Origin of the sequence: Caulobacter sp. SLTY, from assembly GCF_009905535.1 — a bacterium.
Classification (GTDB): Bacteria; Pseudomonadota; Alphaproteobacteria; order Caulobacterales; family Caulobacteraceae; genus Caulobacter.
In genome coordinates this window covers 1-47,972 of record NZ_JAAALA010000034.1, presented here as the reverse complement: position 1 = coordinate 47,972, position 47,972 = coordinate 1, and the positions used below count along the sequence as shown (strand labels likewise).

The 47,972-nt window shown below is 68.3% G+C and carries 47 protein-coding genes and 1 tRNA gene; 22 read left to right on the top strand and 26 right to left on the bottom strand.

Annotated elements, in window-relative coordinates; translation table 11 throughout:
* Positions 1 to 15: 15 nt before the first annotated feature.
* A tRNA-Gly gene (locus GVN21_RS17145) sits at positions 16 to 90 on the bottom strand.
* Positions 91 to 266: 176 nt separating this feature from the next.
* Here GVN21_RS17145 and GVN21_RS17140 point away from each other — a divergent pair.
* Positions 267 to 1,289, top strand: a complete 1,023-nt coding sequence (locus tag GVN21_RS17140; RefSeq protein ID WP_166575958.1) for a serine hydrolase — start codon at positions 267 to 269, stop codon at positions 1,287 to 1,289.
* On the opposite strand, the gene GVN21_RS17135 is transcribed toward GVN21_RS17140, so the two are convergent.
* The 5 genes from GVN21_RS17135 to rpsF form a co-directional block, all read right to left on the bottom strand.
* Complete coding sequence (locus GVN21_RS17135) at positions 1,247 to 2,947, bottom strand: HWE histidine kinase domain-containing protein (protein ID WP_346764284.1); 1,701 nt, start codon at positions 2,945 to 2,947, stop codon at positions 1,247 to 1,249. The two genes, GVN21_RS17140 and GVN21_RS17135, sit on opposite strands and share 43 nt — an antisense overlap.
* 86 nt (positions 2,948 to 3,033) lie before the next feature.
* Positions 3,034 to 4,524: a replicative DNA helicase gene (locus GVN21_RS17130; protein WP_166575957.1), complete on the bottom strand. Its 1,491-nt coding sequence runs from the start codon at positions 4,522 to 4,524 to the stop codon at positions 3,034 to 3,036.
* Positions 4,525 to 4,702: 178 nt separating this feature from the next.
* Positions 4,703 to 5,287 carry a 50S ribosomal protein L9 gene (gene rplI / locus GVN21_RS17125; RefSeq protein ID WP_166575956.1) on the bottom strand — a complete coding sequence of 195 codons (585 nt, stop codon included), beginning with the start codon at positions 5,285 to 5,287 and terminating at the stop codon, positions 4,703 to 4,705.
* Between the two features lie 13 nt (positions 5,288 to 5,300).
* Positions 5,301 to 5,576 (bottom strand): 30S ribosomal protein S18, encoded by a 276-nt coding sequence (rpsR, locus tag GVN21_RS17120; RefSeq protein WP_166575955.1) that lies wholly within the window; start codon positions 5,574 to 5,576, stop codon positions 5,301 to 5,303.
* Entirely contained in the window at positions 5,576 to 6,013 is a 438-nt protein-coding gene (gene rpsF / locus GVN21_RS17115; RefSeq protein ID WP_166575954.1) for a 30S ribosomal protein S6, read from the bottom strand. The genes rpsR and rpsF overlap by 1 nt, the downstream gene beginning before the upstream one ends.
* 250 nt (positions 6,014 to 6,263) lie before the next feature.
* On the opposite strand from rpsF, the gene GVN21_RS21415 reads away from it, so the two are divergent.
* Together GVN21_RS21415 and GVN21_RS17105 are read left to right on the top strand one after the other, a co-directional pair.
* A complete protein-coding gene (locus tag GVN21_RS21415; protein WP_166575953.1) occupies positions 6,264 to 6,836 on the top strand; it encodes a DUF2059 domain-containing protein in 573 nt (190 codons plus the stop codon).
* An 83-nt stretch (positions 6,837 to 6,919) separates the two neighbouring features.
* Positions 6,920 to 7,450 carry a DUF2059 domain-containing protein gene (locus GVN21_RS17105; RefSeq protein ID WP_166575952.1) on the top strand — a complete coding sequence of 177 codons (531 nt, stop codon included), beginning with the start codon at positions 6,920 to 6,922 and terminating at the stop codon, positions 7,448 to 7,450.
* A 163-nt stretch (positions 7,451 to 7,613) separates the two neighbouring features.
* On the opposite strand, the gene GVN21_RS17100 is transcribed toward GVN21_RS17105, so the two are convergent.
* A complete protein-coding gene (locus GVN21_RS17100; RefSeq protein ID WP_166575951.1) occupies positions 7,614 to 8,162 on the bottom strand; it encodes a peroxiredoxin in 549 nt (182 codons plus the stop codon).
* Between the two features lie 159 nt (positions 8,163 to 8,321).
* Positions 8,322 to 9,296, bottom strand: a complete 975-nt coding sequence (locus GVN21_RS17095) for a hypothetical protein (RefSeq protein WP_166575950.1) — start codon at positions 9,294 to 9,296, stop codon at positions 8,322 to 8,324.
* Positions 9,297 to 9,426: 130 nt separating this feature from the next.
* Here GVN21_RS17095 and fabD point away from each other — a divergent pair, with 130 nt between their 5' ends.
* The 8 genes from fabD (at position 9,427) to gmk (ending at position 15,831) form a co-directional block, all read left to right on the top strand.
* The gene (gene fabD / locus GVN21_RS17090) at positions 9,427 to 10,371 is read left to right on the top strand and encodes an ACP S-malonyltransferase (RefSeq protein ID WP_166575949.1); all 945 of its coding nucleotides are present in this window, start codon (positions 9,427 to 9,429) and stop codon (positions 10,369 to 10,371) included.
* The gene (locus GVN21_RS17085; RefSeq protein ID WP_166575948.1) at positions 10,371 to 10,709 is read left to right on the top strand and encodes a hypothetical protein; all 339 of its coding nucleotides are present in this window, start codon (positions 10,371 to 10,373) and stop codon (positions 10,707 to 10,709) included. The genes fabD and GVN21_RS17085 overlap by 1 nt, the downstream gene beginning before the upstream one ends.
* A 12-nt stretch (positions 10,710 to 10,721) precedes the next feature.
* Positions 10,722 to 11,462, top strand: a complete 741-nt coding sequence (gene fabG, locus GVN21_RS17080; RefSeq protein ID WP_166575947.1) for a 3-oxoacyl-[acyl-carrier-protein] reductase — start codon at positions 10,722 to 10,724, stop codon at positions 11,460 to 11,462.
* Between the two features lie 132 nt (positions 11,463 to 11,594).
* Complete coding sequence (locus GVN21_RS17075) at positions 11,595 to 11,834, top strand: acyl carrier protein (protein ID WP_166575946.1); 240 nt, start codon at positions 11,595 to 11,597, stop codon at positions 11,832 to 11,834.
* Between the two features lie 168 nt (positions 11,835 to 12,002).
* Complete coding sequence (gene fabF, locus GVN21_RS17070; RefSeq protein ID WP_166575945.1) at positions 12,003 to 13,283, top strand: beta-ketoacyl-ACP synthase II; 1,281 nt, start codon at positions 12,003 to 12,005, stop codon at positions 13,281 to 13,283.
* Between the two features lie 34 nt (positions 13,284 to 13,317).
* Positions 13,318 to 14,316 carry an endolytic transglycosylase MltG gene (gene mltG, locus GVN21_RS17065; RefSeq protein ID WP_166575944.1) on the top strand — a complete coding sequence of 333 codons (999 nt, stop codon included), beginning with the start codon at positions 13,318 to 13,320 and terminating at the stop codon, positions 14,314 to 14,316.
* Positions 14,316 to 15,200: a YicC/YloC family endoribonuclease gene (locus GVN21_RS17060; protein WP_166575943.1), complete on the top strand. Its 885-nt coding sequence runs from the start codon at positions 14,316 to 14,318 to the stop codon at positions 15,198 to 15,200. The genes mltG and GVN21_RS17060 overlap by 1 nt, the downstream gene beginning before the upstream one ends.
* A complete protein-coding gene (gmk, locus tag GVN21_RS17055) occupies positions 15,190 to 15,831 on the top strand; it encodes a guanylate kinase (protein ID WP_166575942.1) in 642 nt (213 codons plus the stop codon). The genes GVN21_RS17060 and gmk overlap by 11 nt, the downstream gene beginning before the upstream one ends.
* On the opposite strand, the gene rsmA is transcribed toward gmk, so the two are convergent.
* The 6 genes from rsmA to lptF are packed head-to-tail and all read right to left on the bottom strand — an operon-like array spanning position 15,828 to position 23,635.
* Positions 15,828 to 16,640 (bottom strand): 16S rRNA (adenine(1518)-N(6)/adenine(1519)-N(6))-dimethyltransferase RsmA, encoded by an 813-nt coding sequence (gene rsmA, locus GVN21_RS17050; RefSeq protein ID WP_166575941.1) that lies wholly within the window; start codon positions 16,638 to 16,640, stop codon positions 15,828 to 15,830. The genes gmk and rsmA overlap by 4 nt on opposite strands.
* Positions 16,637 to 17,662, bottom strand: a complete 1,026-nt coding sequence (gene pdxA, locus GVN21_RS17045) for a 4-hydroxythreonine-4-phosphate dehydrogenase PdxA (RefSeq protein WP_166575940.1) — start codon at positions 17,660 to 17,662, stop codon at positions 16,637 to 16,639. The genes rsmA and pdxA overlap by 4 nt, the downstream gene beginning before the upstream one ends.
* Entirely contained in the window at positions 17,659 to 18,981 is a 1,323-nt protein-coding gene (locus GVN21_RS21025; protein WP_240902993.1) for a peptidylprolyl isomerase, read from the bottom strand. The genes pdxA and GVN21_RS21025 overlap by 4 nt, the downstream gene beginning before the upstream one ends.
* A 57-nt stretch (positions 18,982 to 19,038) precedes the next feature.
* On the bottom strand, positions 19,039 to 21,321 hold the full coding sequence (locus tag GVN21_RS17035; protein ID WP_166575938.1) for an LPS-assembly protein LptD: 2,283 nt from the start codon (positions 21,319 to 21,321) through the stop codon (positions 19,039 to 19,041).
* Positions 21,322 to 21,365: 44 nt separating this feature from the next.
* Positions 21,366 to 22,472, bottom strand: coding sequence for an LPS export ABC transporter permease LptG (gene lptG, locus GVN21_RS17030; protein WP_166575937.1), 1,107 nt, complete (start codon positions 22,470 to 22,472; stop codon positions 21,366 to 21,368).
* A complete protein-coding gene (lptF, locus tag GVN21_RS17025; RefSeq protein WP_166575936.1) occupies positions 22,469 to 23,635 on the bottom strand; it encodes an LPS export ABC transporter permease LptF in 1,167 nt (388 codons plus the stop codon). The genes lptG and lptF overlap by 4 nt, the downstream gene beginning before the upstream one ends.
* A 176-nt stretch (positions 23,636 to 23,811) precedes the next feature.
* Here lptF and GVN21_RS17020 point away from each other — a divergent pair, with 176 nt between their 5' ends.
* Genes GVN21_RS17020 through GVN21_RS17010 form a run of 3 tightly spaced genes read left to right on the top strand, consistent with a single transcriptional unit; the run spans position 23,812 to position 26,093 of the window.
* Positions 23,812 to 25,290 (top strand): leucyl aminopeptidase, encoded by a 1,479-nt coding sequence (locus tag GVN21_RS17020; RefSeq protein ID WP_166575935.1) that lies wholly within the window; start codon positions 23,812 to 23,814, stop codon positions 25,288 to 25,290.
* 12 nt (positions 25,291 to 25,302) lie between these two features.
* Positions 25,303 to 25,764 carry a DNA polymerase III subunit chi gene (locus GVN21_RS17015; RefSeq protein WP_166575934.1) on the top strand — a complete coding sequence of 154 codons (462 nt, stop codon included), beginning with the start codon at positions 25,303 to 25,305 and terminating at the stop codon, positions 25,762 to 25,764.
* A complete protein-coding gene (locus tag GVN21_RS17010; RefSeq protein WP_240902992.1) occupies positions 25,761 to 26,093 on the top strand; it encodes a peptidase inhibitor I78 in 333 nt (110 codons plus the stop codon). The genes GVN21_RS17015 and GVN21_RS17010 overlap by 4 nt, the downstream gene beginning before the upstream one ends.
* 3 nt (positions 26,094 to 26,096) lie before the next feature.
* Here GVN21_RS17010 and GVN21_RS17005 read toward each other — a convergent pair whose 3' ends face one another.
* Entirely contained in the window at positions 26,097 to 27,983 is a 1,887-nt protein-coding gene (locus GVN21_RS17005) for an ABC-F family ATP-binding cassette domain-containing protein (RefSeq protein ID WP_166575933.1), read from the bottom strand.
* A gap of 96 nt (positions 27,984 to 28,079) precedes the next feature.
* Here GVN21_RS17005 and ndk point away from each other — a divergent pair, with 96 nt between their 5' ends.
* Entirely contained in the window at positions 28,080 to 28,499 is a 420-nt protein-coding gene (gene ndk / locus GVN21_RS17000) for a nucleoside-diphosphate kinase (protein ID WP_166575932.1), read from the top strand.
* A 171-nt stretch (positions 28,500 to 28,670) separates the two neighbouring features.
* Positions 28,671 to 29,213, top strand: a complete 543-nt coding sequence (locus GVN21_RS16995) for a hypothetical protein (protein WP_166575931.1) — start codon at positions 28,671 to 28,673, stop codon at positions 29,211 to 29,213.
* Here GVN21_RS16995 and purN read toward each other — a convergent pair.
* Together purN and purM are read right to left on the bottom strand one after the other, a co-directional pair.
* Positions 29,185 to 29,766 (bottom strand): phosphoribosylglycinamide formyltransferase, encoded by a 582-nt coding sequence (purN, locus tag GVN21_RS16990; RefSeq protein WP_166575930.1) that lies wholly within the window; start codon positions 29,764 to 29,766, stop codon positions 29,185 to 29,187. The two genes, GVN21_RS16995 and purN, sit on opposite strands and share 29 nt — an antisense overlap.
* Positions 29,763 to 30,785: a phosphoribosylformylglycinamidine cyclo-ligase gene (gene purM, locus GVN21_RS16985; RefSeq protein ID WP_166575929.1), complete on the bottom strand. Its 1,023-nt coding sequence runs from the start codon at positions 30,783 to 30,785 to the stop codon at positions 29,763 to 29,765. The genes purN and purM overlap by 4 nt, the downstream gene beginning before the upstream one ends.
* Positions 30,786 to 30,877: 92 nt before the next feature.
* Here purM and rnd point away from each other — a divergent pair, with 92 nt between their 5' ends.
* From rnd to GVN21_RS16970, 3 genes are all read left to right on the top strand, one after another.
* Positions 30,878 to 32,059, top strand: coding sequence for a ribonuclease D (gene rnd, locus GVN21_RS16980; protein WP_166575928.1), 1,182 nt, complete (start codon positions 30,878 to 30,880; stop codon positions 32,057 to 32,059).
* A gap of 112 nt (positions 32,060 to 32,171) precedes the next feature.
* A complete protein-coding gene (locus tag GVN21_RS16975; RefSeq protein ID WP_166575927.1) occupies positions 32,172 to 32,690 on the top strand; it encodes a GNAT family N-acetyltransferase in 519 nt (172 codons plus the stop codon).
* A 103-nt stretch (positions 32,691 to 32,793) separates the two neighbouring features.
* Complete coding sequence (locus GVN21_RS16970) at positions 32,794 to 33,636, top strand: HAD family hydrolase (protein ID WP_166575926.1); 843 nt, start codon at positions 32,794 to 32,796, stop codon at positions 33,634 to 33,636.
* Between the two features lie 6 nt (positions 33,637 to 33,642).
* On the opposite strand, the gene GVN21_RS16965 is transcribed toward GVN21_RS16970, so the two are convergent.
* The 3 genes from GVN21_RS16965 to GVN21_RS16955 all read right to left on the bottom strand — a co-directional run bounded on the left by GVN21_RS16965 (position 33,643) and on the right by GVN21_RS16955 (position 38,030).
* Positions 33,643 to 35,127, bottom strand: coding sequence for a Ppx/GppA phosphatase family protein (locus GVN21_RS16965; protein ID WP_166575925.1), 1,485 nt, complete (start codon positions 35,125 to 35,127; stop codon positions 33,643 to 33,645).
* Entirely contained in the window at positions 35,117 to 37,237 is a 2,121-nt protein-coding gene (locus tag GVN21_RS16960) for an RNA degradosome polyphosphate kinase (protein WP_205690141.1), read from the bottom strand. The genes GVN21_RS16965 and GVN21_RS16960 overlap by 11 nt, the downstream gene beginning before the upstream one ends.
* Before the next feature lie 127 nt (positions 37,238 to 37,364).
* Positions 37,365 to 38,030 carry a chromosomal replication initiator DnaA gene (locus GVN21_RS16955; RefSeq protein WP_166575923.1) on the bottom strand — a complete coding sequence of 222 codons (666 nt, stop codon included), beginning with the start codon at positions 38,028 to 38,030 and terminating at the stop codon, positions 37,365 to 37,367.
* Between the two features lie 174 nt (positions 38,031 to 38,204).
* On the opposite strand from GVN21_RS16955, the gene aspS reads away from it, so the two are divergent.
* Positions 38,205 to 39,983, top strand: a complete 1,779-nt coding sequence (gene aspS, locus GVN21_RS16950; protein WP_166575922.1) for an aspartate--tRNA ligase — start codon at positions 38,205 to 38,207, stop codon at positions 39,981 to 39,983.
* On the opposite strand, the gene GVN21_RS16945 is transcribed toward aspS, so the two are convergent.
* The 3 genes from GVN21_RS16945 to GVN21_RS21260 form a co-directional block, all read right to left on the bottom strand.
* On the bottom strand, positions 39,980 to 40,837 hold the full coding sequence (locus GVN21_RS16945) for a pentapeptide repeat-containing protein (RefSeq protein WP_166575921.1): 858 nt from the start codon (positions 40,835 to 40,837) through the stop codon (positions 39,980 to 39,982). The two genes, aspS and GVN21_RS16945, sit on opposite strands and share 4 nt — an antisense overlap.
* An 83-nt stretch (positions 40,838 to 40,920) precedes the next feature.
* Positions 40,921 to 41,403 (bottom strand): pentapeptide repeat-containing protein, encoded by a 483-nt coding sequence (locus tag GVN21_RS16940; RefSeq protein ID WP_166575920.1) that lies wholly within the window; start codon positions 41,401 to 41,403, stop codon positions 40,921 to 40,923.
* A 218-nt stretch (positions 41,404 to 41,621) separates the two neighbouring features.
* Positions 41,622 to 44,153, bottom strand: coding sequence for a ribonucleotide reductase (locus GVN21_RS21260; protein WP_166575919.1), 2,532 nt, complete (start codon positions 44,151 to 44,153; stop codon positions 41,622 to 41,624).
* 374 nt (positions 44,154 to 44,527) lie between these two features.
* Between GVN21_RS21260 and GVN21_RS16930 the strand changes: the two genes are divergently transcribed.
* Positions 44,528 to 44,926 (top strand): NADH:ubiquinone oxidoreductase subunit NDUFA12, encoded by a 399-nt coding sequence (locus GVN21_RS16930; protein WP_166575918.1) that lies wholly within the window; start codon positions 44,528 to 44,530, stop codon positions 44,924 to 44,926.
* The gene (locus GVN21_RS16925) at positions 44,923 to 45,519 is read left to right on the top strand and encodes a DUF2155 domain-containing protein (protein ID WP_166575917.1); all 597 of its coding nucleotides are present in this window, start codon (positions 44,923 to 44,925) and stop codon (positions 45,517 to 45,519) included. Before GVN21_RS16930 ends, GVN21_RS16925 begins: the two co-directional genes overlap by 4 nt.
* Here the strand turns inward: GVN21_RS16925 and aat are convergent.
* The 3 genes from aat to accB form a co-directional block, all read right to left on the bottom strand.
* On the bottom strand, positions 45,483 to 46,130 hold the full coding sequence (aat, locus tag GVN21_RS16920; protein ID WP_166575916.1) for a leucyl/phenylalanyl-tRNA--protein transferase: 648 nt from the start codon (positions 46,128 to 46,130) through the stop codon (positions 45,483 to 45,485). The two genes, GVN21_RS16925 and aat, sit on opposite strands and share 37 nt — an antisense overlap.
* A gap of 192 nt (positions 46,131 to 46,322) precedes the next feature.
* Positions 46,323 to 47,666, bottom strand: a complete 1,344-nt coding sequence (gene accC / locus GVN21_RS16915; protein ID WP_166575915.1) for an acetyl-CoA carboxylase biotin carboxylase subunit — start codon at positions 47,664 to 47,666, stop codon at positions 46,323 to 46,325.
* A gap of 5 nt (positions 47,667 to 47,671) precedes the next feature.
* A partial coding sequence (gene accB / locus GVN21_RS16910) for an acetyl-CoA carboxylase biotin carboxyl carrier protein (protein ID WP_166575914.1) occupies positions 47,672 to 47,972 on the bottom strand: 301 nt, incomplete at its 5' end.

The window sequence follows — 47,972 nt, the reverse complement described above, 5'->3', positions numbered from 1 at the left end:
ACCATCGAGGAAGACTGGAGCGGCCGGGGGGAATCGAACCCCCGACATTCAGCTTGGGAAGCTGACGTTCTACCTCTGAACTACGGCCGCATCGCCCGGCTGGGCCGGGGCCGCGCAACATAGCCAATCCGCCTTGCGCCGCAAGCGGTTCCGACGCGGCTTTTTCGCAACGCTGGTTCGCCGGCGGCGGCCGGGGAGTGGTCCCTGCGCGGCTCTCGTGGTCTCATAGGGCGATGGGCAAGCGTCTGGCGACATGGACGAGGCGGATGGCGGTCGGAGCGGCGGTGCTCTGCGGCGCCTCGGCCCTGCCGATCGCCGAGGGGCAGGTGGTGCTGACCGCCTTGCCGCTAAAGAAGCCGCCGGTCCTGCCGCTCAGCGAGCGGGAGCAACTGCAGGGGCGGCTGGACGCCTTGGCCAGGAGCTTCCCTGGCGATGTCGGCGTGGCGGTGACCCGGGTCGACGAGGGCTGGACCGTCTCGGTCAACGGCGACCGGCCCCTGCCACAGCAGAGCGTCAGCAAGCTGTGGGTGTCGATGGCCATCCTGGCGGCGGCGGATCGGGGCGAGCTGTCCCTCGACGAGCGGGTGACCATCCGCAAGGAAGACCTCAGCCTGTTCCACCAGCCGATCCGCAAGTTCGTCGGCGAGGCCGGCTACAGCGCCTCCCTGCGCAGCCTGATGGACGGCGCCCTGCAGTCCAGCGACAACGCCGCCAACGACGCTCTGGTGCGGCGGCTCGGCGGGCCGTTCGCGGTGCAGGTGGCCATTGTGGGCAAGAACCTCGACGGCATCCAGTTCGGCCCCGGAGAGCGGGCCATGCAGACGGCGGCCGCCGGCCTCACCTGGCGGCCGGAGTACAGTTTCGAGCGGACCTTCTGGGAGGACCGCGAGGCCCTGCCGCGTGAGACGCGCAAGGCGGCGCTGGACGCCTATCTGGCCGATCCGCCGGATGGGGCCACGGCGCTGGGCGTGGTGGAGGCCCTGTCGAGGCTCTATCGCGGCGACCTGCTGTCGCCGGACTCGACGGCGCTGTTGCTGGAGCGGATGGGGGGCAGCCATACCGGGGCGAGCCGCCTGCGGGCCGGCCTGCCGCCGGGCTGGAAGCTGGCGCACAAGACCGGCACGGGCCAGGTGATGGGCTCGCTGGCCACCGGGTTCAACGATGTGGGGCTGCTCATCGCCCCGGACGGGCGGGTCTATGCGGTGGCGGTGCTGATCGGCGCGACCCGCCAACCCATTGAGGCGCGTCAGGCTTTTATCGCGTCCGTGGCGTCGGCCGTCGCGGGCTGACCGGTCAGCCGCTCGCTGAGCGGGATGATCAGGGTGCAGACCAGGCCCTGGGGCCGGTGGTCGAACTGAACCGTGCCGCCGAACTCGTGCTGAACGCTGGCGGTGATCAGGCGGGAGCCGAAGCCGTCGCCGTCGGGCGGGGCGATGGTCGGCCCGCCGCGCTCGCGCCAGACCAGGGTCAGCTCCTTGCCGCTGTCGAAGTTCCACAGCAGCTCGACCTGGCCGGTGTCGTTCGACAGGGCGCCGTACTTCACCGCGTTGGTGGCCAGCTCGTGCAGGATCATGCTGAGGGTAACCGCCGCGTTGGGCGCGATGCTGAGCGATGGACCATGGCCGGTGGCGCGGGCGCCGAAGGCGTTGAGGCCGCGATCCACCACATCGGCCAGGTCGGCATTCTGCCATATCCGCTCGCTGAGCAGGTCGTGGGCGCGTGACAGGGCGACCAGCCGCTCGGTGAAGGCGGTGAGGCCGCCGGCGTCGGCGCCCTTGAGGCTCTGGCGGGCCAACGACTGGATCATCGCCAGGGTGTTCTTTACCCGGTGGTTCAGCTCGTTGATCATCACCTCCTGCCGCGCGCCGGCGGCAGCCTGTTCCTCCTCGCGGACGCGGAGGATCAGGGAGGCGCGGTGAAGGGCTTCGCGCACCTGGGCGGTTTCGACCAGGTCGTCCGACCGGGTCTCGACGATGCGGTCTTCGGCGAGGAGCTGGGCGTCGGCGGCTAAGCTGCGGACCTGGCGGGAAATCTGGATCGAGAACACCACCGCCAGGCCTACGCCCAACGCCAGCAGCAGGCCCGTGGCTACCGACAGCCCGATCATAGAGCGGGTCACCGAGGCGTAGACCTCGGTTCGCGGCACGCCGACCACAAAGGTCCAGCCGTAGGCCGGCGAGCGGCTGAAGGCCGACAGGGTGGGGGTGCCGTCCAGGGTGTGGGTCAGCACCACCCCCTCGCCGCGTTCGGTAATGGCCTGGCGCATCTGCGGGCTGGCCAGCCGGCCGCGCAGGCGGGCGCTGCCCTTGGAGCGGGCGACCAAGGCGAACTTGCGGTCGACGATCGAGCCCGTCCAGCTATCCGGCAGGTTCTGCGCCCGGAACAGGCTCTCGTAGGCGGCCGGGTCGTGGACAAAACCCAGGCCATGCAGCCGGCCGTCCACCAGGGTCGGTGTGACCACCCCGACAACCGGCCGCCGCGCCACCGGTCCGGTGGTCAGGTTGGAAACCACGGTGCGGCCGGCGCGCAGACCGTCCCAGATATCTTCAGGATAGTTGCCCGGCGGCAGAACGGCGCCGCGCGGCGCCAGGGTGTTGACCCGCTGTCCGGTCTCATCGGCCAATAAGATCCAGTTCAACGGCCCGGGCACCGCCTGACGCGCCTGCTGGTCAAAGGCGGCCAGATCGCCGTTGCGCAGGGCGGGCGAGACGGCCAGGGCCTGCAGGGTGGCCTGGCCCTGGGCGATCTGGCGGTCGGCGGCGACGCCGAGGGCGCGAGTGGTGGCGATCAGCTGCTGCTCATAGCGCTGCTGGCTCTCGCGAAAGGCAGCAAGTGTCAGCAGGATCATCAGTACTGCGGCGGGCGTGACCAGGCTTAGCGCCATCAGCACCAGGCGGCTGCGGACGCTGGCTCCGAGGACCCGGCGAGCGGGCGACGCGATCGACACACTGGCTGGCAAGGGGACGCCCGGCGACTGGATGGTGCGGCAGGATGTCGCTGTTCGCTACCCGACGGTCAAGCGGGAAAGCGTGTCTAGCGAACCTCGAACCGGCCCTCACGGGCCAGGTTGCCGAACTTGGTCAGGTCCTCGTTGAAGTGCAGCTTCACCGTGCCGATCGGGCCGTGACGCTGCTTGCCGATGATAACCTCGGCCATGCCGGCGACGCGGTCCATTTTTTCCTGCCATTCCATATGCTTGGCCTGGTCGGCGGTGTCGGGCTCGGCGCGGCCCAGGTAATAGCTTTCGCGGTAGACGAACATGACCATGTCGGCGTCCTGCTCGATCGAACCGGATTCCCGCAGGTCGGAGAGCTGGGGCCGCTTGTCCTCGCGGTTCTCGACCTGGCGGCTGAGCTGCGACAGGGCCAGGACGGGAACAGACAGTTCCTTGGCCAGGGCCTTGAGGCCCTGGGTGATCATGCTGACTTCCTGCACCCGGTTGTCGCTCTTGCCCTCGCCGCCGGTGACCAGCTGCAGGTAGTCCACCACGATCAGGTCGAGGCCTACCGACCGTTTCAGCCGCCGGGAACGGGCCACCAGCTTGGCGATGGAGAGACCGCCGGTGGCGTCGATGTAGAGCGGGGCTTCCTGAATCTCCATGGCCGCGTCGCGGACCCGCCCGAACTCGGAGGCGTCGATCTCGCCCTTGCGGAGCCGGTCGCCCGACACGCCCGAAGCGTCGGCGAGAAGGCGGAGGGCCAGCTGCTCGGCGCTCATTTCGAGGGAGAAGAAGGCGACGACACCGCCGCTGACCGTCTTCTTGCTGCCGTCCGGCTGGGGTTCCCAGGCGTAGGACTTGGCGACGTTGAAGGCGATGTTGGTGGCCAGGGCGGTCTTCCCCATCGAGGGGCGGCCGGCGAGGATCAGAAGGTCGGAGGGGTGCAGGCCACCCATCTTCTGGTCGAGGTCCATCAGGCCGGTGGAGGTGCCGGCCAGGCCGCCGTCTCGGCTGTAGGCCTCGGCGGCCATCTCCACCGCGCCGCGCAGGGCGTCGGCGAATCCGACGAAGCCGGTGGAGGCGGTGCCGGACTCGGCCAGGGTGTAGAGTTTCTGTTCGGCGATCTCGATCTGATCGCGGCTGTCGCGCTCGGCGTCGGGCGTGCCGGCGTCGGCGGCGATTTCCCCGCCGATGCGGATCAGATCGCGACGCACGGCCAGCTCATAGACCACCCGGGCGTAGTCCGGCGCGTTCGCCGCCGGCGGGGCGCGATCGACCAGGTCAGCCAGGTAGCGCAGGCCGCCCAGTTCCTGGAAGGCCGGGTCTGCACGGAATTGGTCGGCCAGCAGAATCGGCTCGGCCAGCTGGCCCTTGCGGATATGGCTTTCCATCGAGGCGAACAGCCGTTGATGGAAGGGCTCGAAGAAATGGGTCGGGCCCAGCCGGTCGCTCAGCCGCTCATAGGCCGCATTGTCGTACAGCAGCGCGCCCAGCAGCGCCTGTTCCGCCTCAATGTTAGAGGGCAGGTGTTGGGGCGCGGGGTCGGTCGGGACCGGGCGCAGATCGAGGGCGGGAACGATGGCCATGGGTTACCGATAGACTAACACGGACGGCCCGTGACGGGCGGGCCGCCCGATGAACGGGGATAACTCCCCTCGCTCCTGTGGATGTCCGACACCGGTGTTTTCGTTCCGACGCCAGACAAAAAACGGCGCGGGAGTCGCCCCCCGCGCCGTCTCTTTTCGTGCCTGTCGGCAGAAGGGCTTAGGCTTCCTCGCCAAAGCGCTCCTGCTGGCCGGCGCCGCCTTCCAGGAGGTCGGCGGCCGCTTCGGCGTCGAGGCGGGCCTCTTCCTCGAAGCGGCTGGCGATGACGTCCTCGCCGCGCGCCTGGCGCTCGGCTTCGTCCTGGCTGCGGGCGATGTTGATGCTGACGGTGATGCTCACCTCGGCATGCAGCTTCACCTTCACCGGGTGGACGCCCAGGGTCTTGATCGGCTTGTCCAGAACGACCATCGAGCGGTCGATCTTGCCGCCTTCGGCGTTGACCATGTCGGCCACGTCGCGGCCGGAGACCGAGCCGTAGAGCTGGCCGGATTCGCCGGCCTGGCGGATCATCACGTAGGACGTGCCGTCCAGCTTTTCACCGGCGGCGCCGGCGGCTTCGCGGGTCTTGACGTTGCGGGCTTCGATCTCGGCCCGTTGCCCTTCGAAGGACTTCAGGTTCGAGGCGGTGGCGCGCAGGGCCTTGGAGCGCGGCAGCAGGAAGTTACGGGCAAACCCGTCCTTCACGTTGACCACGTCGCCGAGGGTGCCCCAGCCTTCAACACGTTCGAGCAGAATGACTTTCATCGGTCCGGTTCCCTTACTTCACGACGTAGGGGAGCAGGGCGAGGAAGCGGGCGCGCTTGATGGCGCGGGCCAGTTCACGCTGCTTCTTGGCCGAGACGGCGGTGATGCGGCTGGGGACGATCTTGCCGCGCTCGCTGATGTAGCGCTGCAGGAGCTTGACGTCCTTGTAGTCGATCTTCGGCGCGTTGGCGCCGGAGAACGGGCAAACCTTCCGGCGACGGAAGAACGGGCGGCGGGCGCCGCCGCCGGCCGACGGGGCGGCCGCGGGGGTTTCGGTAGCGTCAGTCATTATTGAGCCTCCTCACCGGTGCGCTCGGCGCGTTCCGGACGCTCACCGCGCTCGGGACGGTCGCCACGATCGGGGCGGTCACCGCCGAAGTCGTCGCGGCGGTCGCGTTCGCGATCACGGCGGGCCAGAACCGGGGACAGTTCCAGGTCGAGTTCCTCGACGCGGATGGTCATGTAGCGCAGCACGTCTTCGTTGAGCGACAGCTGGCGTTCCATTTCCTTGACGGCCGGCGCCGGGGCGTCGATGGCCAGCAGGGAGTAGTGACCCTTGCGGTTCTTCTTGATGCGGAAGGTGAGGTTGCGGAGGCCCCAGTACTCGATCTTGGCGATGTGACCGCCTTGACCTTCGATGAGGGCCTTCATGTCCTCGTTCATTTGTTCGGCCTGTTGCGGGCTGATGTCCTGCCGCGCAATGACCACATGCTCGTAGAGCGCCATGGTTTTCCTTCTTGCGATGGGGAAGGCGGCGAAAGCGACGGCGCAAGCCCGGCGATTCCGATGGATCCTGCGCGTCGGAGGAAGAGAACCTTCCGCCAGTCAAAGGAGTCCGCGCAGGACCGCCTTCCGTGGGAGGCGCGCTACTACACGCAAGGGGCCGCAAACGCAAGCGGGCCGGGGCCATTGATCGACCTGGGCGAGCATGAGAGGGTGGCGCCAACCAGTATCCTTTGCCTTGGGGGGCATCATCGTGCGTCGTATTCTTCTTTCCGCCGGCCTGTCGGTCGGCCTGCTGTTCTCGTCCATGCCCAGCCTGGCCCAGCCTGCGGCGCCGGCGTCCAAGGAAAAGGGCGCCAAGGAACAGGCCACGCCGGCCAAGCCTTCGGCCCGGCAGCTCGAACTGGCCCGTCGCTACTTCGCGGCCATGCGGTTCGAAGAGACGATGACCAAGATGTACGAGAACATGAACCTCCTCGAGGCGTTCGAGGAGGAGGACGACGCGGAACTGTCCGGCCTCGACAAGAGGGCCTGGATGGAAGCCAGCCAGGAATCGCTGGTCGCCCTGACCCCCAAGATGGTCGACGCGATGATCCCGATCGTCGCCGCAACCTTCACCGAGGAGGAACTGGAGGCGATCGTGGTGTTCTATGAAAGCCCGGCGGGCCAGGCGTCGGTGATCAAGGCCGTCGACATGATGCAGCCGATGATGGTCGCGATGATGGAGCTGATGCCGGACTACATTGAAGACATCGTCGATCGGTACTGCGCCAAGACCACCTGCTCTTCCGCCCTGAAGGAAAAGCTGCGCGCGCACGAGTCCTGACCCGCGACCACACGTCCAATTGTGGGGCCGGGCGCGGCGTGGGAGCGTCGGCGGGTCAGTTCGCGTATCGGGGGACATCCGTGTTGCGTCGTTTCCTTCTCGCCGTCGGCTTGACGGCTGCTCTGGCCGCGCCCGCTCCGGCCGTTCTCGCTCAAACTCAGCCGACGCCGGTCGCCGCCAAGGCGCCGCCGTCGGCCCGAGCCCTGGATCTGTCGCGCCGCTACTTCAAGGCGATGCGGATGGACGAGAGCATGAGCAACATCCTCGACAGCCTGGACCCGCTGCTGGCCTCGAACGACGGGTCCGAGGACGCCGAGGTCATGCGGCAGTCGACCCGCGAGGCGCTCGACGCGGCCATGCCGGCCTATATCGAGAAGATGGTCCCGGTGTTCGCCGCCAGCTACACCGAGGCGGAGCTGGAGGCCTTGGTCGGCTTCTACGAAAGTCCGCTGGGGCAGTCGGTGGTGGCCAAGTCGCGCGGCATGGGCGGGGCCAGTTCAGACGCGATGAAGGACCTGCTGCCGATCATCCTGGACGACGCGATGGAGCGGTACTGCGCGAAGATGGTGTGTGACGAACCGGCGGAGATGTCGGTGCGGATGCAGGCGTCTTAACTTCCCACCCTAAGTTCCCGTCATCCTGGGCCTTGTGCCCAATACCCACTCGTCCGTCGCAGGGGCGGGTGCAGGTTCGCGCTGTAGTCCCCATGGCTCTTGCGAGCTGAACTGTGGGTCCTGGGCACAAGGCCCAGGATGACGGTTATTAGGGTGGGTTGCGTTACTTCTTCCCCGCCTTCCACTGCCGCACGGCCGACAGGGTCAGCTCCACGTGCTGCTTGGGATTCATTTCGCTGTGTACGAAGAGCACCTTGCCGTCCGGGGCGATCACGTAGCTGGTGCGGTTGGAGATGCCGGTGGGGAGGGTGCTCTGCCACTGTTTGGCGACCTTGGCGTCCTTGTCGGCGGCGACCGGGAACTTGCCCGAGCAGCGCTTGTTGTCGGCCGAGAACTCCTTGAGGCGGTCGATGGAGCCGGCGGTCACCCCGATGATGCTGGCTCCGGCCTTGGCGTAGTCGTCCGCGGCCTCGGCGAACAGGTGGGCTTCCAGGTCGCAGCCGCCGGTGAAGGCAGCCGGAAAAAAGTAGACGACCACCGGGCCCTTCTTGCGGGCCTCGGCGAGGCTGTAGGTGATCGGCGCGCCGTTCTTGAAGCCAGGCAGGGTGAAGTCGGGCGCCGCTGCCCCGACCTTGAGGGCGGCGAAGGCAGGCACGGCGAGGGCCAGCGCGCCAGCGGCGAGGGCTCCGGACAGCATCAGGCGGCGGTTCATGGCGGTCTCCCAGGTTGGCCGACAAGCTAGAGCCCTGGCCGGAGCGGGCAAGGGGCGTGGCGACGCGCTGGCGATTATAAGAGGCGCGCGGACGGCCGGCGTAACGGCCGCGAATCCAGGGCCCAAAAAATCAGGCTCCGGACTTTTACCCGGGTATAATTATTGGGCCGGCCGCAGGGTGGCGGTGGCGGCGTCCCACCTGAGCGGCCGACGGGGACAGGGTTTATCGCCCATGCCGCAGTCTTCGCCGTTCTCCACCAGAATGACGCGGGCCGGGCTGGCGGCAATGTCCATGTCCCAGCCGGCGTCGCCGGTCTCGAAGGCCTTGCCGAAGCCGCCGTCCGGCCGGGAGGCCAGGAACAGCATCCGGGCGGGCGGCGTCTTGTCCGGTCGGTCGGCCTCCCACTGGCAGTCGTCATGGGCGCTGCCGACAACCCAGTCCCGGACTCCGTCGCCGTTGAAGTCAGGGATGTCGTAGAAGGTGGCCTCGTCCTCCGGCAAGCCGGCGCCGAGCGCCTCGCAGGCCTGGCGGCGCAGGGCGATGTCGGCCTTCACCTCGGCCGGCGCCTGGGCCAGGGTGGGCTGGACCGAGGGGGTGGGGCCGCTGACCAGCATGCCCAGGCCTTTGCTGTTGGGGGTTTCGACATAGCGGCCGGCGGCGCTGTCCCAGCGGTAGGCGCGCAGGCATTCGTCGGCGCCGTAGCTGCCACAGACGCTGCCATGGAAATCGACCTCCAGCCGGCGGGCGGACTTGGGACCCGACAGCGTCAGCGGGCCGCCGCCCCGGCTCCACACCTGGCGGAAGGTCCCGCCCGGCTCGCCGACGTAAAGAGCTTTCTGGCAACCGCCCGTGCCGCAGAAGAAGGAGGCGTTCGGGGCCTGTTCGTAGTCGATCAGCCAGTCGGGCAGCGTGTCGCCGTTGATGTCGACCTTTTTGAACATCTTCGGCTTGGCCTGTTTCATCCAGGCGGGGACGTTTTCGGGGTCGTTGGCCTCCTCGGGCGTCAGGCCCTCGGTGGCGGCGGCGACCACGCGGTCGCGGCCCTCCTTCTCGATGAAGGCGGGCGGGGCGGCGCAGGCGGCGGCGGGGATCAGGACGGCGGCAAGGGCGGCGGTGGCGAACAGGCGACGCATGGAAACTCCGGGGCTGAAGGGGTGACTATGCAGGGACTTGGGCGCGGCGCACGATCAGATTGGGGGGCTAAGCTTGCTGGCGTTGGCCCTTTGGCCTATCGCTGCGCGCCGAATTTCAAGGAGAATCCCCATGTCTCTCGCCTTCGTCTTCCCCGGCCAGGGCAGCCAGGCCGTCGGCATGGGCGCCGATCTGGCCGAAGCCTTCGCCAGCGCTCGAGAGGTGTTCCAGGAGGTGGATGACGCCCTTGGCCAAAAGCTGAGCAAGCTGATCTGGGAGGGGCCCGAGGATGAGCTGACCCTGACCGAGAACGCCCAGCCGGCCCTGATGGCGGTGAGCGTGGCGGTGACGCGGGCGCTGGAGAAGGAGTTCGGGATCGGGATCGACCGGGCGGCCTTCGTGGCCGGCCACAGCCTGGGGGAATACAGCGCCCTGGCGGCGGCGGGATCGATCTCGCTGTCGGATACGGCGCGGCTGTTGAAGCTGCGCGGGCAGGCGATGCAGCGGGCCGTGCCGGTGGGCGAGGGCTCGATGGCTTCGCTGATCGGCAAGCAGACCGATGTGGCGCTGGCGGAGGCGGCCGCGGCGGCGGGGGCCGAGGTCGGTGTCTGTGTGGTGGCCAACGACAACAACACCGGCAATGTGGTGATCAGCGGCGCCAAGGCGGCCGTTGAGCGGGCCATCGAGAAGGCCGAGGAGCTGGGCGCGCGGGCGATCCGGCTGAACGTTTCGGCGCCGTTCCACTGTCCGCTGATGCAACCGGCGGCGGACGAGATGGCGGCGGCCCTGGCCGGGGCGACCATCGTCGCGCCGCGGGCGCCGCTGGTCGCCAATGTGACGGCGCGGCCGGTTCATGATCCCGAGACCATCCGGCGGCAGCTGGTCGAGCAGGTGACAGGCCGAGTGCGCTGGCGCGAGACCATGGACTGGCTGGCCGGGGAAGGCGGGGTGACCCGCTTTGCCGAGGCCGGGGCCGGGAAGGTGCTGTCGGGGATGATCAAGCGCAGCGTGCCGGATGCGACGGCTACGCCGTTGAACTCACCGGCTGATTTGGAAGGGTTTGCGAAGTCGTTGTGATGCGGATCGCCGCCGGCCCGGTAGTTATCGACCGCTCCGAATCCGACTTCCTCACCATCGGGTCGAAATTCACAGCGGGCGACGGGTACTGGATGGTGCAGGTTCCGACGGGTGCGGACTTGGGCGAATGGTTCGGCGCCGACCACTACATCGAAATCAATGATCAGGCCGGGGGTCAGTACGGTGGGATCGAGGCGATCGAGATCGCTAAGGACTCGCTGGTCTTGACCTTGTCAGGCAGCGCCGATGTCTTCAAAGAGCCGCTGCATCTGAGTTTTTCGGAACCAATGACGGCCGAAGTCGTCGATACCCTGAGCCGGATCGGCTCCAAGAGATAGAGGGACGTCTGGATGTTCGACCTTACCGGCAAGACCGCACTGGTGACTGGAGCCACCGGCGGCATCGGGGGCGAGATCGCCAAGGCGCTGCATGGCGCTGGAGCGCATGTGGTGCTGTCGGGGACGCGGGAAGCTGTACTGCAGGAGCTCGCCGCCGGGTTCGGCGAGCGGGCCTCCGTCGCGGCGGCCAATCTGTCGGACGCGGCCAGCGTGGATGGGCTTATTGCCGCAGCCGAGGCCGCCGCCGGCAAGGATCTCGACATTCTGGTAGCCAACGCGGGCATCACCAAGGATGGCCTGATGCTGCGGATGAAGGATGAGGACTGGGAGCAGGTCATCAAGGTGAACCTGGAGTCCTATTTCCGTCTGTCGCGGGCGGCGCTGAAGGGGATGATGAAGCGGCGGTGGGGGCGGATCATCGGGATCACCTCGATCGTCGGGGTGACCGGCAACCCGGGCCAGGCCAACTACGCGGCCTCCAAGGCAGGGATGATCGGGTTCTCCAAGGCGCTGGCCCAGGAAGTGGCCAGCCGCAACGTGACGGTCAACTGCGTGGCGCCCGGGTTCATCACCAGCCCGATGACCGACGAGCTGAACGAGGCCCAGAAGAGCGCCCTGACCACCCGCATCCCGGCCGGCCGGCTGGGCGAGGGGGCGGACGTGGCAGCGGCCTGTGTCTATCTGGCCAGCCAGGAGGCGGCCTATGTCACCGGCCAGACGTTGCATGTGAACGGCGGCATGGTGATGGTCTGAACACGCAAATGTTAGCGGGAACCCGCAACCTTCTCCCGCTGGCAAGCCTGAAAGAAACCTGCTAGCGAAACACCCGATTTCCGCCGCCAGACGTTGGCGCGGACCTTTGAAGACCAAGAGGGACCCTCATCTATGTCCGACATTCTCGAGCGAGTGCGTAAGATCGTCATCGAACATCTCGATGCCGATCCCGAGAAGGTCACCGAGAAGGCGAGCTTCATCGACGACCTGGGCGCCGACAGCCTCGACAACGTCGAGCTGGTGATGGCGTTCGAAGAAGAATTCGACATCGAGATTCCGGACGACGCGGCCGAGCACATCCAGACCGTGGGTGACGCCGTGAAGTTCATCTCGGAGAAGACGGGCGGCTGATCCCGCCCCGAAATATCGGTAAAGTGGGCCGCCGCGTCGCATGGGATCAGACCTGATGCGCGCGGCGGTTCTCGTTTCTGATCAAGGTTTTGGACTAAACATCTGGAGCGCGCCGGACGGCGAAACCGGTATCCACGTTCGCCTGTCGCGCTCCGAGGAGCCTTTCTAATGCGTCGAGTCGTTGTCACCGGAATCGGTCTCATCACGCCGCTGGGTCATGGGGCCGAGGTGAGCTGGGAAGGCATCAAGGCCGGCAAGTCCGGCGCGGGCCGGATCACCACCTTCGATCCTACCGGCTTCGGCTGCGAGATCGCCTGCGAGGTGCCGCGCATCGACGGCCAGGGTGGCGGCGGGCCGGACGTGCCGGGCAGCTTCGACCCCAACGGGACCATGGCTCCCAAGGAACAGCGCAAGGTCGACGACTTCATCCTCTACGGCATGGCGGCCGCCGATGAAGCCGTGCGTGATTCGGGCTGGGTTCCGGAAACCGACGAGGACAAGGAACGCACCGGGGTGATCATCGGCGCCGGCATCGGCGGCCTGGCCACCATCGAAAAGACGGCTCTGGAGCTGCGCGACAAGGGGCCGCGCCGGGTGAGCCCCTTCTTCATCACCTCGGCGCTGATCAATCTGGTCTCGGGCCAGGTGTCGATCCGCTATGGATTCAAGGGGCCGAACCACTCGGTGGTGACCGCCTGCGCCACCGGCGCCCATGCGATCGGCGACGCCTGCCGCCTGATAAAGTACGGCGACGCGGACGTCATGATCGCGGGCGGGGCCGAGGCCTCGGTCTGTCCGATCGGGATCGCCGGGTTCGTGGCCTGTCGGGCGATGAACACCGACTACAATGACAATCCGACCGCCGCCTCGCGCCCCTACGACAAAGATCGCTCGGGCTTCATCATGGGCGAAGGCGCCGGGATGGTGGTGCTGGAAGAGTACGAGCACGCCAAGGCGCGTGGGGCCAAGATCTATGCAGAGGTCATCGGCTATGGCCTGGCCGGCGATGCCTATCACATCACCGCCCCGGCCGAGGACGGGGACGGCGGCTATCGCGCCATGAAGGCGGCCGTGAAGGACGCCGGCATCGAGGCGGGCGACATCGACTACATCAACGCCCATGGCACCTCGACCATGGCCGACTACCTGGAACTGGGCGCGGTCGAGCGGTTGATGGGCGAGAAGGCCAAGGGCAAGGCCATGAGCTCGACCAAGTCGATGACCGGCCACCTGCTGGGCGCCGCTGGGGCCATCGAGGCGATCTTCTCGATCCTGGCCATCCGAGACAACATCGCACCGCCGACCATCAACCTGGACAACCAGGAGCAGGAAACGGCGTTGGACCTCGTCCCCAACAAGGCGAAGCCGATGAAAATCGACATCGCAATGAGCAATAGCTTCGGTTTCGGTGGGACCAATGCGGCAGTGATCTTCCGGCGGGCGCCGTAAGATCGTGGCGGCTAACGGCGGGGGGCTGCCAGCAATGCGTCGTGTCATTATCGGGCTGGTCAGCGGCCTGCTGACCCTTGGGCTCCTGCTGGGGCTGGGGATCGGCTGGGCCGTGTGGACCTATCAGGGGCCGGGACCGGCCGCGAAGGGCGGGGCCGAGCAGCATGTGGTGGTCTTGCGGCGCGGGGCAGGGCTCAACGAAATCGCCTCGGCGCTGGAAAAGGGCGGGGCGGTGCGCTCGGCCGCCGTGTTCGTGGCGGCGGCGCAGGTGACCGGGGCTGCGCGGGCGCTGAAGGCCGGGGAGTACGAATTTCCCTCGCGGGCCTCGATGGCCACGGTGCTGGACTATATCCGCGACGGGCGGGTGGTGGTGCACCAGGTGACCATTCCCGAAGGCTGGACCGTCGAGATGGCGGTTGAGGCGCTGATGAAGGAAGAGGCCCTGGTCGGGGAGGTGGCGACGCCGCCCGAGGGGTCGATCCTGCCGCAGACCTATGCCTTCGAGCGGGGAGAGGAGCGTTCGGCGGTGATGCAGCGGATGATGGACGCCCGTGACAAGCTGCTGGCCGACCTGTGGCCGAAGCGGAAAGCGGGCCTGCCGATCCGCACGCCGGAAGAGGCGATCATCCTGGCCTCGATCGTCGAGAAAGAGACCGGGGTGAAGTCGGAGCGGCCACGAGTGGCGGCCGTGTTCGTCAACCGGCTGAACAAGGGGATGCGGCTGGAGAGCGACCCGACCATCATCTACGGCCTGACCAAGGGACGGCCGCTGGGGCGGGGCATCCGGCGCTCGGAGCTGGAGCGGCCCAACCCCTACAGCACCTATCAGATCTTCGGCCTGCCGCCGACGCCGATCGCCAACCCGGGAGAGGCGTCGATCGCCGCGGTGCTGGATCCGCCGGACAGCGACGAGATCTTCTTCGTGGCCGACGGGACCGGCGGCCACGCGTTCGCCACCACCCTGGACGAGCACAACGCCAACGTTGCGCGGTGGCGGCAGATCGAGGCGCAGCGCCAAGCGGCGGGTAACTGATGGCGTTGAGTGGCATGACCGGCTTTGGCCGCGCCGAGGGGGCGCTGGGGGCCTGGAGCTGGGCGGTCGAGGCGCGGTCCGTGAACGGCCGGACCCTGGAAGTGCGGTTCAAGGGGCCGCCGGGGTTCGACGGCCTGGAGCGGGCGGCCCGAGAGGCCGGACAGGCGCGGTTCCAGCGGGGGCAGGTGTCGCTGACCCTGCAGGCGCGACGGGCCGAGGCGGCGGCCGGATCGGTCAGCGTCAATGTCGAGCAGATGGAGCGGTACCTGGCGGTCGTGGCGCCTTATGTGGCTGACGGCCGCCTGGCGCCGCCGAGCGCGGATGGCGTGCTGGCGCTGCGCGGGGTGATCGAGGCGGCGGATGTCGAGGAGGCGCCGGAGGCGCGCGCCGAAGCTGAAGCCGGGATGACGTCGGCCATCCTGCTGGCGCTGGACGCGCTGAAGGCGGCGCGGCTGGAGGAAGGGGCGGCGCTGGCGCCCGTGCTGGCCGGGCAGGTTGACCGGATCGAGGCGCTGGTGGCGGTGGCCGGGACCCAGGCGGGGGACCAGCCGGCGGTGATCCGGGATCGATTCGCGCGGCGGCTGACCGAACTGGCCGGTGAGGCGGCGACCCAGGAGCGGATCCTGCAGGAGGCCGCTGCGATGGGGGTGAAGGCCGACGTTCAGGAGGAGCTGGACCGGCTGGCCGGCCACGTGACGGCCGCGCGGCTTCTGCTGACCGGCGAGGGACCGGCGGGGCGGCGGCTGGACTTTCTCACGCAGGAGTTCATGCGCGAGGCCAACACGCTTTGCTCCAAATCGGCGACGCCCGCCTTGACGGCGACCGGGCTGGAGTTGAAAGCCGTGATCGAGCAGTTCCGGGAGCAGGTGCAGAATGTCGAGTGAGACCGCCCGGACACGCGGTATCCTGATGATGGTGGTTGCGCCGTCCGGGGTGGGGAAGACCTCGCTGACGCGGCGGCTGGTGGCCGACCACGCGGATCTGCACCTGTCGATCTCGGCCACGACGCGCGATCCCCGGCCAGGGGAGCATGAGGGGCGCGACTACCACTTCGTCGACCGGCCGGCGTTCGACGCCATGGTCGAGGACGATGCGTTCCTTGAGTGGGCCGAGGTCTACGGCAACCGCTATGGCAGCCCCAAGGCGCCGATCATGGAGGCGCTGGCGCGCGGCGAAAGCGTGCTGTTCGACATCGACTTCCAGGGCGCGATGACCATCCACGAGAAGGTCCCGGAAGACTCGGTGCTGGTCTACATCCTGCCGCCGTCGCTGGCGGAGATGAGCCGGCGGCTGCACGCGCGGTCGCAGGACAGCGAAGAGGTGATCGCCAAGCGGATCTCGCGGGCCAAGGACGAGGTCAGCCAGTGGACGGTGTTTGACTACGTCCTGCTGAACGAGGACTTCGACAAGGCCTACTCGGACCTGGCGCACATCTATCACGCCGAGCGGATGAAGCGGGCCCGGAACCTTTGGATCGTGCCGTTCGTCGATGAGCTGATGAGTGAGGACGTTTAGAGGGCCCGCGCCAGCCGCAGAAAGCCCGCGACGTCGATGGTTTCGGCGCGGGCGTCGGGATCGATCCCGGCCCTCTCGCACAGTGTGCCGCCGCCGAGCTGTTTCAGGCTCGACCGCAGCATCTTGCGACGCTGGCCGAAGGCGGCGGCGGTGACCTTTTCAAGGGCTGTGACCAGGGCTTTTTCCGGCGCGGGGTCCAGAGGGTCGAGCCGCACGACGGCTGAGGCCACCTTCGGCGGTGGGGTGAAGGCGCGGGCGGGGAGGTCCATGACGACCTGGCAGCGGCAGATGGCCTGGCTGATGACGCCCAGGCGGCCGTACGCGTTGGAGTCGACCGGGGCGGCGATGCGGTCGGCGACTTCCTTTTGGAACATCAGGCTCATCGAGGTGGGGCGCCAGGGGCCGGTGAGCCATTTGATGAGCAGGGGTGTGCCGACGTTGTAGGGCAGGTTGGCGACGACCAGGGCCTCGCCGCCGGCCAGCTGGGCCTCATCGACCTTCAGGGCGTCGGCCTGGATGAGGGTCAGGGCGCCGCCGGAGGCCTCGCCTAGCTCTTCCAGCAGGGGGAGGAAGCGGGGGTCCTTCTCGACCGCCACGACCCGGGCGCCGGCTTCGAGCAGGGCGCGGGTCAGGCCGCCGGGTCCGGGGCCGACCTCGATGACGGTGCGGCCGTCGAGGGGGCCGGCCAGGCGGGCGATCTTGCGGGTGATGTTGAGGTCGAGGAGGAAGTGCTGGCCGAAGCTCTTGCGGGCCAGCAGGCCGTGCTGCTCCAGCGACTCGCGAAGGGGCGGGAGGGCGTCGAGGCTCATGCCGCGACCCGGCGGGCGGCGATGTCGCGGGCCAGGCGGACGGCGTTGATCAGGCTGTCGGGGCGGGCGAGGCCCCGGCCGGCGATGTCGAAGCCGGTGCCGTGGTCGGGCGAGGTGCGCACGATGGGCAGGCCGAGGGTGACATTAACGCCGCCCCAGAAATCAAGCATCTTCAAAGGGATAAGGCCCTGATCATGATACATGCAGAGGACGGCGTCGTAGGCGGCGCGGGCCTCCGGGTGGAACAGGGTGTCGGCGGAGGTGGGACCGCGCGCGTCGACGCCGAGGTCGCGCAGAGCGCGGACAGCGGGGGCGATGGTGTCGATCTCTTCCCGGCCGATGCCGCCGCCTTCGCCCGCGTGCGGGTTCAAGCCCGCGACGGCCAGGCGCGGGGCCGCGATGCCGAAGTCGCGGCGCAGAGCCTGAGCCGTGACCAGGCCGGCGTTGACCAGACCCTCGACGGTAAGGGAGGCGCTGACCTGGGCCAGGGGGGTGTGGATCGTGGCGAGCGCGACGCGAAGGCCCCCGTCCTTCGTTTCAGGGGCGGCCAGCATCATGACAGGGCCGCGGGCGCCGGGCTGGTTCTCGGCGGCGGTCAGCTCGGCGAGGAACTCGGTATGGCCGGGGAAGCCGAAGCCGGCGGCGTAAAGCGGAGCCTTGGCGATGGGGGCGGTGACCACGCCGCTGACCGCGCCGGTCAGGGTGAGGCCGACGGCGGTCTCAATCCAGCCGATGATCGTCTTGGCGTGGTCGGCGGAGGGCTGGCCGGCGACCACGGGGGCGGCCAGGGGCTGGTTGAGCACCGGGATGGAGTTGGGGAAGACGCGGGCCGCCTCGTCGGGGGCGCCGATCGCCTGGACGGGCACGTCACGGGCGCCGGGCGCCGAACGCAGACAGGCGGCGTCACCGATCACCAGGAAGGGCGCCTCCGCGTTGAGCGCGCGCCAGGCCTTGACGATGATCTCCGGGCCGACGCCGGCCGGATCTCCTAGGGTGACGGCGAGGGGCGCCGCCGGGGTCACCGCATCTCGATGGTGGCCTGGGACCGCAGGTCGCGCATGACCCGCTTGGACACCAGGACCAGCTGCTGGCCGATCAGTCGCCGCTCGATCTGCTCGGCGGTCATCTGCTCGCCGCCAGCGGTGCGTTTGCCACAGACCATGAGCAGGTGCAGGCCGCCCTGGGTGCGGATCGCCGGCGCCGAGAGCTGGTTGGCCGGCGTGTTGGTAGCGGCTTCGGCGAAGGGGGCGGAGAGGCCGGTGATCTCGGCTTCACCCATATCGCCCGCCTGGACGCCCGGCACCTGGCCGGCCTTGGCCTCCAGATCGGCGCAGGTCGGGTTCATGGCCCGCACCCGCTCCAGGGAGGCCGTGGCGGCGTCGATGGTCGGCTGGTCCGCGTCCGGGGCCAGCTGGATGGCGGCCTGCTTCAGGGTGACCAGGGTGGAGGAGCCGCCGGCGCGCTTGTCACGCAGGTAGAGGATGTAGACGCCGTCGTCGGTGGCCACCGGCGGCGACAGTTGGCCGGGGCGCAGCTGTTCGAGGGCGGCGTCGACCTGGGGCGGCATTTCGCCGGGCGAGATCCAGCCGGCGTCGCCGCCGGACGCGGCGGTGGCCGAGGCCGAGAACTGGCGGGCGACCTGCGGGAAGGGCGCGCCCTGCTGCATCTGGTCGATCAGCGATTGGGCGCCGTTGTAGGCCACCTGCATGCCGCCGACGCTGTTGGCGTCGATGTAGATCTCGCTGACCTGGTACTGCGGCTTGCTGGCCGCGTCGGACATGCGCTGCTGGAAGGCCTTGATCTGGTCCTTGCTGACCCGCATGCGGCTGCCGTAGCGGCCGCGCATGTACTGCTGCCAGGTGAACTCGGCGCGGATCTGGTCGCGGTAGGTCTGGCGGCCGATGCCCTGCTGGGCGAGGGCCTGATAGAACTGCTCCGGGTTCATGTTGAACTGGCTCTGGACGGTGTCGGCGATGATCTCGTCCAGTTCCTTGTCGGTCGGCAGGATGGTGGTCTTGTTTTCCTTCTCGACCCGGCGGAGCTCCTGGATCTGCAGCCGCTCCTCGATCAGCTGGTTGAGCGCCAGCTGCTGGATCTGGGGCAGGTTTTCCTGGGTCGGCTTGATGTCGGCGGTGAGGATCACCAGCCGCATCCGTTGCACCAGGTCATAGGACGAGATGATGTCGTCATTGACCACGGCCGAGACGCTCTCGGCGATGTCAGGGCGCGGCGCTCCGCCTTCCTGCTGCGCGAAGGCGGCCGGCGTCCCGCCGGCGATCACCATGGCCAGGACCGAAGCGGTGGCCAGGATGCGGCCGGAATTCCTGAAGCTCGAAAGCAATCTCGTCGTTCCCATTAGCATTTTCCCCGAAGGACTCATCGCGTCCCCGGGCGAAGGTCAACGCCTGTAGCCTTTATCGCCCAATGTGGCGAGCGTTAGGCGCAGGACGACCGCGTCCGATGGTCCCAGGGAGCGGTTGAAGTATTCCTCGTGGACCCAGACCACCGCGATATCGAGGCAGTCGTCGCGGTAAAAGAGGCCCAGCTCCTGGCGCCGCCAGATGTCGCTCTCGATATCCCATACCCCGGCCATGGTGACGCCGACCCGCTTGGTGACCAGGATATCGGCGGCGAAGTCGATGTCCTGGCGCTCGACACCGGTGATGTCCTGGTTGTCGTGCAGGTAGCGGACGTAGCCGGAGGCGCGGCCGAAGGTGGCGTTGGCGCCGATCTCCAGGCGACGCAGGTCGGCGGTTTCCGAATCGAAGCGGGCGCGGCCGTAGAAGGTCAGGTCCTTGTGCGGCTTGGCGTCGCCGGCGACGATCCAGTCGCTGGCCTTGGTCTGCAGGCCACTGCGGGCGGGCAGGGTGAGATCATCCTCGTCGCGGAAAGACCGGCCGACCAGCAGGCTGAAGCTGCGGCCGTCGTCGAAGGTCATGGTGGCGCGAGCGCCGGCGTTGAGGCGTACCCCGCCCTCGTAGAGGTCGAAACCCGGTGACTTGTTGGCCCGGAACAGGTTGGTCTCGTCCAGCTCGAGGACGATGCTGTCCTCGTTCGGAATGCGCGGATCGAGGTCGCTCTCGGGCGAGAACGCCACCTGGACGATCGGCTCGATCACGATCGTCCGGTCTCCGTCCCGGCGGAACAGCGGATAGGTCAGGTCGACCCCAACGACGCCGAGAGCGCGGCCGAATGACGCGCTGTCGCCGGCCAGCGGATAGTCATCGACGCTGTAATAGTCGGCGCGGGCTTGGGCGAAGGGCGAGACCCGCAGCCCGTTGGTGAAGGTGAAGTTGGTGCGCCAGTCCGCCTGGCCCGTGGCGCGGCGGGAATCGGCGCCGGGTTGCGTGGCCACGAATTGTGATTGCTCGCGGGTCAGCACCACGCCGCTGCCCAGCAGGCGCACGCGGCCGCCGAGCACCGGGACGGGCGCTTCCCAGCGGGCCTCGATCAGGGGGGCGATGAGCGGGAAGGTGCGGTCGTTGTCGGTCGGCCGCAGGCCCTGGATGCTGGTGGCGTTTATCGAGAACCAGGAGAGATTGTCCTGGCGGGTGGCGAACAGCTGGCTGGTCAGGCGCCGGTTGTCCGAGGCGATCAGGCCGCGCTGCCGGGCCACGTCGGAGATGTCGTACTTGTCGAAGATCAGGTCGTCGCTGGCCCGCTCGGCGGCGAAGCCCCACTTCCAGTTCTTGTCGATGTCGAAGGCGCCGTTGGCCAGGATGTAGCTGCGGTTGGTCAGGTCGCCGACCCGGCTGCCGTTGCTGTCCAGGTCCTTTTCGTAGGTGTAGCCGGCGCGGATTTCGATATCGCCGCTGTAGAACCGTTGCCGGTAGGCCAGGTTCAGGAACGGGTTCACCTTGGTGTTGATCTGGGGGCTGATGACCAGATCGGAGTAGCGGCTGGTCACCCAGTAATAGGGTTGCTCGTAGGACAGGCCGCGCCGCTGGGAGCCGACGATGGTCGGGGGCAGCAGGCCGGACTTGCGGTCCGCATTGGGGTCGGCGTGCCAGAAGACCGGCGTGTAAAACACTGGAATGCCGAACATTTCGATGACGGCGTTCTCGTAGTAGATCAGCTGGTTTTCACCATCCTGAACCACCTTGTCGGCGCGGATCGACCAGGTCGGCGGCTTGGACTTGTCCTCAACGCAGAGTTCGCAGGGGGTGTAGATCCCCTTGTTCAGCTCGGCGGTGTTCTCGTCGCGGCGGACAAGCGTGTCGCCGGCGATCTTGATGTTGTCCTGCAGCCGGGCGGAGAAGCCCTTGGCCACGCCTGCGCGCAACTGGTCATCCAGCACCACCTCGTCGGCGAAGGCCACGGTGCCGTCACGTTCGAAGATGGTCACCGAGCCCTTGGCGACCACCACGCCGGTGGCGCGGTTGTAGATCACCTGCTCGGCGCGGACCGTGCGGCCCTGGTGGCGAATCTGGACGCCGCCCTCGGCGGTGATGGTCTGGTTGCGGTCGTCCTGGATGAGGGTGTCGGCTTCCAGGTAGTAGCCCTGATCGCCCAGACCATCGTCCGGGGCCGGCGCGGCGGGTGCGGTCGCCTGGGCCGGGATCTGGTCGACGTCGAGGATGTCCACGGCGAAGGCCGGCGCCGTAAAGGCGCAGGCGGCCAAGGCCGCGCCGCCGGCAAGGATCCGGGCGCGAGCGATACGCTGGTGGCCAACTCGGTTCATCGAAATCCCTGTCTTGTCCCCGCCGGTGGTACGCGCCGGCCGAGTCACCCGTCTTCCGTATAGCAAAGCAGGGTCAGCCCCGATAACAGCGCCAGCAAGGGTGGAGCCCAGGCCGCCAGCATGGCCGGTATGATCTCCGCCTTCCCAAGCGCTATGCACATTTGGTTGAAGAAGAAGAAGGCGAAACCAAGGACCACCCCCGAGCCCGCCAGCGCGGGCAGTCCGCCAAGCCGCATCAGCCGCAGCGAGAAGGCCGCCGCCAGCACCGACATGGCCGAGAATAGCAGCGGCGTGGCCAAGAGCTGTTGCAGGCGCAGGCGTTGGGGCAGGGCCGAGAATCCGGCCTTTTCAGCGCTGGCGATCGTGGTCGGCAGGCGCCAGAAGGCGATGGCCTCGGGTGTGGTGAACCGCTCGATGGCGTCCTGGTCGTCCAGGGTCGAGGGGATGGTCAGGAATTCCGACCGCACGGACCCCGCCCCAGGCGTGGCCTCGCGGACATCGGTCAGGCGCCAGTAGCCGGGCATCAGCCGCGCCTCGGCGGCCTCGACCCGGCGCGAGAACTCCAGCCCGCCGTCGGAGGAGACGCGGTAGATGAACATCGAGACGGTCTTCAGCCGAACGACGCCGCCGACCTCGTCATGGCTGCGGGCGCGGATGACCACCTGGGACGTGGCGTCGGTCTGGCGCAGCCAGGTCTCCTTGGGAGCGCCGGCCAGATAGTCGTCCATCACCGCCGTGCGGGTCTGTTCGAAGCGGACGTTCATCCAGGCCGCCATGGGGTTCAGCACCGCCACGGTCAGAGCCCCGACCACGAAGGCGGCGGCGGCGGCGGGCAGGATGAACCGCCAGGCCGAGACGCCGGCGGCCCGCATGGCGATCAACTCGCTGCGCCGATTGAGGCCGACGAAGGCCGCCAGGGTGCCGAACAGGAAGGCGAAGGGCAGCAGGGTAAGGATGGTCGACGGCGCCTTGAGCAGGGTCAGCCACAGCAGGGCGACGAACCCGGCGTCGGCCCGGCCGCCGACGTTGCGCGACACGTCCACAAAATCGATCAGCAGGATCACCGCGGCGATGATCGCCAGCGCCCCGGCCACCGAGGTCAGGGTGCGGTTGAGGACGTACAGTTCGAGGCGGCCAGGGAACAGTCTCATGCGCCGGCTTCCCCAAGCACAGGTTTGGCCGGCGGCCTGGGCATGCGCATGAAGGGGATCCAGGCGCGCCAGCCGGTGCGGTTCTCAACCGGGCGGAAGATCTGGTCGAAGCCCCAGGCCATGGCGGCCAGCGGGATCAGGTATTGCAGCACATTGAGCTCGGGGCTGTCTTCGCAAGCGGCCTGGACCGCGAAGCCGAGGATGCGGACGAGGGCGGCGCTGGCCCCGACAAGGGCGATCCGCTTGCCATAGCCCATGCGGCTGAACCCGGCGCCGACCACGGCGGCCAGAGCCATGGCCATGAAGGCCAGGGCGTAGAGCGGGGAGGCGAGGCGGGAGTTGCCCTCGGCCAGCATCCGGCCGCGGTTCTTACGCTCATATTCCTGGCTGAGGTCCGGGTAGAACAGCTCGTGCAGGTAGCGGTCGGAGGCCTTGAAGCGAATGGACTCTCGGGTGTTCAGGTATGGCTTCAGGTCGAGGGCGTATTCCTCGAAGGTCAGGTAGTTGAGCACGCCGCGCTCGGAGAATTCCTGGGTCGATCCCTGGCGCATCAGCAGGATCGGGGAGTCGTTGCGAAACACCACCCGGCCCTGTTTGGCGGTGTAGGTGGTAGCCTGGCCTTCCTCGGTCATCTGGTGGATGAAGAGGTTGTGGATGGCGCCGTCGCTGTCCACCGTCTGGCCATAGACGGTCAGCCGCGGGGCCGGATCGGTGAACTGGCCCTCGACGACCAGCATGGCGGCCAGGTCGGTCTTGGCCTGGAAGATCAGGGTCCGGTATTGGCGATAGGCGGCCGGCTGGATCCAAAGGTTGATAACAAGGCAGACGAGGGTGGCCAGCACCGCCAGCTTCACAGCCGGCGAGATCACCCGCCAGCGGCTCATCCCGCCCGCGTAGCAGACCACCAGTTCCTGGTCCCCCTGAAGCTTGTTCAGCGCCACCAGGGCGGCGACCAACACGGCGATGGGGATGATCAGGTTGGCCAGCTGCGGCATCGCCAGCACGATGATCTGGAGATAGATCCAGGCGCTCTGCCGCTGCTCGATGATGATCCCCAGCTGACCCAGGCTCTGGCTCAACAGGCCGACAGCCGCCAGCGCCGCCGTCGCCAGCAGCGTGGGCCATAGGAGCTGGCGGAAGAGGTAGCGTTCGATCAGGCGCATGAGTCTTTGGTCGGCCGGCCTCTGTCGGGCCGTCGGAGGGTTGTTAGTAGTGCGCGCCGCGCGCGAACGGAATAGCGGGGACGGTTGAAATTCCTCCCCCGTGTCGCGCGAGGGAGGATTTGCGGCGCCCCAAGGAAAGGCCTATTCCGCCAACCAAAGCATTTGAGGAGCGCTTCATGCGTATCGAGTTCGTCAGCATCGACCGCGCCAATCCGCCGTCCGACGGCGCGGTGGCCACCGTAGTTGTCGAGGGGGGCAAGCTTTCGACCGGGGCGGAGTTGCTGGACAAGGTGGCCGGCGGGGCGCTGGGCCGGGCGGTTGCGGCCGGGCGGTTCAAGGGCGCGAAGGGTACAAACCTGGAGCTGGTGGCGCCGGCCGGGCTGGAAGGCGCCCGGATCGCCATGGTCGGGGTTTCCGACAAGGGGTGGGACGGCGATGCGGCCGAGGACTTCGGCGCGTCGGCCTATGCGGCGGTGAAGACCAGCGGGGCGGCGACCCTGACCCTGCTGCTGGCCGATGCCAGCGGCGAGGAGGGCGCGCGCGCGGCCTTCGGCGCCACCCTGGCCAGCTATCGGTTCGACAAGTACCGCACAACGGAGAAACCCGAGAAGAAGCCGTCGGTGGAGACGGTGCGGGTGGCGGTGGACGATCCGGCTGCCGCCGAGGCGGCCTGGGCCACCTGGAAGAGCCTGGCAGAGGCCATCTTCTTCAGCCGCGACTTGGTTTCCGAGCCGCCGAACGTCCTCTATCCGGAAAGCTACGCCCAGCGGATCAAGGCGCTGGAATCGATGGGGCTGGAGGTCGAAATCCTCGGTGAGGCCGAGATGGCCAAGCTGGGCATGGGCTCGCTGCTCGGCGTCGGCCAGGGCAGCCGCCGCGACAGCCAACTGGTGGTGATCCAGTGGAAGGGCGGCGGCGACGCGCAGCCCATCGCCTTCGTCGGCAAGGGCGTGACCTTCGACACCGGCGGCATCTCCATCAAGCCGGCCGACGGCATGGAAGACATGAAGTGGGACATGGGCGGTTCGGCCGCCGTGGCCGGACTGATGCACGCGCTGGCGGGCCGTAAGGCCAAGGCCAACGTGGTCGGCATCCTGGGCCTGGTCGAGAACATGCCGGACGGCAACGCCCAGCGACCGGGCGACGTGGTGACCAGCATGTCGGGCCAGACCATCGAGATCATCAACACCGACGCCGAGGGCCGGCTGGTGCTGGCCGACGCCCTTTGGTACTGCCAGGACCGGTTCAAGCCGAAGTTCATGGTCGACCTTGCCACCCTGACCGGGGCGATCATCATCTCGCTGGGCAACGACGTCAGCGGCCTGTTCAGCAACAATGACGAGCTGTCGGAGAACCTGTTGGCCGCTTCGAAGGCCACGGGTGAGCAGCTGTGGCGCATGCCGCTGCCGCCGGCCTACGAAAAGCAGATCGACAGCATGATCGCCGATGTGAAGAACACCGGGGGCCGGGCTGGCGGTTCGATCACCGCAGGCCTGTTCCTGCAGCGGTTCGTCAACAACACGCCCTGGGCCCACCTGGATATCGCCGGCACCGCCTGGAAGAAGCCGTCGACGGTTCCGACCATTCCGGACGGGGCGACGGGGTTTGGCGTGCGCCTGCTCGATCGGATGGTGGCGGACTCCTACGAGTCCTGATCTGATCCGAGAATGGCCGCGGCGTCCTGCGATGTCTGGTTCTACCACCTGGAGCGCTCGTCGCTCGATCAGGTGCTGCCCGAGCTGCTGGAGAAGACCCTGCAGCGAGGGTGGCGGGCGCTTGTCAGAAGCGCGGCGGCCGAACGGTTGGAGCAGCTCGATAACTTCCTGTGGACCTTCCGTGAGGACGGCTTTCTGCCGCATGGGCTGAGCAGCGAGCCGTTTGCCGACCACCAGCCCGTATTGCTGACCACCGGGAAGGCCAATCCCAACGCCGCCAACGCCCTGTTCCTCATCGACGGGGCGGCGCCGGGCGATCTGTCTCCGTTTGAACGGTGCATCGTGCTGTTCGATGGGCGGGACGATGAGGCCCTGGCGGGGGCTCGGGCGTTATGGAAATCTGTGAAGGCTCAGGGCTTGCCGGCATCCTACTGGCGCCAGGGCGAGCGGAAAGGTTGGGAGAAGCAGGCATGAGCGCGATCCGGATGACGTTGGCCGCCGTGGGGATGATGGGTCTGTTCGCCTGTGCGACGCCTGAGCCCGCGCCCGCCCCCGCGCCGCCGCCTCCGCCCAAGGCCGAGGCTCCGCCGCCACCGCCTCCCGCACCGAGAGACACCTGCGGCGCCGGCGAGCTTCAATACCTGGTCGGGCGGCCGAAGTCGGAAATCCCGATCCCGGTTGATCCCAGCAAGCGGCGGGTGGCCTGCACGACCTGTCCGGTAACGATGGACTACCGGGCGGACCGGCTGAACATCTTCTTTGATGCCGATACAGGCGTCGTCAAGGAAGTGAAGTGCGGGTAGCGGTTAGCTGCTGACGGCTTCAAGCGCCTCGGCGGCGGCCATCCAGGCCGCTTCCGCCTCATCGACTTGCGCCTGGATCTTGGAGCGCCGCTTGCCGAGGTCGGCGGCAGCGGTGGGATCGCGGACGTAGAGCGCGGGATCGGCCAGCTTCTGGTCGATTTCGGCCAGAGTCTTGGTGACCCGAGCGAGCGTTTCCTCAGCGGCGGTGAGCTTGCGCTTGAGAGGCCCTGCCATCGCGGCCGGATCCCGGCCGGTCGGCACGGGCGCCTTGCTGTTGACCGCCTTGGCTTCCGGTTCCCGGACCTGGCTCGGCGCCCGAGCCGCGACGCGCGCGCGGTCTAGGACGAACTTGGCGTAGTCGTCCATGTCGCCGTCGAAGGGCTTCACCCCGCCATCGGCGGCCAGCCACAGCCGGTCGGCGACCAGCTCCATCAGCGAGCGGTCGTGGGTGATCAGGATGACGGCGCCCTCATAGTCGTTCAGGGCGTCGAGCAGGGCGCGGCGGCTGTCGATGTCGAGGTGGTTGGTCGGTTCGTCGAGGATCAGCAGGTGAGGCGCTTCCATCGCCACCATGTTGAGCAGCAGGCGGGCGCGCTCGCCGCCGGACAGGTTGGCGACGGTGGTTTCCGACTTCTCATAGCCGATGCCCCATTGGGCCAGTTTGGACCGGCGCTGGCTTTCGCTGCTCTCGGGCAGGGCGCGGCGGATGATGTCCATCGGGGTGTCGACCGGGTCGAGGGCCTCGATCTGGTGTTGATGGAACCAGCCGACCTTGATGCGGCGGTCGCGGTGCAGGTCGCCCGACTGGATAGGCAGGGCGCCGGCGATCATCTTGGCGAAGGTCGACTTGCCGGCGCCGTTGACGCCCAGGAGGCCGATACGGTCATCGACATCCATCCGCAGGTTGAGATTGCGCAGGATCGGCGGGCCGCCGTAGCCGACGGTGGCGTTGTCCAGCCGCACCAGCGGCGGCGCCAGCGGACGGACCGGGGAGGGGATGGTGAACGGGGCGGTGCGGTCCTCGATGGTCATGGTCACCGGGGGCAGCTTCTGCAGCATCTTCAGGCGCGACTGGGCCTGGGTGGCCTTGGAGGCCTTGGCGCGGAAGCGGTCGACGAAGGCCTGCATATGGGCGCGCTTGGCTTCGATCTTGCCGCGCATGGCTTCGGCGAGGCGGGCCTTTTCGGCGCGTTGTTCTTCGAAGCTGTCATAGCCGCCGGTGTAGAGGTCCAGCTTGCCCTCGCGAACATGCAGGATGTAACCGACGGAATTATTGAGCAATTCCCGGTCGTGGCTGATGATCAGGGCGGTGTGCGGGTACTTCTTCAACCGGGCCTCGAGCCAGAGGGCGCCTTCCAGGTCGAGGTAGTTGGTCGGCTCATCGAGCAGCAGCAGGTCGGGCTCGGAGAACAGCGCCGCGGCCAGGGCCACCCGCATCCGCCAGCCGCCGGAGAACTCGGCCATAGGCCGCGACAGGTCCTCGTTGCTGAAGCCGAGACCAGAGAGGATTTCCGAAGCCCGCGAGGGCGCGGAGTCGGCGTCGATCTCGATCAGCCGGCCCCAGATGTCGCCCATCTCCTCCGGGTCGGCGGTTTCCAGCCGGGTCAGCAGGCTGTGACGCTCTTCATCGGCCTCGAGCACGGTGTCGAGCAAGGAGACGGGCGTGGCCGGATGCTCCTGCGCCACGGTGCCGATGCGGGCGGCCTTGGGGATCTTGATCTCGTCGTCCCCGGCATGCAGCTCGCCGAGGATCAGCTTGAACAGGGTCGACTTGCCGATGCCGTTGCGGCCGACCAAGCCGACCTTGCCGCCGGTCGGAAGAGTCACGGTCGCCTTGTCGAAGAAGCGACGGCCCCAGGCGTTGAAGGTGAGTTCGTTGATCTGGAGCATGAAACGCTTGGGAGGTGTTGGCGGACGGGAGGGTCGCCGCTATAAGCCCGCGACCTCCCAAATCCCACCTCTTTGTAGGGCTGAAGAAACTAAGCCATGACCGAACGCACCTTTTCCATCATCAAGCCGGACGCCACCGAGAAGAACCTGACCGGCGCCGTGAACGCCGTCATCGAAGCGGCCGGCCTGCGCATCGTCGCCCAGAAGCGCATCAAGCTGAGCCAGGCCCAGGCCGAGAAGTTCTACGAGATCCACAAGGAGCGCCCGTTCTTCGGCGAGCTGGTCGAGTTCATGACCCGCGCTCCGGTGGTCGTGCAGGTTCTGGAAGGCGACAACGCTGTGGCCCGCTACCGCGAAGTCATGGGCGCCACCAACCCGGCCCAGGCCGCCGAAGGCACCATCCGCAAGCTCTACGCCGACAGCGTCGGTGAGAACTCGGTGCACGGCTCGGACAGCCTGGACAACGCCAAGATCGAGATCGCTCAGTTCTTCACCGACGACGAGATCGTCGGCTAAGCCTAAGCGGTTTCAACGGAATGGGGCCGGCGGAGCGATCCGCCGGCCCTTTTCTTTGCCCGTTAGGCGGGCGCAAAGGCTTTGCCCGCTATCAGCCGTTGCGAAGCCAGGGGGAAGACTATGCGTTGGGTGGCGTTGACGATCGCGGCGGCTGTGTTGGCCGGATGCGGCATGAGCGACCTGGCCAAGCGGCCGGACAACCTGTCGAAGGCCGTGGCCGCCTATCGTGCCGGCGATATTTCGGGGCTGCAGGCCTTGGAAGACGAGGCGGACGGGATCGCCGTGGCCGAACTCGCCGCGAAGGACGGGGACGATCCCTGTACCGACCAAGGCATGAAGGCGGTCAAGGCGGTGGCCGTGAGCTACATCATCGGCAAGATCAACAACGCCACGGTGGTGTCGATGTCGCCGGAGGCCCGCTACCTTTATCTGCAGCACCTGGCGCAGGGCGGCATCACAAAGTCCGAGGTGCCGGCCACCATCCGGGTCTGCAAGGACGACCAGAACAGCCTTCGGGCCATGCGGGACATCATGTCGGCCATGAGCGTGGCGCATGTGATGGCCTCTGGCATGGAGAGGTGGGACGTCGACCTGGAGGCGCAGTACGGGTCCGAGTATCGCCCCCGGATGGCGGCCGCGCAGATGACCCTGGCGCGCAACGGCGTGCTGGGCCGCGACGCCGAGATCATGTGGGCGACGCGACGTATCCGCTGAGCGCCGCCGGGTAGAGCTGGTGCTCTGCCACCAGGACCCGGGCGGCCAGGGTCTCCGGTGAGTCTCCGGCCTCGACCGGAATCTTCGCCTGGGCGATCACCGGGCCTTCATCGACCCCGATCGTGACAAGGTGCACGGAACATCCGTGTTCGACTTCACCCCCCTCTATGGCGCGGCGGTGGGTGTCCAGGCCCGGGTATTTGGGCAGCAGGGAGGGATGAATGTTGACCATTCGCCCGGCCCAGGCCTCGACCAGGAAGGGCGTCAGCAGGCGCATATAGCCGGCCAGGGCCACGTACTCGCAGCCGGACCGGCGGAGGGCGGCGTCGAGGGCCCGTTCATGGGCCTCGCGGTCCTTGCCGAAGGGGGCGTGGTCGACAGCGAGGACGGGGACGCCGAGAGTCTTGGCGCGATCCAGGCCAGCGGCGTCCGGGCGGTTGGAGATGACCACGGCCACCTCGTAGTTGCAGTCGGGCGCCTCGGTGGCGCGGATCAGGGCTTCCATGTTGGAGCCCTGACCAGAGATCAGGATGCCGACCCGCTTTCGGATCATCCCTTGGCGAGCTCGCCGCAGACGAAGGCGTCCTCTCCCGCGTCGAGCAGGGCGCCCAGCACCTCGGCCGCCTTGTCCTTGGCGACGATCAGCAGCAGGCCGACGCCGCAGTTGAAGGTGCGGCGCAGCTCATGATCGTCGATCCCGCCTTCGCGCTGCAGCCAGTCGAACACCGGCGGCAGGGGCCAGGCGTTCCAGTCGAAGCGCGGGACCAGCCCCTCGCCGATGGCGCGCGGCGGGTTCTCGATCAGCCCGCCGCCGGTGATATGGGCGACGCCCTTGACCTGGCCGGCCTTCAGCAGCGGGTGGACCGACTTCACATAGATGCGGGTCGGGGCCATCAGGGCCTCGGCCAGCGTGCCGTCGCCGAACGGGCAGGGGGCGTTCCAGGCCAGGCCCGAGCGCTCGACCACCTTGCGGACCAGGGAGTAGCCGTTGCTGTGCGGGCCGCTGGAGCCGAGGCCGATCAGCACATCGCCGGCCCGTTGCTCATCCAGGCGCGGCAGGACGCCGTCGCGGTTCACAGCGCCGACGGTGAAGCCGGCGAGGTCGTAGTCGCCTTCGGAGTACATCCCCGGCATCTCGGCGGTTTCGCCGCCGACAAGGGCGCAGCCGGCCAGTTTGCAGCCCTCGGCGATGCCGGCGACCACGCTCGTGGCCGTGGCCACGTCCAGCTTGCCGGTGGCGTAGTAGTCGAGGAACAGCAGCGGCTCGGCGCCCTGGGCCAGGAGGTCGTTGACGCACATGGCCACTAGGTCGATGCCGACCTGGCCGTGCAGGCCGGTCTCGATGGCGATCTTCAGCTTGGTGCCCACCCCGTCGGTGGTGCTGACCAGCAGCGGGTCGTCGTAGCCGGCCGCCTTGAGGTCGAACAGGGCCCCGAAACCGCCCAGCCCGCCGGTCACGCCAGGCCGCGCCGTGGCCTTGGCCAGGGGCTTGATCGCCTCGACCAGGGCGGCGCCCGCATCGATGTCGACGCCGGCTTGCGCGTAGGTGAGGCCGTTGGGACGGTCGGTCATGGCGCTTTCCGGATCACGTGAGGGCGAGAATCAGGCCTTGGGCGCGTCTGAAAGCTTGCAGACTCGCCTATGGCCGGGGCTATAGCTGCCGGATGACGCCTATTTCAACCACCGCCGACCTTGCGGCGTTCTGTAATCAGCTGAAGGGCCAGCCTTTCGTCGCCGTGGACACGGAGTTCATGCGCGAGACGACCTACTGGCCGAAGCTGTGCCTGATCCAGGCCGCCGCGCCCGGCGGCATAGAAGCCTGCATCGATCCGTTGGCCGATGGCCTGGACCTGAGCCCCTTCCTCGACATCCTGCGCGACGAGAGCATCCTGAAGGTGTTCCACGCCGCCCGCCAGGACGTGGAAATCTTCAACAACCTGGGGGCCATGCCCCGGCCGCTGTTCGACACCCAGATCGCCGGCATGGCGGCGGGCTTTGGCGAGCAGATCGCCTATGACGCCCTGGTCCGCCAGATGCTGAAGATCGAGCTCGACAAGTCGAGCCGCTTCACCGACTGGAGCCGCCGGCCGCTGAGCGACAACCAGCTGACCTACGCCCTGGCCGATGTCACCCACCTGGCCCGCCTGTTCCCCATCCTGCGCGGCAGCCTGGAGAAGGCCGGCCGCCTCGCCTGGGTCGAGGAGGAGATGGAGGCGCTGGTCGATCCGGACCTCTACGACGTCAACCCGGACAACGCCTGGAAGCGGTTGCGCCCGCGCAAGCACGCCGCCAAATACATGGCGGTGTTCAAGGCCGTGGCCGCCTGGCGCGAACGGACGGCTCAGACGCGTGACCAGCCCCGCGGTCGTATCCTCAAGGACGACGCCATCGACGAACTGGCCAGCCAGGCGCCGACCGACGCGGCGGCCATGGACCGGCTGCGCGGCGTGCCCAAGGGCTTTTCCGGCAGCAAGTTCGGGCCCGACCTGATGGCCGCCATCCGCGAGGCGCTCAAGGACCCTGAGGCCTACGCCCCGGTGGTCGAGCGTGAAAAGCCCAGCCACAACCCCGCCGCCGGCGCGGTTGTCGAGCTGCTCAAGGTGTTGCTCAAGGCCCGGGCGGAGGACGCCGGCGTGGCATCCAAGCTGATCGCCACCGTCTCCGACCTCGAGAAGATCGCGAACGACGACAAGGCCGACGTCGGCGCCTTGACCGGCTGGCGCAAGGACGCCTTCGGGGCCGACGCCCTGAAGCTCAAGCGTGGCGAACTGGCCCTGGTGCTGGACGGCACGCGGGTGCGGGTGGTCGAGGTGCGCCGGGCGCCGAAGCAGGCGGCGGCGGAGTAGGGCGATCTTTCGCTTTGGCCCGGTCGATCTGACTAACGGCGCCGACGCCGACGCCCTGTTCGCCATCTACGAGGCCTCGATCCCGGCCCGCGAGCGGCGCACGCGCGCGGCCGTGACCGAACTGGCCCGGTGTGGCCGCTATCGTATCCACGGCGCCTGGCGCGACGGGGCGCTGGTCGCGGCGGCGGTGATCTTTGATTGCGCTGGCGCCGAAATCTCGCTGCTCGACTACCTGTTTTCGCGCGAGGACATGCGGGGATCGGGTCTGGGCGCGGCGCTGTTCGGCGCGGTGGCGGCTGACTTGGACAAGCGCAGGCTGCTGGTCGAGGTCGATTCCGACCGCGAGGCCGCCGCCGATCAGGCGATCCGGCGGCGGCGGAAGGACTTCTACCGGCGGCTGGGCTGCCGGCAGCTGGTGGGCTTGCCTTACATCCTGCCGTTGCCGGGCGAGGGCGATCCGCCGCTGATGGACCTGCTGGTGCTCGGTGAAATGCGGAGAGCCGTGCCGACCGGCGAGGTTCGCCACTGGCTGCTCACCATGATTAGTGAGGCCTATCCAGACGTCCCGGCCGAGGCGCTTGTCGCGCGGATGGTCGGGAATCTTGGGCCGTCAATCGCTCTGGAAGCCTAAAGTCCCTGCGTCGCGACGGCTCGCAAGGCTTGCGTTCGGACGGCGAAAGGTGATTCACAGTCCTTCCAAGCAACCGCCGCCAGAGCGAACCTTAGAGACCTTCATGTCCAAACCCCGCACCACCGCCATCATCTACGATTTCGACGGCACCCTGGCCCGCGGCAACATGCAGGAGACCAGCTTCATCCCGGCGCTGGGTATGACGCCGAAGCAGTTCTGGAACGACACGGTGCGCCCGCAGACCATCAAGTCCGATGGGGACGACATCCTGATGTACATGCAGCTGATGCTGCAGACGGCGCGCAAGGCCGGCCTCACCGTCACCCGAGAGATGCTGCGCGAGCACGGCAAGGACGTTCTGCTGTTCGACGGGCTGCGCGACATGAGCTGGTTCGACCGGATCAATACCTTCGGCGCCAACTACGGCCTGGACGTGAAGCACTACATCCTGTCGTCCGGCCTGCAGGAAATGGTCGAGGGCTGCCCCATCTACCCGGCCTTCGAGCACGTCTTCGCCAGCCACTACGTCTACAATGAGGATGGTGAGGCAGAGTGGCCGGCGGTGGGCATCAACTACACCACCAAGACCCAGTATCTGTTCCGCATCAACAAGGGTGTGCACAACAACTGGGAGCACGAGAAGATCAACCGCTTCATGCCGGACGACGACCGCCCGGTGCCGTTTGAGCGGATGATCTTCGTCGGCGACGGGGACACCGACGTCCCGACCATGAAGATGATGCACACCAAGGGCGGCCACTCGATCGCCGTCTATGACCCGCGCACCGAGCCCAACGACCAGACCAAGCTTCACCGCCTGATCGCCGAGGACCGAGTGAACTTCGTTGCCGCCGCCAACTACACCGACGGCAGCGCCCTGGACCTGATCGTCAAAGGCATCCTCGGCCGCATCGCCATCCACGAGGGGACGATGCCGGCCGATTAGGCTGGATCAGCTAACCCTGATTTCCACCTTCGCATCGAGGTGGCCCGCCAGGGCGGCGGCGCGGCGGCTGGTCTGTTCGCCGAGCAGGAGGTCGGCGCGGTCGGCGTCGGTGGTGAGGAGGAGGCGGTCGCCTTTCAGGGCCAGGCGGGTGTGGGCCAGCAGAGCAGAGTCGCGGCCGGTCAGGTCGCAGCCAAAGCGGATCGCCGCGCCCAGGGCCCTGGCCCGGCGACGGGCCGCTTCGGGCAGCAGGCGGGCGATGGTGCTGGGCTCAGGGGTGTTGTTGGAGCTGGAGTGGCGGCTGAAGGCGGCGACGGCCAGAAAGGCGCGCTCGGCGTGACTCTGGCCGGCGACCGGGGCGCGGAGCACCTGTTCAAACACCAGATCGGCGCGATGATCGGGGTGGAGCCGCGCGCCGAGGTCAGCCAAGCGGCAGGCGGCGGCGCGCAGGATCGCGTCGCGGGCGCCGAAAACCGGCTCCAGGGCGTCGAACACGGGGGTCAGCCAGGCGTCCAGCGTCGGCCCTAGGGTGGCGTCGGCGCCGGTGCGGACGCTGAGGGCGGCGCAGCCCTCGATCAGCGGGTCGAGCGCCTGTACGGTGGGGGCCATGGCCTCAAACAGCAGGCCCTCACGAACGCCATAGGCCGACAGGTCGATCCGCTCGATGCCCAGGGCGATGATGAGGCGTTCAAGAACAACGGCCGCGTGGGGCAGGGTCTCGGCCCGCTTCTTCGACACCCCCTCCACCGCCTCCAGCGACCGGCGCGACTGGCTGGCCACGAAACGGCAGGCGTTCAGCGCCTCGGCGCGGCTCATCTCGTACTGGTGCACCACCCGCAACGGATAGCCGGTCATGTGCATGTGGATCAGGGCCAGGTTGCGCCAGGCGCCCCCGACGGCGTGGAAGCTTTCGGTGTGGAAACGCTCCAATCCTTCCAGCCGGGCGTCGACTTCACGCCGGCGGATCTCCGGATCATCGTCGGGGTAGGGGCCGAAGGAGAAGGGCCCAAGCGGCAGGGTGATGCCTTCGCCGGCGCCTTTCGGTCCGATGGGAGTCAGCTCCAGGCTGGCGCCGCCGAGGTCCCCGACCACGCCGTCGCCGGCCGGGGCGCCGGCCAGAACGCCCAGGGCGGCATAGCGGGCCTCCTCGGCGCCGGTCAGCACCCGCAGGCTGAGGCCGGTCTCGGCCTGGACCCGACCGGCGAAGGGCGGGCCGTCCTCTGCGTCGCGGATGGCGGCGGTTGCCGCGGTGAACACCCGCTCGGGCGGCAGGCGGTCTACCACGATCCGGAACCGCTTGAGCGCCGACAGGGCGCTGGCCGCGCCTTCCGGCGAGAGCCGGCCGGTCTCCTTGAGGTCGCGGCCGAGACCGGCCAGCACCTTCTCGTTGAACACCGTCCACATCGACCGGCCCTCGACGCGGTAGAGCACCAGGCGGACGGAGTTGGACCCGACGTCGATGACCGCCGCGTCGTGGCCGGGGCTATCGTTCATTGTCGAGGTCCAGGGCGACCGGCCGGTCCCGCACGTTGTGGCCTCGGCCCGACAGGCTGGGGTTGGTCATGAAGTAGTCGTGGGCCGAGAAGGCGCCGCGGCGGTTCCACGAGGGATCGCGCGCATAGCCGCCGGCGGAGTCGAGGTTCCAGCTCTGGGCCTCATCGTTGAGGTTGGCCACCATGATCTGGCTGAGCACCTGCTCGTGCACGGTCGGATTGTCGATGGGGGTAAGGGCCTCCACCCGGCGGTCCAGGTTGCGGGGCATCCAGTCAGCCGAAGAGATGAACACCTTGGCGGCCTTGCTCGGCAGGGGCTCTCCGTCCGCGAAGGCGACGATGCGACTGTGCTCCAGGTAGCGGCCGACGATGGATTTGACCCGGATGTTCTCCGACAGGCCAGGAAGGCCCGGCCGCAGGCAACAGATGCCGCGGATCACCAGGTCGATGGGCACGCCCGCCTGGCTGGCGGCGTAGAGGGCGTCGATGATCTGGGGATCGACCAGGGCGTTGAGCTTGGCCCAGATTCCGCTCGGTTTGCCGGCGCGGGCATTGTCGGCCTCGGCGGCAATCATCGACAGCAGGTCGGGCTTCATGGTTTCGGGGGAGTAGCTGAGCTTCTCCAGCCGATCGGGATGGGCGTACCCGGTGATGTAGTTGAACAGCCTGGCGCTGTCGCGACCCAGCGCCGGGTCAGTCGTGAACAGGGAAAGGTCGGTGTAGATCTTCGCGGTGACCGGGTGATAGTTGCCGGTCCCGAAGTGGCAGTAGGTGCGCAGGGTTTCGCCCTCGCGGCGGACCACGATGCTGAGTTTGGCGTGGGTTTTGTACTCCACGAAGCCGAACACGACGTGGACCCCGACCTTCTCCAGGTCCTTGGCCCAGCGCAGGTTGTTCTCCTCGTCGAACCGCGCCTTGATCTCGACCAGGGCGGTGACGTTCTTGCCGTTCTCGGCCGCCTCGATCAGGGCGGCGATGATCGGGCTGTCCTGGCTGGTGCGGTAAAGCGTCTGCTTGATGGCCAGCACCTGCGGGTCGCGGGCGGCCTGGCGCAGGAACTGGACCACCACGTCGAAGCTCTCGAACGGGTGGTGGACCAGGATGTCCTTCTCGCGGATGGCGGCGAAGCAGTCGCCGGCGTGGTCGCGGATGCGCTCGGGGAAGCGGGCGGTGAAGGGCGGGAACTTCAGGTCCGGCCGGCCGTCGGGGATCAGCTGCGACATGGCCGCGATGCCCAGCTTGCCGTCGATCAGCACCACGTCGTCGGGCGCGGCGTCCAGGCCGTCGAGGATGAACTCGCGCAGGTCGTCGGGCATGCTGGTCTGGACCTTGACCCGAACCACATCGCCCATGCGCCGGCGCTTCAGCTGGGTCTCGAACTCGCGGACCAGGTCTTCGGCCTCTTCCTCGATTTCGATGTCGCTGTCGCGGATGACCCGGAACAGGCCACGACCATCGACCTGGTAGCCGGGAAACAGCTGGTCAAGGCAGAGGATGATCAGGCTTTCCAGGGCGATGAACCGCCGCTCCTTGCGCCGGGCCGGGCCGGGCAGTTCCCAGAACCGCTTCACCTGCTGAGGCACCGGCACCAGGGCGTATAGCGGCTTGCCGTCCCGCTCGCGCTTGAGCTTCAGTCCCAGGCAGAAGCCGAGGTTGGGGATGAAGGGGAAAGGATGGGCCGGGTCGATGGCCAGGGGCGTGAGGATGGGGAACAGCCGGGTCTGGAAATATTCCTCGGCGGCCGGCCGGTCGACGGCGGTGACGTCGGCGGCGTCCAGCAGGCGCAGGCCTTCGCGGCCGAGCTCGGCGCGAACGGAGCGCCAAATTCGCTGCTGGTCGGCCATCAGTTCGGTGGCCGCGGCGTTGACCCGTTCCAGCTGTTCGGCCGGTGTCAGTCCATCCAGGCTGACCTTGCGCACGCCCTCGCGGACCTGACCTTTCAGCCCGGCCACGCGCACCATGTAGAATTCATCGAGGTTGTTGGCCGAGATCGACAGGAACCGCAGGCGTTCGAGCAGGGGGTGACGGGGATTCTCGGCCTCTTCCAGCACCCGCTTGTTGAAGGCCAGCCACGAGATCTCGCGGTTGAAGAACCGCTCGGACGAGGCCATCAGCCCCTCGTCGAGCGGTCCTGGCTTGGCGGCCGCAGGGGCGGAACGGGCGGTCGCGGACTTGGGCATCGGGCCTCGGCTGGTGAGGGGCCACCTTTGGCGCAAGGATGTTACAGATTCAACGACCTCAGGCCTCTTCGGCGAACAGATCCTCGGTTTCCTCCAGAAGTTCGCGGGCGAGAGCCTTGTTGATCGCCCGGCCGCGGGCGGCGGAGGCTTCGTCCATCCGGGCCGCCAGGATGCGGGCGGCGCTGACCGACCGCTCCATCCGGGCCAGCAGATAGGGGTAGAGGTCCTCGTCCGGTTTGATGTGCCGGGCCTTGAACAGGGCCTCCAGCACGGCGCGCAACTGGGCGTCGTCGGGCGGGTCGATCTCGGCTACGGTCAGGGCGTTCAGGCGCGAGCGCAGGTCCGGGATGCGGGCGGGCCAGGCCAGGGGCCGCTCGCGGGCGGTCAGCAGCACGGCGCGGCCGGCCTGGGCCTGGTTGAGCAGGTGGAACAGGGCCTCGTCATCACCCAGCAGGTCGGCGTCCTCGACCAGGACCGGGGCGGTGGCCTCTAGGGGCAGGGTCTTGCCCGGGATGGCCAGGCTGGCGCCGTTGGCGTCGGCCCAGGACTGGGCCAGATGGCTCTTGCCGCTGCCGGCGGGGCCGACCAGGGCCAAGGCGCCCCGCGACAGGGCCGCCCAGTCGTCGAGCGCCAGCACCGCCGAGCGGTTGGCGTCGGACAGCACGAAGGCGTCGCGGGTCCAGACGGTCGCGGGCTCGAAGGGCAGGCGGAACTGGGCGGTCACGGACCTCTCCTAGCAGGCGGGGGCGGGCAGGGTCGATGTCAGCGCGCCTGGCGGGCGTGGATAGGCGGGATGTGGCTGTGGACGACGGGGTTAAAGCGCCCTTTTCCTTGACTTTCGAGGGCCTGCATGCGCCCTTCCGCGCCTCTCGAAATCCCGACTCTGAAGCACAGATTCATGCACGCCTACCGCACCCATACCTGCGGCGCCCTGCGCGCCACCGACACCGGCGCCGCCGCGCGGCTGTCCGGCTGGATCCATCGCAAGCGCGACCATGGCGGGCTGCTGTTTATCGACCTGCGGGACCACTACGGCCTGACCCAGCTGGTGCTGCATCCGGGCACGCCCGGGTTCGAGACCGTGGAACGGCTGCGGGCCGAGAGCGTGATCCGGGTGGATGGCGAGGTTGTGGCGCGGACGCCCGAGACGGTGAACCCCGGCCTGCCGACCGGTGAGGTCGAGGTGCGGGTGAGCGCCGTCGAGGTGCTGTCGGAAGCCGCCGAACTGCCGCTGCCGGTGTTCGGGGAGCCCGATTACCCAGAGGAAATCCGGCTGAAGCACCGCTACCTCGACCTGCGGCGCGAGACGCTACACAAGAACATCATCCTGCGTTCCAAGGTCATCGACAGCATCCGCAAGCGGATGGTGGGGCAGGGGTTCCTGGAGTACCAGACGCCGATCCTGACGGCTTCGTCGCCGGAAGGCGCGCGGGACTTCCTGGTGCCGTCGCGGCTGCACCCCAGCAAGTTCTACGCCCTGCCGCAGGCGCCGCAGCAGTTCAAGCAGCTGCTGATGGTCTCCGGCTTCGACCGCTACTTCCAGATCGCCCCCTGCTTCCGGGACGAGGACCTGCGGGCCGACCGCAGCCTGGAATTCTACCAGCTCGATGTCGAGATGAGCTTCGTGACCCAGGAGGACGTGTTCGCGGCCATCGAGCCGGTGATGCACGGGGTGTTCGAAGAGTTCGCCGACGGCAAGCCGGTGACGCCTTATCCGTTCCCGCGCATCGCCTATCGCGACTCCATCGCCTGGTACGGCTCGGACAAGCCGGACACCCGCAACCCGATCAAGATGTCGGAAGTCTCCAACCACTTCCGGGGCGGCGGCTTTGGCCTGTTCGCCCGGATCCTGGAGACCGAGAAGAACGCGGTCTGGGCCGTGCCGGCGCCGGGCGGCGGCAGCCGCGCCTTCTGCGATCGCATGAACAGCTGGGCGCAGGGCGAGGGCCAGCCGGGCCTGGGCTACATCTTCTGGAGCGCCGACCAGAACACATGGGGCGGGCCGATCGCCAAGAACCTGGGCGAGGATAAGACCCAGGCCCTGATGAACAGCCTGGGGCTGGGCGAGGGCGACGCGGCCTTCTTCGTCGCCGGGGATCCGAAGGTCTTCTACAAGTTCGCCGGTTCGGCCCGCACCCGCGTGGGCACGGAGCTGAAGCTGATCGACGAGGGGCGGTTCGAGTTCTGCTGGATCGTCGACTTCCCGATGTTCGAATGGTCGGACGAAGAGAAGAAGGTCGACTTCAGCCACAACCCCTTCTCGATGCCGCAGGGCGAGCTGGAGGCGCTGGAGACCAAGGACCCGCTCGATATCCTGGCCTACCAGTACGACATCGTCTGCAACGGCTACGAGCTGTGCTCCGGCGCAATCCGGAACCACAAGCCGGAGATCATGCTGAAGGCCTTCGAGATCGCCGGCTACGGCGCCGACGTGGTCGAGGACCAGTTCGGCGGCATGCTGAACGCCTTCCGCTACGGGGCCCCGCCGCACGGTGGGCTGGCGCCGGGCATCGACCGGATCGTCATGCTGCTGGCCGGCCAGACGGCTATCCGCGAGGTCATCGCCTTCCCGCTGAACCAGCAGGGCCAGGACCTGCTGATGAATGCGCCGTCGGAGGTCGAGGATCGGCAGCTAAAGGAGCTGCACATCCGGCTGGCCCCGCCGATTAAAGCCTAGTTCCGCGGCGGCCGGGGGGGCGTTGGCGGGGCAGGCGGCGCCCTTGGGGTTTTCTGCACGATGATCAGCCGGTGCCCCTTGCAGTGCCGGGGGACCAGGCCGCGCGGCAACTTGGTGCCCTGGTCGGAGCAGGCCTCGTCAATCTGATCCTGGGTCAGGCCCTTGGCGCCCGAGAGGTCCGCCATGCCGAGGAAGGCGCCGTCCAGATCGGCGCCGCGGAAGTCTGCGCCGGCGAAGCTGGCCTTGGTCAGATGGGCGCGGGTCAGATCGGCGCCGCGGAAGCTGGCGCCGTCGAACCGGCCGAACGTCAGATTGGCGCCGTTCAGTTCGGCGTTTCGGAAGTCAGTCCCGATCGCCGTGACCTTGTTCAACTGGGCGTGGGGCATCTCCGCGCCCCGGAAGCTGGCGCTGTTCAGGTTCGCGAAGGCGAAATTGACCGCCGGCAGTTCGGCGCCCTTGAAGCTGGCTCGGGTCAGGTTGGCCTTCTGGAACACTGCCCCGGCCGCCTCGACCCCGTCGAGTTCCGCGCCCGAGAAGTCGGCGAAGGAAAAGTTGGTGCCCATCATCTCCGCGCCGCGCAGGTCACTGTCGGCCATGTGGGCGGCCTGGAAGTTGGAGCCGATGAAGCTGGCGCCGCGCATGTCGGCGCGGATCAGGGTGGCGCCGCCGAAATCGGCCCCCTGGAAGCGGGCGTTGACCAGCTTCTTGCCGGACAGATCGCAGTTGCGGCAGGCGCCGCCGAACGACAGCTGGCGCGGGATGTCCTTGTCGTCGGGGATGACCCGGGCCTCGGCGGCGCCGGCAGCGGCCATCGCGAGAACCAGGGCGGAAAGAGCGAGCACGAGCTTGTTCATCGCCGTCCTGTGTGCCCCCGCCCCGTCAAGGACGCCACTTAATTCGCGGTAAGGATTGGGTTTTCCCCTGTTTGCCTCGGGGGTCAGCAGCGCGGGATGCGCAGGCCCGCGGGCAGCTGGGTAGTCTCGTCGCCGCAGGCCTGGTCGAGTTGGCGCTGGGTGAGACCGACGGCGCGGTTCATCTCCGCGCCGGAAAAGACGGCGCCCGACAGGTTCGCCCCCCGGAAGTTGGCGCCCTGAAGGTAGCTGCCGACAAAGTTGGCGTTGGTCAGGTTGGCCCCAGCAAAGCTGGCCCCGGCGAAGGTCGAGGCCGATGCGTCGACGTCGCGCATGTCGGCGCCGGAAAAATTAGCCCGGTTCATCACCACGGCCGTCAGGCTAGCCTGGCGAAGGCGGGCGCGGGACAGGTTCTGGCCACGTCGTTCCATGCCGGTGAAGTCGCCCTGGAACAGGTTGCACCCCGGACAGCTGGCCCCGGCACGCACGCGGCTGATCTGGCCGCCGTTCTGGGCGATGGCCGGCGTGGCGATGGCCAGGGCGGTGACGAGGACGAGGAGGCGTTTCATGGCGGAGCATCCTGGCACGACAGGGGTCTAAGTCCCGTTAACGCTGCAAGAAGGGGACCGGTTGGGCGCGCAGCGGCCTAGCTGTCCCCGGTCGGCGCCGGCGGTGGAAGTGGGCTGGATCCAGCCGGTTGGCAGGTTGGTGGTAGCGCGGCTGGGCCGAGGGCCGGTCGGCCGCTGGTGCTGACCGAGGACAGGTTGCGCTGCGCGCAACCGATGCCCTAGGAGGCCGCGTCCGCCACCGCGCCGCAGGTGTCGCAGACGCCATGGAAGACGGACTGGTCGCCGCAAGCGGGACAGACGCTGGCGGCGCGGGTGTGTTCGATGACAGTTTCGCCGGGGCGCTTGCCGAAGGGTAGGAAGACGAGGTTGTCGGGCGCGGCGCCTCGGCTGAAGCCCTTGGAGATGAAACGGCTGGCGGGCTGGGGCTCGGATTCAAAGGCCAGAGCGTCGTCGGCCTTGCCACGGCCGAGGCCGTCGGCGTTGAGGGGCTGGGCGTCTTCGTCGGCGTTGGAGAGGTCGCTTCGGCCGAGGTAGCTGACGCCCAGTTCGCGGAACACGTAGTCCAGGATGGAGGTGGCGCTGCGGATGGTGTCGTTGCCGGTCACCGGGCCGGCGGGCTCGAAACGGGTGAAGACGAAGGCGTCGACGAACTCCTCGAGCGGCACGCCGTATTGCAGGCCGATGCTGATCGCGATGGCGAAGTTGTTCATCACGCTGCGGAAGGCGGCGCCCTCTTTGTGCATGTCGATGAAGATCTCGCCGAGCTCGCCATCATCATATTCGCCGGTGTGCAGATAGACCTTATGCCCGCCGACAGCGGCCTTCTGGATATAGCCCTTGCGGCGGTCGGGCAGCTTGCGGCGGATGCGGTCGCGCTCGACGACCCGCTCGACGATGCGCTCCTGGATTTCCGGCTTGGGCGTAGCGGCGGTTTCGTCCGGGATGGCCAGGCTGTGGCCGAACGGAGCCGGGGCGCGGTCCAGGCGCAGGGCGCGGACACCGCCGGCGAGGGCCTGGGCCTGGATCAGGGCGGCTTCCGACGGCAGGGCGTTGAAGGCCAGGGGCAGGCGTAAGATCCCAGGCGCGCCGCAGGCGTCCTCGATGGCGGCCTGCATGGCCAGTCGGGCCTCCAAGGGCTGGTCGGGGGTCAGCAGGGCGCGGGCGGCCGGGGACAGGTCGGCGGCGGCGAGGTCGGGGGAGCCGAGGATGTAGGCGGCGGCCTCGGCGACCTGGCGGTCGGAGAAGCCGGCCAGGGCCAAGGTGTCGAAGCCGGGCTCCGCCAGGGCCTCCGGCGTGGCGCCCAGCACGTCGCGGACGAAGCCCTCGCCGACCACCAAGGGGGCGAAGGCGTGGCGCAGGTCGCTGACCAGGGGCAGGACGGCGTGGACGGCTTCGAGTTCGAGGACGGTGAAGCCGAGCGCGGTAAGGGCGGCGGTGTTGACGTGCGGCGCCTCGTCCAGGTCGCGGCGACCCAGCAAGGCCAGGCGCAGGGCGTCGGGGTCTTCGCCAAGGGCCTGGAGGGCGGTGAGGGCCGGGGCGGCGAGGACATTGATGACCTCGCCGTCCTCTGTCTCGGCCCGGGTGACGGGACCGGTCCAAGGTTCGGCCGCCGCGGAAGAGGCGGCGAGGCGCAGGGTGAGGCCGGCGTCTTCCAGCGGGGCGACCTCGACCAGGCCCCCGGCGGCGGAGACGGCGCGGCTCCACAGGTCGGCGGCGGCGGCGCGGGCCTCATCGCTGTCGTAGGCCAGGCCTCGGGCGACGAGGACGGCGGCGGTTCCGGTCAGGGTCAGGGTGGCGGGGGCGTCCGGCCCGGCGTCGAGGCGCAGGGCGGCGGCCAACAGGCGGGCGGCGGCCTCGAACCCGGGCGTATCGAACGCCGCCTCGTCCTGGAACGCGCAGAGATCGAGGGCGGCGACGAGGCCGGCAGGGCGGGCGGCGAGGGCGGCGGCGTCTGCGGCCGAGAGGGCCAGGGTGGCGGCGCCGGTGCGCCAGCCGAGGGCGGCGAGGTCGCGCTCGCGGCGCAGCTGGGTGTCGGCGGCCAGCAGGATACAGGCGGGGCGGGGCCCGGGCTCGGCGGTGGGAGCGGTGATGGCCAGGCCGCAGAGGCCGGCGCCGATGGCGTCGGAGATGGCGGCGTCGCTGGCCCCGGCGGCTCGGGCGGCGCGGGCCATGCGGGCCAGGGCGGGGTTGGCGGCCGGGTCGCCACAGGCCGAAGCGTCGCCCTCACAGCGGCGGACGGCATCGGCCACGGCGGCAAGGCGGTCTGTGACGGTGCGCAGGGCCGGCGCGGTCAAATCATGGGCCGCGACCTGAGCGGCGAAGGCGGCGATCGCCCGGTCAGCGGCGGGGTCGGCCAGGTCGATGACCGGCAGGGGGCCGCGAACCGGCGAGGCGAGGGCGGCCATGCCTTGGCAGAGGAGGGCGAACAGCTCGTCGCGGAAGGCGCCGGCATCGGTGGGCCGGGCGAACAGGCCGGCCGTCCAGCCCCGCTGGGCCAGGTCCTGGGCCTTTCGGGCTGGGCCGCCGTTGAGGAGGCCGGCATTGGGCAGCGGCTGGTGGAGGACGTTGGGCAGGTCTTCGGGCGCCGCGGTCGGTTCGGGCACGGTCTGGGCCCAGTCGGCCCAGGCCTGGACACGGGCGGACGGCCAGTTGCGCGGGGCCAGGACGCCCGTCAGGTCGTTGGCGCCCTCAAGGGTGCGAAGCTCGACCTCCGGACCCGCGGCCTTGGCGCGACGGCGCTCGAAACGCATACGACTGGTGCTCCCACGCTGGTGGCGGCAGGGTAGGACTGCGGTGGGGTGTGGGCAATAGATGATGGGGTGCGACGAGGTGTCATCCACAAGATGTTGGGGTTTCTCCGGATTCTTCTCCCGCTTGCCAGGAGAAGGTGGCGGCGAAGCCGACGGTTGAGGGCAGCGCCGGCAGTGGAAGGTTGGACAGTGCTAATTGGGCCAGAACGCGGGACGTCGTTCCGAGCCGGCGCGGCCCTCATCCGACCCTTCTTTGCCGAGGCTTCGCTGGGCCACCTTCTCCCGGCAGGCGGGAGAAGGAATGCTTCCCCTTTCCCCCATCGCCCACTATTGTCCGCCGCGAAATCGGCCCCTCCCGCGATACGGATTCTGTTGTGCTGAAAGCGATCTTTACCTGGTGGAACGGCGTGACGCTGGGCCAGGCCCTGCATATCAAGCGCCGGGGCGTGAAGGTGGGGCAGGATGAGTTCGGCAACACCTACTACGAAGCGCGGGACGACAAGGACAGCTACGACGTCGGGCGCAAGCGCCGCTGGGTGATCTATAACGGCTACGCCGAGGCCTCTAAGGTGCCGCCCGACTGGCACGGCTGGCTGCGCTACACGTTCGACGAGCCGCCGACCATCGCCCCGCTGCCGCGACGCAGCTGGGAGAAGGAGCACCGGCCCAACCTGACCGGGACGGTCTATGCCTGGCGTCCGAAGGGCTCGATCTCCGGCGACGGCCAGCGGGACAAGGCGACCGGCGACTACCTGCCCTGGACGCCGGAATGAAACCGGCGGGCGTCGTCGCGGGGGCCGTGGGCCTGACCCTGACGCTTGCGGTGGCGGTGGCCGCCCAGCAGGCGCCTGCGCCGGCGCCGAGGACGCCGCCCGCGTCGCCAAGCGCGCCCGCGGCCGAGGAGCCGCCGCCGGCCGTCGTCGCGCCGCCGCCGCCGGTGATTACGGCGCCGACCCCGGTGCCGATCGAGCCGATCCCCGATGAGAAGCCGGCGGCCAAGGTCAAGGCGGCTCCCGCCAAGCCGGTGGAGCCTCAGAAGCGGGTGCGGGCCGGCTGGGCCATCATCCAGGCGCTGGACAAGGTCACGGCCGAGACGCTGCGGTTCGAGGTGAAGGTCGGGGAGTCCGTGCGCTACAAGTCGCTGGTGTTCACGGTGCGGGCTTGTGAAAGCGCGGCGCCGGACGAGACCGAGCCGGAATCGGCGGCGTATGTGCTGGTCGATTCCTCGCCCAAGCCGCAACCGGGTCGGCCGGCGCCGCCGACGCGGCAGGTGTTCAAGGGCTGGATGTTCGCTTCGTCGCCGGGGCTGAACCCCTTGCAGCACCCGGTCTATGACGCCTGGCTGATCGCCTGCAAGGCGGCCTGAGGTTCACCTGAGAAGCGGGCGAAATCGCCCGTGGTTTCAAGGGCGTGGGCCAGTCTTCTATGATACTCGGCGCGCGGGATTTCGACGACACCGAACTGGCTGAGGTGATCGGTGACGAATTGGCAGTCCAACAGGCGATAGCCGCCGACCTTGAGCCGGGCGACCAGGTGGACCAGAGCCACCTTGCTGGCGTCGCGGCCGCGGGAGAACATGCTTTCACCGAAGAAGGCGCCGCCGAGCGAAACGCCGTAGAGGCCGCCGACGAGGGCGCCGTCCTGCCAGCATTCGACGGAGTGGGCCTGACCGCTTTGGTGGAGTTGGCTGTAGAGGGTCTCGATGGTGGGGTTGATCCAGGTGTCTTCGCGGTCTGGCGCCGACTGTGCGCAGAGGGCGACGACTTCGGCGAAGGCGGTGTTTGTGCGCACGTCGTAGCGGCTTGATCTGACCGTCCGGGCGAGGCGGGTCGGGAGGCGGAAGGCTTCGAGAGGGAGGACGCCTCGGCGCTGCGGGTCGATAAGGAAGACGCCCTCATCGTCTCGGGAGTCGGCCATGGGGAAGACGCCGCGGCGATAGCAGGCGATCAGGTCTTCAGGGGTGAAGGCGTCTTGCACGCGGTCAGCTTAGCCTTGCGCAAACACACCCGTCATCCCGCCCGGAGCGCGTAGCGCCGAGAGCCGGGACCCAGGGGTGCGTGATCTCTCTGTTTAACGTAGCTTTGCGGCTGGCGCTCCGTCCCGCCTGGGTCCCGGATCGCCCCTGTGGGGCGTCCGGGATGACGGATAAGTTGTTATGAACTCAGGGCCTTACCCCTGTGCCTTGATCCACTTTTCCAGCCAATGGATGTTGTAGTCGCCGGCGCGGATTTCGTCGTTCTGGAGCAGGTCCTGGAACAGGGGGATGGTGGTTTCGATGCCGCTGACCACCATTTCGCCCAGGCACCGCTGGGTGCGGGCGATGCATTCGGCGCGGTCCCGGCCGTGGACGATGAGCTTGCCGACCAGGGAGTCGTAGTAGGGCGGGATCGAGTAGCCGGCGTAGAGGCCGCTATCGAGGCGCACGCCCAAGCCGCCGGGGGCGTGGAAGTCCGTCACCTTACCCGGTGAGGGGGTGAAGGTGCGGGGGTTCTCGGCGTTGATCCGGCATTCGATGGCGTGGCCTTCGAAGACAACATCGTCCTGGGTGAAGCTGAGCGGCAGGCCCGCGGCGACGCGGATTTGTTCGCGGACCAGGTCGATGCCTGTGATAGCCTCGGTGACCGGGTGTTCGACCTGCAGGCGGGTGTTCATCTCGATGAAGAAGAACTCGCCGTCTTCCCACAGAAACTCGATGGTGCCGACGCCCAGGTAGCCGATGGCGCGGATGGCCTCGACGACGGTATCGCCGATCTTCTCGCGCTCCGGCGCGGTCAGGGCCGGGGAGGGGGCTTCTTCCAGCACCTTCTGGTGGCGGCGCTGAAGCGAGCAGTCGCGTTCGCCCAGGTGGACGACGTTGCCGTGGCTGTCGGCCACGACCTGCAGCTCGATGTGGCGCGGCTTCTGGAGGTAGCGCTCCATGTAGACCGCGTCGTCGCCGAAGGCGGCGCGGGCCTCGGCCCTGGCGGTGGAGACGGCCTCGTAGAGGTCTTCCTGGGTCTGGGCGACCTTCATGCCCCGGCCGCCGCCGCCGGCGGCCGCCTTGATCAGCACCGGGAAGCCGATGCCGGCCGCCGCCGCCATGGCTTCTTCTTCCGTCGTCACGGCGCCGTCGGAGCCGGGGACCACGGGGATGCCGGCGTCCTTCACCGCCTGTTTGGCGGTGATCTTGTCGCCCATCATGCGGATGTGCTCGGGCTTGGGCCCGATGAAGGTGAAGCCGTGCGAATTGACGATCTCGGCGAAGCGGGCGTTTTCCGACAGGAAGCCGTAGCCGGGGTGGATCGCCTGGGCGCCGGTGATCTCGGCGGCCGCAATGATCGACGGGATGTTGAGATAGCTCTTGGCCGCCGGGGCCGGGCCGATGCAGACGCTTTCGTCGGCCAAGCGGGCCCACATGCCGTTGCGGTCAGGCTCGGAATGGACGGCCACGGTGGCGATGCCCATCTCCTTGCAGGCGCGGTGGATGCGCAGGGCGATTTCGCCCCGGTTGGCGATCAGGATCTTGTCGAACACGGCCGCTACTCGATGACGACCAGGGGCTGGCCGAACTCGACCGGCTGGGCGTCGCCGACCAGGATTTCGACCACGGTGCCGGCGCGGGGCGCCGGGATCGGGTTCATCGTCTTCATGGCTTCGACGATCAGCAGGGTCTGGCCCTCGCCGACCTTGTCGCCGACCTTGATGAAGGCCGGGCTGCCGGGTTGCGGCTGGAGGTAGGCGGTGCCGACCATCGGCGACTTGACCTCATCGCCCTTGCGGGCCGCCGGAGGGGGCGCGGCGGCTTCGGCCGGGGCGGCGGCGGAGGCTGCGGCCGGGGCA

Excerpts from the sequence above, each read along its gene's own strand:
- GVN21_RS17140 (WP_166575958.1), top strand. The coding sequence starts at position 267 with ATGGCGGTCGGAGCGGCGGTGCTCTGCGGCGCCTCGGCCCTGCCGATC.
- GVN21_RS17130 (WP_166575957.1), bottom strand. The coding sequence starts at position 4,524 with ATGGCCATCGTTCCCGCCCTCGATCTGCGCCCGGTCCCGACCGACCCC.
- rplI (WP_166575956.1), bottom strand. The coding sequence starts at position 5,287 with ATGAAAGTCATTCTGCTCGAACGTGTTGAAGGCTGGGGCACCCTCGGC.
- rpsR (WP_166575955.1), bottom strand. The coding sequence starts at position 5,576 with ATGACTGACGCTACCGAAACCCCCGCGGCCGCCCCGTCGGCCGGCGGC.
- rpsF (WP_166575954.1), bottom strand. The coding sequence starts at position 6,013 with ATGGCGCTCTACGAGCATGTGGTCATTGCGCGGCAGGACATCAGCCCG.
- GVN21_RS17100 (WP_166575951.1), bottom strand. The coding sequence starts at position 8,162 with ATGAACCGCCGCCTGATGCTGTCCGGAGCCCTCGCCGCTGGCGCGCTG.
- GVN21_RS17095 (WP_166575950.1), bottom strand. The coding sequence starts at position 9,296 with ATGCGTCGCCTGTTCGCCACCGCCGCCCTTGCCGCCGTCCTGATCCCC.
- fabD (WP_166575949.1), top strand. The coding sequence starts at position 9,427 with ATGTCTCTCGCCTTCGTCTTCCCCGGCCAGGGCAGCCAGGCCGTCGGC.
- GVN21_RS17085 (WP_166575948.1), top strand. The coding sequence starts at position 10,371 with ATGCGGATCGCCGCCGGCCCGGTAGTTATCGACCGCTCCGAATCCGAC.
- fabG (WP_166575947.1), top strand. The coding sequence starts at position 10,722 with ATGTTCGACCTTACCGGCAAGACCGCACTGGTGACTGGAGCCACCGGC.
- GVN21_RS17075 (WP_166575946.1), top strand. The coding sequence starts at position 11,595 with ATGTCCGACATTCTCGAGCGAGTGCGTAAGATCGTCATCGAACATCTC.
- fabF (WP_166575945.1), top strand. The coding sequence starts at position 12,003 with ATGCGTCGAGTCGTTGTCACCGGAATCGGTCTCATCACGCCGCTGGGT.
- mltG (WP_166575944.1), top strand. The coding sequence starts at position 13,318 with ATGCGTCGTGTCATTATCGGGCTGGTCAGCGGCCTGCTGACCCTTGGG.
- GVN21_RS17060 (WP_166575943.1), top strand. The coding sequence starts at position 14,316 with ATGGCGTTGAGTGGCATGACCGGCTTTGGCCGCGCCGAGGGGGCGCTG.
- gmk (WP_166575942.1), top strand. The coding sequence starts at position 15,190 with ATGTCGAGTGAGACCGCCCGGACACGCGGTATCCTGATGATGGTGGTT.
- rsmA (WP_166575941.1), bottom strand. The coding sequence starts at position 16,640 with ATGAGCCTCGACGCCCTCCCGCCCCTTCGCGAGTCGCTGGAGCAGCAC.
- GVN21_RS17035 (WP_166575938.1), bottom strand. The coding sequence starts at position 21,321 with ATGAACCGAGTTGGCCACCAGCGTATCGCTCGCGCCCGGATCCTTGCC.
- lptG (WP_166575937.1), bottom strand. The coding sequence starts at position 22,472 with ATGAGACTGTTCCCTGGCCGCCTCGAACTGTACGTCCTCAACCGCACC.
- lptF (WP_166575936.1), bottom strand. The coding sequence starts at position 23,635 with ATGCGCCTGATCGAACGCTACCTCTTCCGCCAGCTCCTATGGCCCACG.
- GVN21_RS17020 (WP_166575935.1), top strand. The coding sequence starts at position 23,812 with ATGCGTATCGAGTTCGTCAGCATCGACCGCGCCAATCCGCCGTCCGAC.
- GVN21_RS17015 (WP_166575934.1), top strand. The coding sequence starts at position 25,303 with ATGGCCGCGGCGTCCTGCGATGTCTGGTTCTACCACCTGGAGCGCTCG.
- GVN21_RS17010 (WP_240902992.1), top strand. The coding sequence starts at position 25,761 with ATGAGCGCGATCCGGATGACGTTGGCCGCCGTGGGGATGATGGGTCTG.
- GVN21_RS17005 (WP_166575933.1), bottom strand. The coding sequence starts at position 27,983 with ATGCTCCAGATCAACGAACTCACCTTCAACGCCTGGGGCCGTCGCTTC.
- ndk (WP_166575932.1), top strand. The coding sequence starts at position 28,080 with ATGACCGAACGCACCTTTTCCATCATCAAGCCGGACGCCACCGAGAAG.
- GVN21_RS16995 (WP_166575931.1), top strand. The coding sequence starts at position 28,671 with ATGAGCGACCTGGCCAAGCGGCCGGACAACCTGTCGAAGGCCGTGGCC.
- purN (WP_166575930.1), bottom strand. The coding sequence starts at position 29,766 with ATGATCCGAAAGCGGGTCGGCATCCTGATCTCTGGTCAGGGCTCCAAC.
- purM (WP_166575929.1), bottom strand. The coding sequence starts at position 30,785 with ATGACCGACCGTCCCAACGGCCTCACCTACGCGCAAGCCGGCGTCGAC.
- rnd (WP_166575928.1), top strand. The coding sequence starts at position 30,878 with ATGACGCCTATTTCAACCACCGCCGACCTTGCGGCGTTCTGTAATCAG.
- GVN21_RS16970 (WP_166575926.1), top strand. The coding sequence starts at position 32,794 with ATGTCCAAACCCCGCACCACCGCCATCATCTACGATTTCGACGGCACC.
- GVN21_RS16965 (WP_166575925.1), bottom strand. The coding sequence starts at position 35,127 with ATGAACGATAGCCCCGGCCACGACGCGGCGGTCATCGACGTCGGGTCC.
- GVN21_RS16960 (WP_205690141.1), bottom strand. The coding sequence starts at position 37,237 with ATGGCCTCGTCCGAGCGGTTCTTCAACCGCGAGATCTCGTGGCTGGCC.
- aspS (WP_166575922.1), top strand. The coding sequence starts at position 38,205 with ATGCACGCCTACCGCACCCATACCTGCGGCGCCCTGCGCGCCACCGAC.
- GVN21_RS16945 (WP_166575921.1), bottom strand. The coding sequence starts at position 40,837 with ATGAACAAGCTCGTGCTCGCTCTTTCCGCCCTGGTTCTCGCGATGGCC.
- GVN21_RS16940 (WP_166575920.1), bottom strand. The coding sequence starts at position 41,403 with ATGAAACGCCTCCTCGTCCTCGTCACCGCCCTGGCCATCGCCACGCCG.
- GVN21_RS21260 (WP_166575919.1), bottom strand. The coding sequence starts at position 44,153 with ATGCGTTTCGAGCGCCGTCGCGCCAAGGCCGCGGGTCCGGAGGTCGAG.
- GVN21_RS16925 (WP_166575917.1), top strand. The coding sequence starts at position 44,923 with ATGAAACCGGCGGGCGTCGTCGCGGGGGCCGTGGGCCTGACCCTGACG.